Below are 54,198 nucleotides of genomic sequence, written 5' to 3'. Positions count from 1 at the left end.
GCACCTGTCGGACATCCGGCTGCCGTTCCTCACCGTGCGCGCCGACCGCGACCACATCGTCCCGCCGGACGCGACCGCCCCGCTGATCGACCTGGTCGGCTCGGAGGACAAGCACGAGCTGCGGCTCAACGCGGGGCACATGGGCCTGGTCGTGGGCCGGACGGCGGCGAAGACGACCGTGCCGGAGATCATCGGCTTCCTGAGGAAGCGCAGCGACGAGGCCGGGGAGGACTGACCGTGGAGGTCGTCGAGCTGGAGTCGGCGCACTGCGACGCGCTGCTGCGCTTCTTCGCGGGCCTGCCCGAGGGGGACCTGACCTTCATCGAGGAGGAGGTCACCGACCCCGACGTCGTCCGGTCCTGGGCGTCGGGCGGCGCGGGCGGACGGCGGTTCGTGGCGCTGGACGGGGACGAGGTCGCCGGCTACGTCGCGGTGCGCCCGCTGCCCGGCTGGTCCTCGCACGTCGGGGAGGTGCGGCTGGTCGTCTCCCCCACCCGGCGGGGCGCCGGCCTGGGCCGTCAGCTCGCCCGGCAGGCGCTGGTCACGGCGGTCGGCGACGGGCTGGCGAAGCTGGTCGTCGAGGTGGTCGCCGAGCAGGGCGCGGCGCTGGCGCTGTTCACCGACCTGGGCTTCACCGGGGAGGCGCTGCTGCGCGACCACATCCGGGACCGCGAGGGCAACCTGCGCGACCTCATGGTCCTGGCCCACCACGTCGACGAGACGTGGGCCGGCATGGCCACCGTCGGCCTGGACGAGGCGCTGGGCCAGGACCTGAGCTAGCAGCCGGCGCGCAGCACCTGCCGCTGTTCCGGCCTCCCTGCAGGGCCCCGCCACGAGCCTGCGAGTGGTGGGGGGGCAGGGAGGCCCTTCATTCCCTGACCCGGCCGCCGTCGACGGTGATCCGCCGGGTGGTGGCCACCGCCTCGAGCATCCGGCGGTCGTGGGTGACCAGCAGCAGCGTGCCCGGGTAGGCCGCCAGCGCCGACTCCAGCTGCTCGATCGCCGGCAGGTCGAGGTGGTTGGTCGGCTCGTCGAGGACGAGCACGTTCACCCCGCGGGCCTGCAGCAGCGCCAGCGCCGCGCGGGTGCGCTCCCCCGGCGAGAGGGTCGCCGCGGTGCGCAGCACGTGCTCGGCGGTGAGGCCGAACTTGGCCAGCAGGGTGCGCACCTCGGCGGTCGGCCAGTCCGGCACCTCGGCGGCGAAGGCGTCGAGCAGCCGCCGGTCGCCGGTGAACAGCCCGCGGGCCTGGTCGACCTCGCCGAGCCGCACCGCCGGGCCGAGCGACGCGGCGCCGGAGTCCAGCGGCACCCGGCCCAGCAGCGCGCCGAGCAGCGTCGTCTTGCCCGCGCCGTTGGGCCCGGTGATCGCCACCCGGTCGCCCCAGTCGACCTGCAGGCTCACCGGCCCGAGGGTGAAGTCCCCGCGGCGCACCACGGCGTCGCGCAGGGTGGCGACGACGGCCCCGGCCCGCGGGGCGGCGGCGATGGTCATCCGCAGCTCCCACTCCTTGCGGGGCTCCTCGACCACCTCCAGTCGCTCGAGCCGGCGCTCGGTCTGCTTGGCCTTGGCCCCCTGCTTCTCCGCCGTCGCCCGGTTGTGCGCCTTGATGTGCTTGTCGGGGTCCTTCGACTTCTTGACCGCGTCGCGGACCCCCTTGGCCAACCAGTTGCGCTGCATGCGCGCCCGGGCCTCCAGCTCGGCCCGGGTCTCCGCGTACTCCTCGTACTCCTCGCGCGCGTGCCGGCGGGCCACCTCCCGCTCGGCCAGGTAGGCCTCGTAGCCGCCGTCGACCACCCGGACCAGCTGCTGGGCGAGGTCGAGCTCGACCACGCGGGTCACCGTGCGGGCGAGGAACTCCCGGTCGTGGCTGACCACGACGACGCCGGCACGGTTGCCGGCGACGAAGCGCTCGAGCTGGTCGAGGCCGGCCAGGTCGAGGTCGTTGGTCGGCTCGTCGAGCAGCAGCACGTCGTAGCGGGACAGCAGCAGCGCGGCCAGCCCCACCCGCGCCGCCTGGCCCCCGGACAGCGCGGGCATCGCGGCGTCCGGGCCGACGCCGGGGGCGACCTCGGCGAGGACCTGCTCGAGCCGCTCGTCGAGGTCGGCGCCGCCCAGGGCCAGCCAGCGCTCCAGCGCCTCGGCGTAGGCGTCGTCGGCGCCGGGGCGGCCCTCGGCGAGGTCGGCGGTGGCGGCGTCGAGGGCGGCCTGCGCGGCGGCGACGCCGGTGCGGCGGGCCAGCGCGGCGGCGACGGTCTCGCCCTCGCGGCGGTCGCGCTCCTGCGGCAGGTGCCCGACGGTCGCCGTCGGCGGGCTCAGCGTGATCGAGCCGGAGCCGGCGGGCAGCTCGCCGGCCAGCGTGCGCAGCAGCGTGGACTTGCCGGCGCCGTTGACGCCGACCAGACCGACGACGTCACCGGGCGCGACGACGAGGTCGAGGCCGGAGAAGAGGACGCGCGCGCCGTGGCCGGCGGCCAGGCCGCGCGCGACGAGGGTGGCGCTCATGGGGGTGCTCCCGGGAGGACGGATCGGTCGGGTCGACGTCGTTCCGGGGCTCACAGCACGCGCCCACGGTAGCGCGCGGGCCGGTCAGGCGTCGCGCGCGTTCCCGTCGCCCGCCTCGTCGTCGAGGTCCCCGTCGAGGTCCCCGTCGAGGTCCCCGTCGAGGTCCTCGTCGTGGTCCCTGCCGAGCACCTCGTCGGCCATCTCGTCGAGCATCGCCTCGAGCACGTTGTCCTCCTCCCCCGCCGGGCGGCGGCGGACGAGCCAGGGCCGGAGGTGGTCGTAGCCGCGCACCGACACCCGGCGCAGCGGCCGCACCCGGTAGCGGGGGTGCCCCCGCAGGCGGCGGGCGAGCTCGCGGTCGACCAGCACCGTCCCGGCGCGGGCCACCGAGGTCAGCCGGCTGGCCAGGTTGACCACCGGCGAGTAGACGTCGCCGAGCCGGGTGAGCACCGTGCCGTAGGCGGCGCCGACCCGCAGCGGCGGCCGGTCGGGGGCGTCCCACGCCTCGGGCAGGGTCAGCCCGATCTCGACGGCGTCGGCGGCGGAGGCGGCGGTGTAGAGGACGCCGTCGCCGACGGTCTTCACCACCCGGCCGTGCGAGCGGGCGATGACCTCGGTCGCGGTCGCCTCGAACGCCTCGACCATCGCGCCGAGCTCGCGGGCGGCCATGCCGCGGGAGCGGGAGGTGTAGCCGACCAGGTCGGCGAACCCGACGGCGAGCTCGCGGCGGTCGCCGGGCTCGCCGGTCGCCAGCACCCGGTCGATGTTGGCCGCGAGGTGCCGGCGCCACACGTAGTCCTGGGTGCGGGCCAGCAGCGGGAGCAGCACGTCGGCCGCGGCGACCGGGTCGACGGCCTCGGGGCCGAGCTCGCGGGCCTGCCGGGTGAGGACGTCGGCGAGCAGGTCGGTCTGCCAGTCGGCCAGCCGCGACAGCGCCTGTCCGGTGGCCCGGGCGATCGAGGCCTCGGTGTCGGGGTCGACGAAGCCGGAGTCGATGAGCGCCGACAGGGTCCCCAGCGCCCCGACGTCGGCGAGGGTGAAGGCCGGGTCGTCGTCGGCGACGTCGGGGAAGCCCAGCGCGCGCCACAGCCGCTGGGTCCGCTCGGGCGGCATGCCCGCGGCCGCGGCCACCTCCAGCCGGGTCAGCCGGCGCGGGCCGCCGAGCAGCAGCCGCTCCAGGGCCTCCCGGACGGCGTCACGGTCCGGGCCGGACAGGGGGTCCACGTCCGCCCCCGGGTCAGCCCGTCGTGTGGACGACGAGCACGTCGCAGGCCGAGCGGCGCGTGGCGTCGGCCGGCACCGAGCCCAGCAGCCGGCCCCGGATGCCGTTGAGCCCGCGGTTGCCGACCACCAGCAGGTCGGCGTCCTCGCGCCGGACGACGTCGAGCAGCGCCTCCACCGGCGACCCGAGGACGGCGACGGTGCGCACGTCGCCGGCGCCCGCCTCCGACGCCACCTCACCGGCGTGCCGCACGGTCTCCTCGGCGGGGGTCGAGCCGACCACCTGGTAGGCCTCGTCCCCCAGCACGTCCCGGGCCCGGGACAGCTCCCGGTCGTCCTCCTCGGTGGGCAGGTGGGCGCAGGCCACGACGAGGGTCGCCCCGCAGGCGCCGGCGAGTGCACCGGCCCGCGCGACCGCGCGCAGCGAGGACTCCGAGCCGTCCGTCCCGACCACGACCGTCCGATACGCGCTCACGGCGCGCACTGTAGTGATCGCGCCGCGCCGCTGTGCCGCCGGTCACGGCCGGGCACCCGATCGGGCTGCCGGGAAACGGCTGGTGGACGGAGGGTTGCCGGGCCGTGACCGGCGGCGCGCCGCTCCCCCGGGACCTCGGCGGCGTCCCCGGCGTGGGCCAGGATGGCGACCGCACGGGGACCCGACGGCCGAGGAGGACCATGACCAGCGCGACCCCCGGACGCCCGGGACCGGTGCGGGTCGAGGTGGCCGGCCTGAGCAAGACCTTCGGCACGGTGCGGGCCGTCTCCGACCTCGGCTTCACCGTGGAGCCGGGCTCGGTGACCGGCTTCCTCGGCCCCAACGGCGCGGGCAAGACGACGACGCTGCGGATGGTCCTCGGGCTGGTCACACCCGACGCCGGCACCGCGACCTTCGACGGCGTCCCCTACGCGGCCCTGCGCGAGCCGGTGCGCACCGTCGGCGCCGTCCTCGAGACCGCGTTCCACCCCGCCCGCTCCGGCCGCGACCACCTGCGCGTGTACTGCCGCGCCGCCGGGCTGCCCGTCTCCCGCGCCGACGAGGTGCTCGAGCGGGTCGGGCTCACCGCCGCCGGGCGCCGCCGCGCCGGCGGCTACTCCCTGGGCATGCGGCAGCGGCTGGCGCTGGCCACCGCCCTGCTCGGCGACCCGCCGGTGCTCGTGCTCGACGAGCCGGCCAACGGCCTGGACCCCGAGGGCATCCTCTGGCTGCGCGGGTTCCTGCGGCACCTCGCCCACGACGAGGGCCGCACGATCCTCGTGTCCAGCCACCTGCTGGCCGAGGTCGAGCAGACCGCCGACCGCGTGGTCATCGTCGGCGCCGGCCGGCTGGTGCGGCAGGGCTCGATCGCCGAGCTGCGCGCCGGGACGTCCGGGGGCAGCGTGCTCGCCCGCAGCCCCGAGGCCGACCGGCTGGCCGCCGTCCTCACGGGGGCGGGCATCCCCGCCACCCGCGGCGACGACGGCCTGGTCACCGTCACCGGGACGACGACGGCCGACGTCGGCGCCCGCGCCTTCGCCGCCGGGGTCGAGCTGCACGAGCTGCGCGCCGAGACCACCGGCCTCGAGGACCTCTACTTCCGGCTCACCGCCGGCCAGGAGCAGTTCGCCGCCGGCCCGGCCGCCGCGACCACCGAGGGAGCCGCCCGATGACCGCGCTGGTGCGCGCCGAGTGGACCAAGCTGTTCACCACCCGTGTGTGGATCGGCCTGCTGGCCGGCGCCTGCCTCATGGCCGGCGGCTTCGCCGCGCTGTTCACCGGCCTGGCCGGCGCCGAGCAGGACGGCCAGCCGGGGCTGCCCGCGGTGGGGACGCCGGAGTACGAGGAGGTCGTCTTCTCCGTCGCGGCCAACGCCAGCGTCTTCTTCCTGATCCTCGGCATCATCGGGATGACCGCCGAGTACCGGCACCGCACCGCGACGCCGACCTTCCTCACCACCCCGCGCCGCGGGCGGGTGGTCACCGGCAAGCTGCTCGCCTACGCCGCCGCGGCCGTCCCGTTCGCGCTGCTCGTGCTGGTCGTCGACGCCGTCGTCGTGCTGGTCTACGCCGGTGCCCGCGGAGCGGCGCCGTCGCTGGACGCGGACAACCTGCGGACGCTGGGCGCGGCCGGGCTGGTGCTCGTCGTCTTCGCCGTCATCGGCGTGGGCGTCGGCGCGCTGCTGCGCAACCAGGTCGGCGCGATCGTCGGCGCGCTGGTCTACCTGTACGTGGCCGAGCCGATCATCTCCTCGATCGGCGCGATCCAGGGCGCCTACAAGTGGCTGCCCGGCGGTGCGGTGCAGGCGATCACCTCCGACTTCCAGGCCCCGGACCTGCTGGAGCCGTGGCAGGGGGGCCTGCTGCTGCTCGGTTACGGTCTGCTGGCGGCCCTGCTCGGCACCTTCCTCGCCGTCCGCCGCGACGTCGGCTAGCCGTCGCCGGCCTCCCCGAACCCGCACCGAGAGGTCCTCCCGCATGACCACCCGCATGACCGTGCAGCGCCTGGGCCGGTTGGTGGCCGACGGCGACGCCGAGGCCGTCCGCAGCGCCGTCGCCGAGACGCCGCGGCTGCTGACCGGCGCGGTCGACCACGACGGCGACGGCGGCTGGACCCCGCTGCACCTGGCCGTCGCGCAGGGCCGCGAGGACGTGGTCGGGGTGCTGGTCGAGGCCGGTGCCGACCTCGCCGCGCGCACCGAGTCCGGCCGCACGCCGCTGCACGTCGCCGTCGAGCACGCCCCGCAGCTGGTGCCCGTCCTCACCGGGCTGGGCGCGGCCGTCGACGCCGCGGCCGCCGCCTACCTCGACGACACCGGCCGGCTCGCCGCCGAGCTCGACGCCGGGGCGCCGCTGACCGACGCCGCGGGCGGCTGGGACCTGCTGACGCTCGCCGCCGCCGGCGGGGCGGCGGGCGCGCTCCGCCTGCTGCTCGACCGCGGCGCCGACCCCGACGGCGGCGCGCTGGCCGCGGCGGCCGCCGCCGGCCGCCCGGACCTGGTCCGCGGGCTGCTCGACGCCGGCGCCACCGTCGGCCGCCGGGACCCCGACACCGGCCGCACGGCGCTGCACGAGGCGGTCGCGGCCGGCCCGGGCGACGACGCGCCCGAGGTCGTGCGGCTGCTGCTGGCCGCCGGGGCCGACGTCAACGCCACCACCAGCGACGGCGCCAGCGCCCTGGACATCGGCCGGGTCGCGGCGGCCCGCCACCGGCGCGACGCTGGTCAGGCGGGCGCCCGGGACGCGCTCGTCGACCTGCTCGTCGCCTCCGGCGCGACCGACTGACCGGCCCCCGACCAGCGGCGTCCGGAACGCGGACGGCCTGCTCCGTCCGGTTCCGGAGAACCGGACGGGCGTAGACTCCAACCCCGGTCCAGCGACGTCCACCGACGACGAAGAAGGCACTCGCCCCGTGTCACGCGACAACTCATCCCGACCGTCCACCACCTCGTCCTCCTCCGCGGTGGCGGGCTTCGGCACCAACGAGTGGCTGGTCGAGGAGATGTACCAGCAGTACCTCGCCGACCCGTCCAGCGTGGACCAGGCCTGGCACGACTTCTTCGCCGACTACCGGCCGGGCAGCCCGGTCGCCGCGAGCGACGACCGTGAGCAGGCCCCCGCCGGCAACGGCGCCGCCGCGCAGCCGGCCCCCGCCGCCGCCCCCGAGCGCCCCGCGGCCGCCGACGCCGCCGCCTCGGCTCCGCCGGCCGCCGCCCCCGCGGCGCCGTCCCCGGCCCCGGCGCGCGCCACCCCGGTCCCCGAGCGCACGGAGGCCACCGTGGTCGACCAGGCCGCCGACCGCGCCGACCAGAAGGCGAAGGCCGCGCCCGCCCCGGCGAGGCCCGCCCCGGCCGCCAAGCCCGCCCCGGCCGCCGCCGCCGACGGCCCGAAGCGGATCCCGCTGCGGGGTGCGGCGGCCAGCGTCGTCAAGAACATGAACGCCTCGCTCACCGTGCCGACGGCGACGAGCGTGCGGGCGGTGCCGGCCAAGCTGCTGGCCGACAACCGCATCGTCATCAACAACCACCTGAAGCGCTCGCGCGGCGGGAAGGTCTCGTTCACCCACCTGATCGGCTACGCGCTGGTCCGGGCGCTGGACGACTTCCCGAACATGAACGCGGCCTTCGCCGAGGTCGACGGCAAGCCGACCCTGGTGCAGCCCGAGCACGTCAACTTCGGCCTCGCCATCGACCTGCCGAAGGCCGACGGCTCCCGCTCGCTCGTCGTCGCCTCGATCAAGGCCGCCGAGCAGATGGACTTCGCCCAGTTCTGGGGCGCCTACGAGGACGTCATCCGCCGCGCCCGCGCCGGCAAGTTGACCCTCGAGGACTTCTCCGGCACCACGATCAGCCTGACCAACCCCGGCACCATCGGCACCGTCCACTCGGTGCCGCGGCTGACCGCCGGCCAGGGCGCGATCATCGGCGTCGGCGCGATGGAGTACCCGGCCGAGTTCCAGGGGATGAGCCCCGAGGCGCTGACCGAGCTCGGCGTCTCGAAGATCATCACGCTGACCTCGACCTACGACCACCGGATCATCCAGGGCGCCGAGTCCGGCGACTTCCTGCGCCGGCTGCACCAGCTGCTGCTCGGCGAGGACGGCTTCTACGACGAGGTCTTCCGGTCGCTGCGCCTCCCCTACGAGCCGGTGCGCTGGATGCCGGACGTGCGGGTGAGCCGCGAGGGGCAGATCGACAAGGAAGCCCGGGTCATCGAGGTCATCGAGTCCTACCGGCGCAACGGCCACCTCATGGCCGACACCGACCCGCTCGAGTTCAAGGTCCGCAGCCACCCCGACCTGGACATCCTCCAGCACGGCCTCACGCTGTGGGACCTCGACCGGCCCTTCCCCGTCGGCGGGTTCGTCGGCGAGAAGGTCATGCCGCTGCGCGACATCCTCGGCGTGCTGCGCAACTCCTACTGCCGCACCGTCGGCGTGGAGTACATGCACATCACCGACCCGGAGGAGCGCGAGTGGCTGCAGAAGCGCATCGAGCTCAAGGCCGAGCAGCCCGACCGGGAGAAGCAAAAGCACATCCTCGGCCGGCTCAACGCCGCTGAGGCGTTCGAGACCTTCCTGCAGACCAAGTACGTCGGCCAGAAGCGGTTCAGCCTCGAGGGCGGCGAGTCGGTCATCCCGATCCTCGACGAGGTCCTCATCGCCGGCACCGACCACGGCCTCGACGAGGTCGCGATCGGCATGGCCCACCGCGGCCGGCTCAACGTGCTGGCCAACGTCCTCGGCAAGAGCTACTCGAAGATCTTCGGCGAGTTCGAGGGCAACATCGACCCCGGCACGGTCCAGGGCTCGGGCGACGTCAAGTACCACCTCGGCGCCGAGGGCACCTTCGAGAACCCGTTCGAGCCGGGTGCCCAGATCGCCGTCTCGCTGGCCAGCAACCCCTCGCACCTGGAGACGGTCAACCCCGTCCTCGAGGGCATCACCCGCGCCAAGCAGGACATGATCGACAAGGGCGAGCAGGGCTTCACCGTCCTGCCGGTCCTGCTGCACGGCGACTCCGCCTTCGCCGGCCAGGGCGTCGTCCAGGAGACGCTGAACCTGTCCCAGCTGCGCGGTTACCGCACCGGCGGCACCGTGCACGTGGTCATCAACAACCAGGTCGGCTTCACCACCAGCCCGGCCGCGGCCCGCTCGAGCCTGTACTCGACCGACGTCGCGCGGATGGTCAACGCGCCGGTCTTCCACGTCAACGGCGACGACCCCGAGGCGTGCGTGCGCGTGGCCCGGCTGGCCGTCGAGTACCGGCAGGCGTTCAAGAAGGACGTCGTCATCGACCTGGTCTGCTACCGCCGCCGCGGGCACAACGAGGGCGACGACCCGTCGATGACCCAGCCGCTGATGTACGACATCATCGACCGCAAGCGCTCGGTCCGGAAGCTGTACACCGAGGCGCTGGTCGGCCGCGGCGACATCACGCTGGGCGAGGCCGAGGAGGCCCTGAAGGACTACCGCGACCAGCTGGAGCGGGCCTTCGCCGAGACCCACGACGCGACCGAGACCCCGAAGCCGCAGCCGGTCATGGACCAGCCGGCCCAGCAGGTCTCGGCCGTCGCCACCGCCATCACCCCCGAGGTGATGAAGGCGATCGGCGACGCGCACGTCTCGCTGCCGCCGGACTTCACCCCGCACCCCAAGCTCAAGCGGCTGCTCGAGCGGCGCGCGGCGATGGTCAGCGAGGGCGGCATCGACTGGGCGATGGGCGAGCTGCTGGCCTTCGGGTCGCTGCTCATGCAGGGCGTGCCGGTGCGGCTGGCCGGTCAGGACTCCCGCCGCGGCACGTTCGTGCAGCGCCACTCGGTGCTCATCGACCGGGAGACCGCCGCCGAGTACACGCCGCTGGCGCACCTGGCCGAGGACCAGGCGAAGTTCTTCGTCTACGACTCGCTGCTGTCCGAGTACGCGGCGCTGGGCTTCGAGTACGGCTACTCGGTGGCCAACCCCAAGGCGCTGGTCCTCTGGGAGGCGCAGTTCGGCGACTTCGTCGACGGCGCGCAGATGGTCATCGACGAGTTCATCTCCTCCGGCGAGGCCAAGTGGGGCCAGCGCTCCGGCGTGACCATGCTGCTGCCGCACGGCCTCGAGGGGCAGGGCCCGGACCACTCCAGCGGCCGCATCGAGCGGTTCCTCCAGCTGTGCGCCGAGAACAACATGACCGTCGCCAACTGCTCGACGCCGGGCAACTACTTCCACCTGCTGCGCCGGCAGGCGCTCTCCGACGTGCACCGGCCGCTGGTCGTGTTCACGCCGAAGTCGCTGCTGCGGGCCAAGGCGGCGGTCAGCCCGGTCGCGGACTTCACCGACGAGGGCTTCCGCCCGGTGCTCGGCGACCCGGGTGTCGGCGGCGAGCCGCTCGACGACGCCGCGGTGCGCCGGGTGCTGCTGTGCAGCGGCAAGGTCGCCTACGACCTGTTCGCGCAGCGGGAGAGCGAGGGCCGCGCGGACACCGCGATCCTGCGGGTCGAGCAGCTCTACCCGCTGCCGGCCGAGCAGATCGCCGAGGCGGTCGGCCGCTACCCGAACGCGCAGGACCTGGTCTGGGTGCAGGAGGAGCCGGCGAACATGGGCGCCTGGTCGTTCATGGCGCTCAACCTCCCCGAGCACCTCGGCGGCCGGACGCTGCGGCGGGTCAGCCGGAAGGCCTCGGCCAGCCCGGCGGTCGGCTCGGCGAAGGTCCACGAGGTGGAGCAGAAGGAGCTCATCGCGAGCGCCTTCGCGGACTGAGCCCGGCGTGTACTTCACCGACCGCGGGCTGGAGGAGCTGGCCGACCGGCGCGGCGAGGAGCAGGTGACCCTCGCCTGGCTGGCCGACCAGCTGCGGGCCTTCGTCGACCAGCACCCCGACTTCGAGGTGCCGGTCGAGCGGCTGGCCACGTGGCTGGCGCGCGGCGGCACCGACGACGTCGACGACCTCGACTAGACGAAGGACCCTCACGAGATCGGCGGTCCCGCCCGCTCCGGCCACCCGGAGGCGGCGGACCGCCGATCTCGTCGTCTCCGGAGCGCGCCTGCGCCGGCCGGGCCGCGGACGACGGCACGCTGTGTCCGTGCTCGGTCACTCGCACGCCCTGTCCGGACTCGCGGCCGGGGCGGCGACCCTGCCCTGGGCGCCCGTCGAGGGCACCGTCGCCCAGGTCGCGTGGGTCGCCGCCGTCGGCGGGTTCGCCATGCTGCCCGACCTCGACCACACCGGCTCCACGGTCTCGGACATGTGGGGGCCGGTGACCGACGTGCCCTCCGGCGCGATCGGCCGGCTGGCCGGCGGGCACCGCTGGGGCACCCACGACGCCGTCCTGGCGCCGCTGGCCTTCGGCGCGCTCGCGCTGGCCGCGGCGAACCTGTTCTGGGCCAGCCTCGTGGTCATGGCGCTGGGCATCGGGCTGGCGCTGCGGGCGCTGCACTTCGTCATCCCCGGCCGGGCGGAGAACACCGTCGTCGGCAACCTGCTGCTCTCCTTCGGCGGCGCCTGGCTGCTGCTGGCGCACAGCCCGCAACCGACGTGGCTGCCCTACGCGGTGGGGCTCGGCGTCCTGACCCACATCGCGGGCGACCTGATCACCAGGCAGGGCGTGCCGCTGCCGGTGCTGTGGCTGGCCAAGCGGCGGCGGCTCGCGCTCACCCCGATGCGCACCGGGACGACGCTGGAGAAGGCGGTGCTGGCGCCGCTGTTCCTCGGCGTCGCGGTGTGGTCCCTCTACGCCAACACCGGCGTCCGCGAGACCGTGGACCCCTACCTGGCCGACCTGCTCAGCCTCGGCTGAGGTCGGCAGCAGGGTGTGATCCTCTGTGCGTGAGTGCGGCTACCCGATGTGAGCGGTGTGGTGCGCGTTGGCGCTCCCGCGCCCGGCGGCTACAGGCGCGCTCGCACATCGGCCACGCCCGTACCAGCGAGCTCGGGCAGGGCGGCGGTTCGGCCGGAGAGGGTGGTGAGGAGCGCGGTGGCCGGTCCGGAGACCTGGGCGCCCTCGCCGTGGTGCCAGTCGGTGTCGGTGGCCGAGAACGCCAGCCCGTCGAGGATGCCCGGCGGCAGCGAGCGACGGGCGCGGGGGCTGGTCAGCTGCTCGAGGGCGACCCGGGCGTTCCCCGGGTCGGTCGGGGATGGCACCCCGAGCGGCCGGTAGACGTCCTGGGCGTGGATGACCAGGTGACTCAGCGGCGCCTCGACGGGTGCGCCGGGCACGGAGAAGGTGCGGTGCTCGGTCTTCCGCAGGCCGGCGACCACCTCGGCCGGTGTCCGTGTGTCCGTGGTCGCCCAGCGGTCGGCGGCGCGGTCGAAGTCGAATCCGGCGCGCAGCATCATCAGCAGGAACCGGGGTGCCGAGAGCTCGTACGGCATGAGCAGGTGCACGACGAGGTCTCGCACCGCCCAGCCGGCGCACAGGCTGGGGGTGTCCCACTGCTCCTCGTCGAGCCCGTCGAGCACGTGGAGCAGTCGGGTGCGCTCGGTCTGGACGCGCGCGTCCACGTCCTGCTTGATCTCGGTCACCTGGATCCCTCTCGTTGCCCTTGCCGGCCCGCCGACGCCGAGTCCTCGCCGTCCAGTGGAAGGACGGCCGTCGGTGCCAGGAGTCATCGCTGGCGCGAGTCTCACCCGTACAGGGGATCCGTACCGGCCGCGCCACGCACGGACTCACGCACATCTGGCACACCCGCTGGTGGCAGCCGCTGCTCGCCGGCGCGCTGCGGGTGGTCGCCGCGGCGCTGTGGACGGGCGTCGACTCGGGCCGGCCCCACTGGCGGCCCCGGCGACGGCGGTGGGACCGGGCGCCGCTGCTGGTCGTCGCGTCCTACGGCTGCGTCGCCTGGCTCGCCGCCTCCGGTGCCGGCGAGTCCACCCGGCTGCCAGCGGCCTGTTCCTGCTCGTCGCCTCGCCGCTGCTGCTCGGCCTGGTGCTGACCGGCTGCCTCCTGCCCCTCCCCCGCCACCGGCCCCGGTCCTCGAGGGCTGGGAGTGGCTGCTCTGGTGCCCGGTGCTGCTGGCTGCCGCGTGGGCCCCGGCCCGCCGCGCCGCGGTCGGCGTGGGGGTGGTGTCCCTGGTGGCCCGGGCCCGCGCGGGGACCGTGCCGGGCCGAGGTCAGCCGGCGCGCGTCATCGTGGACTCGTAGCCGCCGCCGGGCCAGCGCCAGGCGCCCTCGTTGACCGTGCCGTCGGGGCTCCAGCGCCCCTCGTAGCGGGCCGGGGAGTCGGTGCCGCCGAACCAGATCCGGAGGACGTCGTCCTCGACCCGGTAGGTGTACTCGAGCAGCTCCCCGCCGGCTCCGAAGTAGTGCGAGCGCAGCTCGCCGGCGGCCTCGTCCCAGCCGATGTACTCCACCCCGCGGGTGGGGTCGTCGCCGCGCAGGTCCACGTGCTGGACCAGCCAGTTGCCGCCGTCCATCCACTCGTAGCGGACCTCCCCGCGCGGGCCGCCGGGGCCCGAGACGGTCCAGGTGCCGACGAGCCGGTCGAGGCTGCGCAGCGCCGCCGTGCGGGCCTCGGGGGCGGTGGGGGTGCTCGGGTCGGGGTCCATGGTCGCCTCCTGGGTGGGCGGGGCCGGGCGCCGTCGCGGGGCCACACGGGGAGGACCGCCCGGCGGCCCGTCCCTCATCGGTGGAACCCGGGGAGGGTTCCGAGACCGTGCCGCGCCGACGGCGGCTACGGTCCCCCGCTGTGACCGCCGTCGCACCGCGCCTGTCCCGGGGCACCCACCTCGGCTACGCCCTGGGCTCGATCGGGACGGCGGCCTTCGGCACGGTGCCCGGCCTGCTGCTGCTCCACTACCTGACCGACGAGCTGGGCGTCGCCGCCGGGCTGGCCGGGCTGGTGGTGTTCGCGCCCAAGGCCTGGGACGTGCTGCTCAACCCGTGGGTCGGCAGCCGCTCGGACCGGACGGCGGGCCGCTGGGGGCCGCGCCGGCCGTGGATGCTGGCCGGCGGGCTCGCCCTGCCGCCGCTGTTCGTCCTCGTGTTCGCCGGCCCCGGCGCCCCGCCCGCGGCGGCCGCGGCGTGGGTGGCGGTCACCTTCCTGCTCGCCGCGACCGCCTACGGCTGCTTCCAGGTGCCCTACGTGGCCCAGCCGGCCGAGATCACCGACGACCCCGGCGAGCGGTCGACGCTCATGTCCTGGCGGGTGGCCGCGCTGGCGCTGGGCATCCTGCTCGCCGGCGCCGGCGCGCCCGCGGTGGTCGACCTGGCCGGCGGCGGGCGAGCCGGGCACCTGGCCATGGCGGTCTTCGTGGCGGTGCTGCTGGCCGCCGGGATGCTCGGCGCCGTGGCCGGCACGCGGCGGGCGCCCACCCTCACCCGCGTCGGGAGCGAGGGGCGCCTGGGCGCCACGCTCGTCGTCGCCTGGCGGTCCCGGCCGTTCCGGGTGCTGCTCACCGGCTTCGTCGTCCAGGCGCTGGGGATCGGGGTGATGCTCGCCGGCGTCCCCTACTACTCCGAGCACGTGCTCGGCGACGCCGCGGCCGGCTCGGTGCTGTTCGCCGCGCTGGTGGGCCCGGCGATCCTCGTCATGCCGCTGTGGCTGCGGGTGAGCCGGCGGCTGGGCAAGCGCACCGGGCTGCTGGTGTCCTCGGCGCTGTTCGCGGCCGGGGCCGGGGCGCTCGCGCTGGTCGGCACCGGCGGCACCGGGCCGGCCGTCGCGCTGGTCGTGCTGGTCGGGGTCGGCTACGCGGGCATGCAGATGTTCCCGCTGGCGATGCTCCCCGACGTCGTCGCCGCCGACGAGGCCGCCTCCGGCCGCCGGCGGGCCGGCGTCTTCACCGGCGTGTGGACGGCGGCCGAGACGCTCGGTCTCGCCGTCGGGCCGGGCCTGCTCGGGCTGCTGCTCGCCGCGGCCGGCTACGTCTCCTCCACCGGCGGCGACGCCGTCCAGTCCGGCGGCGCGGTGCTCGCCGTCCGGCTGGGCTTCACCGTCGTCCCGGCGCTGTTCGTGCTGGCCAGCCTGCCGGTGCTGGCCCGCTACCGGCTCCACCCCGTCCCCGCCCGGCCCCAGGAGGTCCCCGCGTGACGCCGCAGGAGGTGCTGGCCGAGCTCACCGCGCTGCAGGCCGGCGACGTGCCCACCCACGGGGGCTCGACGATGGCCTACGTCTACGACTCCGGGCTGGCCGGCGTCGAGGACCTCGCCGCGGCCGCGCAGGCCGCGTTCCAGTGGACCAACGCGCTCGACCCGACCGCCTTCCCCAGCGTCGCCCGCATCGAGGACGACCTGGTGGGCGCGGCGGCCGACCTGCTCGGCGGCGGGCCGGCGACGGTCGGCACGGTCACCAGCGGCGGCACCGAGAGCTGCCTGCTGGCGGTGCTGGCCGCCCGCGAGCGGTGGCGGGCGCGCGGCGGCACCGGGCGGCCGCGGCTGGTCCTGCCGGTCACCGCGCACGCCGCGTTCCGCAAGGCCGCGCACCTGTTCGACCTCGAGGTGGCCGACGTCGCCGTCGACCCGGTCACCTGCCGGGCGCTCCCCTCCGCGGTGGCGGACGCCCTCGACGCCCGCGCCGCGCTGCTGGTCGTCAGCGCGCCGTCCTACCCGCACGGCGTGCTCGACCCCGTCGGCGAGGTGGCCGCCCTGGCCGCCGCCGCGGGCGTCCCCTGCCACGTCGACGCCTGCATCGGCGGCTGGGTGCTGCCCTTCCTCGACGACGTCCCGGAGCCCTTCGACCTGTCGGTGCCCGGCGTGACCTCGCTGTCGGTGGACCTGCACAAGTACGGCTACGCGCCCAAGGGCGTCTCGGTGCTGCTCACCGCCGAGCCCGAAATGCGGCAGGGGCACTGGTTCAGCACCGCCGGCTGGCCCGGCTACCCGGTGGTCAACCCGACGCTGGCCGGCACCCGCCCGGCCGGGCCGATGGCCGCCGCGTGGGCGGTGCACCGGTGGCTGGGCCGCGACGGCTACGCCGACCTGGCGCGGGCCACCAGGGCGGCCACGGTGGCGCTCGCCGAGGGCGCGGCGGCGATCCCCGGCCTGCGGGTGGTCGGGACGCCGGTGGCCACGCTGGTCGCGCTGGCGCAGGACGGCCCGGACGGCGTCGACGTGCTCAACCTCGCCGACGAGGCCACCGCCCGCGGCTGGCTGCTGCAGCCGCAGCCGCCGTTCGCCCAGCCCGGCGGCGCGGACCTGCCGGCCACGCTGCACCTCACCGTCACCGGCGCCACGGCCGGCCGGGTGGACGCCCTGCTCGCCGACCTCGCCGACGCCGCCCGGGCGGCCGCGGCGCTGCCCCCGCCGGTGGCCGACCCGGCCCTGGTGGCGGCGGCCGCCACCATCGACCCCGCGGCGCTCACCGTCGCCGAGGTCGACGCGCTGCTGGAGGTCGCCGGTGTCGGAGGCGGCCGGCTGCCCGAGCGGATGGCGCCGGTGCACGCCCTGGTGGCCGCCCTCCCCCGCCCGGTGGCCGAGCGGCTGCTCGCCGGCGTCCTCGACCTGGTCTACCGGCCCCGCCGGGCGGCGCTCAGCGGGTGACGCCCTGCTCCCGGGCGCAGGCGGCCACGGCCTCGGCGACCGCGGTGGCCACCCGCCGGTCCAGCGGGCTGGGCACCACGTGGCCGGGCGCGAGGTCGTCGCCGACGACGCCGGCGATCGCCTCGGCGGCGGCCAGCTTCATCTCCTCGGTGATGGCCGTCGCGCCGGCGTCGATGGCGCCGCGGAACACCCCGGGGAAGGCCAGCACGTTGTTGATCTGGTTGGGCAGGTCGCTGCGCCCGGTGGCGACGACGGCGGCGTGGCGCGCGGCCATCTCCGGGTCGACCTCCGGCGTCGGGTTGGCCAGGGAGAACACGATGCAGCCGGGCGCCATCGAGGCGATCGCGGCCTCGGGCACCGAGCCGCCGGACAGGCCGAGGTAGACGTCGGCACCCTCGAGCGCGCCGGTCATCGTGCCCGCGTACCCCGAGCGGTTGGTGTTCTCGGCGACCCAGCGCTTCACCGGCGTCAGGTCCTCGCGGCCGGTGTGCAGCACGCCGCGGGAGTCGGCGACGCAGATGTCACCGACCCCGGCGCCGAGCAGGATCTTCGTGCAGGCGATGCCCGCCGCGCCGGCGCCGGCCACGACCACCCGGAGGTCGGCCAGGGTGCGGCCGGTGACCCGGGCGGCGTTGCGCAGCGCGGCGAGCACGACGATCGCCGTCCCGTGCTGGTCGTCGTGCATGACCGGCACGTCGAGCCGCTCGCGCAGCCGGTCCTCGACCTCGAAGCAGCGCGGGGCGCTGATGTCCTCGAGGTTGATCCCGCCGAACGACGGCGCGATCGCGGCGACGGTCTCGACGATCTCGTCGACGTCGGTGGTCGACAGCACGATCGGCACCGCCGACAGCCCGGCGAACTCGCTGAACAGGCAGGCCTTGCCCTCCATCACCGGCAGCGCCGCGGCCGGGCCGATGTCGCCCAGGCCCAGGACGGCGGTGCCGTCGGAGACCACCGCGACCACCCGCGGGGCCCAGGTGAACCGGCGGGCCAGCGCGGGTTCCGCGGCGATCGCGCTCGAGACGCGGGCGACGCCCGGGGTGTAGGTGAGCGCGAGGTCCTCGCGGGTCTCGATCGGCCGGGTAGGGCGCACCGCGAGCTTGCCGCCCTCGTGCACGGCGAACGCCGCGTCCCCGCTGAAGCGGTCGGCACTGTCCCCGGCGGAGCCCGTCGCTGCGCTCATGGCCTCGACAGGGTAGTGCTGTGACCTCCGTCGCCCGGCCGCCGACCCCCGCGCGGGGCAGGGGGCTCGCTACCGTGCGGCCGTGGAGATCCGAGAACTCGCCGTCCCGGACAGCTACGTCCTCGACCTGGTGCCGCACGGGGACGACCGGGGGCGGTTCACCGAGTGGTACCGCGCCGACGTGCTCGCCGCCGCCACCGGGTGGGCGCTGCCGCTGGCCCAGGCCAACCACAGCGTCTCGGCGCGCGGCGTGCTGCGCGGCGTGCACTTCGCGCTCGTGCCGCCGGGGCAGGCCAAGTACGTGTACTGCCCGGCGGGACGGGTGCTCGACGTCGTCGTCGACGTCCGGGTCGGCTCGCCCACCTTCGGCGTCTCCGACGCCGTCCTGCTCGAGGCGGAGCAGCCGCGCGCGGTCTTCCTCGCCGAGGGCCTCGGCCACGCCTTCCTCTCCCTCGAGGACGGCTCGTCGGTCACCTACCTGGTCTCCTCGGGCTACTCCCCGGGCCGCGAGTTCGGCGTCTCGCCGACGGACCCCGAGCTCGGCCTGCCGTGGCCGGACGACGTCGAGGTCCGGCTCTCGGACAAGGACCGGGCCGCGCCCACCCTGGCGCAGGCCCGCGAGCAGGGCATCCTGCCGACGATGGAGGAGTGCCGCGCCTGGTACGCGCAGCAGCGCGCCGGCGCCTAGCCGGCGGGGGCCCCGGCCAGCCGGCCGGGGCGCGGGTGCAGCCGGAGGACGACCCGGCCCACGGCGACCGCGGGCCCGTAGGCCCGGCTGTCGTCGGTCACCAGCGGGTTGTCCCCGCGGACGTCGACGGCGCCGCCGTCGAGCAGCCGGTGCACCCGCTTGACCACCAGCAGGTCCGGGCGGGCCGGGAAACGGGCCAGCACGACGTCGCCCACCCGGGCCCGGCCGCGCCGCAGCCGGCGGACCAGCAGCCGGTCACCGTGCCGGACCGTCGGCGTCATCGAGGGGCCGGTGACCCGCGCGAGGACCCACACCGCGGGCAGCGGCGGGACGGGACGCTCGCCCGTGTGAGGGGTGATCACCGCGAGTAGGGTCGCAGACGACCAGATCCCGCGACATCGGAGGTAGGCACATGCTGCTCAGCCGCGTGTTCGCCGCCATGGAGGCCACCGCGCACTGCGACCTCCCGTGCGGCGTGTACGACCCGGCCCAGGCCCGCATCGAGGCGGAGTCCGTCAAGGCCATCCAGGAGAAGTACCAGGCCAGCGACGACGAGGTCTTCAAGCAGCGCTGCGTGCTCATCAAGGAGCAGCGCTCGGACCTGGTGAAGCACCACCTGTGGGTCCTGTGGACCGACTACTTCAAGCCGCCGCACTTCGAGAAGTACCCGCAGCTGCACGAGCTGTTCAACAAGGCCACCAAGCAGGCCGGCGCCGCGGGCGGCAAGGGCAGCATGGACCCGGCCGAGGGCCAGAAGCTCCTCGACTACATCGCCGAGATCGACCGGATCTTCTGGGAGACCAAGGCCGCGGCCTGACGAAGGACCTCCCTGCCCCCACCCCTCGCACGCTCGCGGCGGGCCCCTGCAGGGAGGCCGCACACCACGTCCCGACGGCCGGTGGGCACCCGCCCACCGGCCGTCGGCGTCCCCGGGACCGATGAGTCCCGCCGCCCCGCCCGGTCTGCACCCCGCCACCCCAGACCCGAGGAGACGCGATGGCCGTCCGGCTCAACCCCTACCTGCACTTCTCCGGCAACGCCCGCGAGGCGATGGAGCGCTATCGCTCCGTCTTCGGCGGGAACCTGGACGTCATGACCTTCGGCGACGTCGGCGGCGGGGGCGACCAGTTCCCCGACGACGGCGTCATGCACGCCTTCCTGCGCACCGAGCACGGCCTGGAGCTCATGGCCTCCGACGGCCACGACCCCGACGCCGGCGGGCCGGACAAGGTGTCGGTCTCGCTGTCCGGCGACGACACCGAGACCCTGACCCGCTGGTTCGAGCAGCTCGCCGAGGGCGGGCAGGTCGACGTCCCGCTCGAGAAGCAGGTGTGGGGCGACACCTTCGGCCAGGTGACCGACCGGTTCGGGATCCGCTGGCTGGTGAACGTCACCACCCCGGCCGTCTGACGCCGCGACCCGCCCACCGGCCTCCCCGGCGGGTGGACGGGCCACCCGGCCGCCCCCGGTACCGTCGGACCTCGATGCGCATCGACCGGGCCGGGTGGCCCTTCATCACCGGACCCCTGGCCCCGGCCGCGCTGCTGGCCGCTGCCGGCGCGGCCCGCGGGCGCCGCTGGGCGCGGCTCGCCGCGTGGCCGTTCCTCGCCCTGTCGGCCTACATGGTCCTGTTCTTCCGAGACCCCGAGCGCGCCTGCGACCGCGAGGAGCCGCCGGCCGACGTCGTCCTCTCCCCCGCCGACGGCGTGGTGATGGTCGCCGGCGAGCCGCAGGAGGGGGTCGCGCCCCAGCCCGAGCCCGAGGGCGGGTGGCAGCAGGTCAGCGTCTTCCTCTCGGTGGTCGACGTGCACGTCAACCGCTCGCCCTACCGCGGCGAGGTCGTCGAGAGCTCCTACCGCAGGGGCAGCTTCCTGGCCGCCTACCGCGCCGAGTCGGCGCACCGCAACGAGCGCAGCGAGCTGTGGCTGCGCGAGGACCACCCGGAGGGCGAGCGCACCGTCGTCTTCCGGCAGCTGGTCGGCGTGCTGGCCCGCCGCATCGTCACGCGCACCGGCGTCGGCCGGCGGCTGGCCACCGGCGAGCGCTTCGGCCTGATGAAGTTCGGCTCCCGGATGGACGTCTTCGTCCCGGCCGGCTGCACGCTCACCGTGCGGAAGGGGCAGCGGGTGCGCGGCGGGGAGACCGTCATCGCCCGCTGGCCCGCCGCGGGCTGAGGGGCCCGCTGTGCCCAGTACCGCCTCGGGAGAGGGGCGGCCGACCCCCACGCGGCGCACGGCCACGGTCGAGTTCGTCCGCGGGTCGGTGCGCGGCAGCCGCCGGCGCGCGCTGGCGACCCTGCCCAGCCTGTTCACCCTGGGCAACATGATGTGCGGCTTCGCCGCCATCCTCGTGTCCATCCGCGGCCAGTACACGCTCGCCGCGGTGCTCATCGGCCTGTCGGTGCTGTTCGACATCACCGACGGCGCCGTCGCCCGGCTGGTCGGCGCGGTGAGCGCCTTCGGCCTGCAGTTCGACTCGCTGGCCGACCTGGTGTCCTTCGGCCTGGCCCCCGCGCTGCTGGCGTTCACGCTGTTCTCCGAGGGCCGCGACGAGTGGGACCCGCTGGGCTGGGTCGTGTGCTTCCTCTGGGTGGCGTGCGCCGCGATCCGGCTGGCCCGCTTCAACACCACCATCGACCCGACGGCGGACAAGCGGTACTTCACCGGCATGCCCAGCCCCGGCGCGGCCGGCGTCGTGCTGGCCTCGGTGTTCGCCTTCGGCGACCAGATGCAGGGCCGCGACCGGCTGTGGGTGCTGCTCATCGTGGCCGTCCCGGCGCTGCTCATGGTCAGCACCGTTCGGTTCCGCTCGTTCCGCTCGCTGGTCAGCCCGAAGAGCGGCCGGCCCTACGGCCTGGTCGCCGCGGCGGTCGCGCTGGTGATCGGCTTCGCCACCGTCCCCGTCGTCACCGGCTGCGTGCTCGCCTACGGCTACCTGCTGGCGCCGGTCCTGGTCCCCCTGCTGTCCCCCCTCGCCCGGCTGGTGCCGGCCCGCCTCCGTGAGGTGCTGACGTGACGGTCCGCCCGATCCGTCCCGACGACGTCCCCGCGGTGGTCGGCCTGGTGCGCGAGCTCGCCGAGTACGAGGAGGCGGCGCACGAGGTGCGGCTCACCGAGGAGCAGCTGCACACCGCGCTGTTCGGCGACTCCCCCGCGCTGTTCGGGCACGTCGCCGAGCGCGACGGCGCCGTCGTCGGGACGGCGCTGTGGTTCCTCAACTTCTCCACCTGGCGCGGCACGCACGGGATCTACCTCGAGGACCTCTACGTGCAGCCGCGGCACCGCGGCAGCGGCCTGGGCCGGGAGCTGCTGCGCACGCTGGCCGCCACCTGCGTCGAGCGCGGCTACGACCGGCTGGAGTGGTCGGTGCTCGACTGGAACGAGCCCTCGATCGCGTTCTACCGGGCCGCCGGCGCGGTCCCGATGGACGAGTGGACGGTGTTCCGGCTCACCGACCGGGCACTGGCCGGTTTCGCGGCCGACCGGCGCGATGCGGCAGGCTGACGCGGTGACCATCGAGCGCGGCCCCGCGGAGTGCTGGCTGACCGACATGGACGGCGTCCTCGTGCACGAGGGCCAGGCCCTCCCGGGCGCCGCCGAGTTCCTCGCCCGGCTGGTGGACCAGGACCGCCGCTTCCTCGTCCTGACCAACAACTCGATCTTCACCCCGCGCGACCTGTCCGCCCGGCTGTCGCGCTCGGGCCTGCAGGTGCCCGAGACCTCCATCTGGACCTCGGCCCTGGCGACGGCGGACTTCCTGTCCACCCAGCTGCCCGGCGGCTCGGCCTACGTCATCGGCGAGGCGGGGCTGACCACCGCCCTGTACGAGGCCGGTTACACCCTCACCGACACCGACCCGGACTTCGTCGTCCTCGGCGAGACCCGCACCTACTCGTTCGAGGCGATCACCCGGGCGATCCGGCTGATCGGCACCGGCGCGCGGTTCATCGCCACCAACCCCGACGTCACCGGGCCCTCGCCGGAGGGGCCGCTGCCGGCCACCGGGTCGGTCGCGGCGATGATCACCGAGGCGACCGGCGCCAAGCCCTACTTCGTCGGCAAGCCCAACCCGATGATGTTCCGCAGCGCGATGAACCGGATCGACGCGCACTCGGAGAGCACGGTGATGGTCGGCGACCGGATGGACACCGACGTCGTCGCCGGCATCGAGGCGGGCCTGGAGACGATCCTCGTGCTCACCGGCTCGACCACCGCCGCCGACGTCGGCCGCTTCCCGTTCCGGCCCAGCCGGGTCCTCGACTCGATCGCCGACGTCGTCGACCTCGTCGTCTAGCGCCCGGTCGTCTAGCGGTCCAGGAAGGCCAGCCGCGCCTCGGGCGTGAACAGCAGGTACAGCTCGGCGACCGCCAGCACGATCAGCGGGATGCCCAGCAGCGGCTGGCCGCCGGGGAACGCGGTGCTGTAGCCGAACAGCCCGAGCAGGATCTGCAGGACGACGACCGGTCCCCGCGCCCACCCCGACAGCCGCCGCAGGCCCACGGCGGCCGCGGCCAGGACGGCGCCGAAGATGCCGACGTAGACCACCTCGGCCAGCGCGCGGGCCACGCTGTCGGGGTCGCTGGTGAGGGTCAGCCACAGGATGACCAGCGCCCCGCCGATCAGCAGGGCCGCCTCGATCGCGGCCACCAGCGCCGCCCGGACGACCGCGGGCGGGGCCTCCGGCCGACCCGGCCGCGGCGGTCGGGCGGAGGGCTGCGCGGCGCCGCCGAGGAGCCGCTCGGCCCGGCTGGGGCGGCGGGTCGCGTCCTCGTCCGTCACAGGAGCGAGGCTACGCGTCACCGGTCACGCGAGGTCCCGTCCGTGCCCGTCGGGCGGCCGGGTGCTGGCTAGCCTGACCCCATGCGTGCGCTCGTGGTGGCCAACCCCGCGGCGACGACGACCACCGGGCGGGTCCGGGACGTGCTGGTCGGCGCGCTGGCCAGCGAGCTCAAGGTGGACCTCGCCGAGACGACCCACCGCGGGCACGCCCGGGAGCTGGGCCGGCAGGCGCTGGCCGACGGGATCGACGTCGTCGTCGCGCTCGGCGGGGACGGCACCGTCAACGAGGTGGTCAACGGTCTGCTGGCCGACGGGCCGGGTGAGCACGTGCCGACGCTGGCCGTCGTCCCCGGCGGCTCGACCAACGTCTTCTCCCGGGCCCTGGGCCGCTCCCGCGACCCGGTCGAGGCCACCGGCGAGATCCTCGACTCGCTGCGCGCCGGGCGCACCCGCCGCGTCTCCCTCGGCACCGCCAGCGCCACCGGCACCAGCACCGCGCCCGCGCGCGGGGTCGACCCGGGCGTCGCGACCGCCGTCGCCGAGGTCGACGCCGCGGCCGACCCCGGCTGGACCGATCCGCGCTGGTTCGTCTTCGCCGCCGGCCTGGGCTTCGACGCCGACGTCATCGCCCGGGTGGAGGCGCAGCGGGCGCGCGGCCGCCGCTCCACCGGGGCGCTCTACGTCCGGGAGGCCACCCTCGCGTTCGTCCTCGGCCGCGAGCGCCGCCGTCCCGCCGTGACGCTGTGCGTCCCGGGCTCGCCCGACCTCGACGGGCTGTTCCTCTGCCTGGTGTCGAACGTCAGCCCGTGGACCTACCTGGGCTCCCGGCCGGTCAACCCGAGCCCCGAGGCCTCCTTCGAGGCGGGCCTCGACGTGTTCGCCCTGGGCCGGATGGGCGTGCTGCGGATGCTGCACACCACCCGGCAGGTGCTGGCCCGCCGCCCCGACGCGCGCGGCCGCGGCGTGCACCGCCTGCACGACCTGGCCGGCTTCGAGCTGCGGGCGTCGCGCCCGCAGGGCTGGCAGCTCGACGGCGACCACCTCGGGACGGCGACCGGGCTGCGCGTGCGGTCGGTGCCGTCGGCGCTCTCCGTCATCGCCTAGCGCGCGGGCCCCTCACGGCGCCCGGAGGACACGCCTCGGGAGCTGTGTCGTGCACCACCGCGCCGCCGAGTGGCGCCCCTAGCACGCCCGTGGTGAGCTTGCTCACGAGGGGTCGACCCAGGGCCCCGGTGCGCTTGACACGAGTTCCTCAGGTGAAAACATCGCGAGAGGAACGCAACCTGCCGGTAACAAGCGGTGGGCGGTCGCTGGAACGAGGCGCTGGGCAACCGGTGTCGCGCCCGCGCATGCGGCCCGATGTCAGCGATCTGCGAGCAATGTAGTCGACACCGAGGAGTGCACAGACATGGACTGGCGCCACCGCGCGCTCTGCCGGGACGAGGACCCGGAGCTGTTCTTCCCCATCGGGACGACCGGCCCCGCCCTCGTGCAGATCGAGCAGGCGAAGGCGGTCTGCCGCCGCTGCTCGGTCGTCGAGTCCTGCCTCGACTGGGCCCTGCGCTCGGGTCAGGACTCCGGCGTGTGGGGCGGGCTGTCCGAGGACGAGCGGCGTGCTCTCAAGCGCCGTCAGTCCCGCACCCGCGTCCGCGCCTGACGCAGCAGTTGCCGGCACCCGCCGGCCGAGCAACGGCGCGAGGCCGGTCCCCCGGGCGGGGACCGGCCTCGCGCCGTTTCGGCGACGACTGCCTGCCGGCCGACACCGCGACGGGCACTCCCTAACGGCGGGGGTGCCCCGCCCCGGGCAGCTCGAGGACCACCTCGGTGCCCGGCCGGCCGGGACCCGGCGGCTCCTCCGGCGTCCGCATGAGCAGCGACCCGCCGAGCTCGCTGCTCACCAGCGTCCGCACGATCTCCAGGCCCAGGCCGTCGCTCCGCGCCGGGTCGAACCCCTCCGGCAGCCCCTGGCCGTCGTCGCGGACGCGCACCACCAGGTCGTCGCCGTCGCGCTCGGCCACCAGCTCGATCGAGCCGGGCTGGCCGTCGGCCGGGAAGGCGTGCTCGGCGGCGTTGTGCAGCAACTCGGTGACCGCCATGACCAGCGGCGTCGCGGTGGCCGCGGGCAGCTCGCCGAAGGCGCCCACCCGCCGGGTGCGCGCCGCCGGGCCGATCGAGGTGAGGTCGCCGAGCATCGGCAGCACCTGGTCGAGCACGTCGTCGACGTCGACCACGTCCTCCCGGCTGCCCGCCAGCGTCTCGTGCACGACGGCGATCGAGGCCACCCGCCGCACCGACTCCTCCAGCGCCGCCCGCGCGGCCGGCTCGGTCATCCGCCGGGCCTGCAGCCGCAGCAGCGCGGCGACCGTCTGCAGGTTGTTCTTCACGCGGTGGTGGATCTCGCGGATCGTCGCGTCCTTGGTCAGCAGTGCCCGGTCGCGGTCGCGCAGGTCGGTGACGTCCCGGACCAGCACCAGCGCGCCCTCCTCGGCGCCCGGCGCCTGCAGCGGCAGCGCGCGCACCAGCAGCGTCGCCGACCGCCCCACGACGTCGGTCGGGTCGGGGAAGCGCCCGGCCACGGCGGCGGCGATGGTGGCCGCGACCGCCTCCCCCGCCACCCGGTCCGACGACGCCGCCCGCGTCACCTTCGCCAGGTCCGTGCCGAACAGGTCGCCGGTCACCCCGAGCCGCCGGTAGGCCGACAGGGCGTTGGGGCTGGCGTAGACGGCGCGGCCGGCCGCGTCCAGGCGGACCAGCCCGTCCCCCACCCGCGGGCTCATCTCGGCGTCGAGCAGCTTCTCCGGCGGGAAGGTGCCGGCCGAGACCATGAGGCAGAGGTCGGCGGCGATGTCGAGGTAGGTCAGCTCCAGCGTCGACGGCGACCGGGTCACCGCGAGGTTGGTGTCCTTGGCCAGCACCGCGACGACGACGCCGTCGTGCCGCACCGGGATGACCTCGCGCCGTCGCGGGCTCGTGCCCGACCAGTCCGGCTCCCCCTCGGTCACCGGCCGGCCCTCGCGGTGCGCCAGCCGGAACGGGTCGGCGTCGGGGCCGTCGACCTCGCTGCCGACCAGGTCCTCGGGCTGGCTGGTCGGCGCGGTGAGCGGGCGCACCTGGGCCACGCACCACCACGCGCCGGTGCGCAGCGGCACCCACAGGGTGAGGTCGGCGAAGGCCAGGTCGGCCAGCAGCTGCCAGTCGGCCACCAGGCGGCGGGCGTGCTCGACCTGCGACGGGGCGGTCGCCGCGCCGCGGTGCAGGCGCTCGGAGAGGGTGCTCATCGGTCCCGAGGGTAGGTCGGGCGCCCGCCTAGGCTGGGCACCCGTGGCCGCACCGTCCCTCGTCCCCCCGCCCGTGACCGTCGACGACGCCGTCCCCGCCGACTGGCCGGCCATCGCGGCGCTGACCGTCGGCGTCTACCGGGACGAGCGGCTGGCCTCCGACGAGTACCTGCCGCAGCTGGCCGACGTCGCGGGCCGCGCCGCCCGGTCGCAGCTGGTGGTCGCCCGTGACGGGGACCGGGTCGTGGGCGCGGTGGCGCTGGTGCTCGACGGCGACTTCGGGGAGGTCACCGAGTCGCCGGAGGAGGCGGCGTTCCGGATGCTCGTCGTCGCCCCGGAGGCGCGCGGCCGCGGCGTCGGGGAGCTGCTGGTGACCGAGTGCCTGCGCCGGGCCCGCGCGGCCGGCAAGCGGCGGATGCTGCTCTCGACGGACCCGGTGATGGCCGCCGCGCACCGGCTCTACGCCCGGCTCGGCTTCACCCGGCTGCCCGGGCGCGACTGGGCGCCGCGCCCCGGCATCGACCTGCTGGTCTACGCCCGCGACCTCTGACCGGCTGCCCTCAGCGCCGGGCCCGGGCCGGGCCGCTGCGGGACCGGGCGGGCCGGCGCGGTGCGGGCGCGGCCGCCTCCGGCGCGGGCACCTGCACGCCGGCCGCGGCGGCGAGGGCGTCCAGGTCGTCGAGGATGTCGCGGAGCAGCACGTCGACGTCCGGGAGCAGCTCGGCGCACGACACCAGGCCCCAGTCCAGGCGGTCGAGGTAGCTCTGCACCGTGATGTTGAGGCCCTGCCCCTCGACGATCGTCGAGACCGGGAAGTAGTGCTCCAGCCGCGCGCCCGCGGCGTAGAGCGGCGTGCGCGGACCCGGCACGTTGGAGATGACGAGGTTGCCCGGGCTCAGGCGGGAGCCCAGCCGCAGCCGGGCGCTGAGCCGCATCGCCCGCGCGAAGACCGCCGGCGGCGGGAACTCGGCGAAGTCGGTGAGCCGCTCGGCCGGCAGCGCGGAGAAGATCTCCTTGCTGCTGCTCATCGCCTCGTGCACGCGCCGGACGCGGCGGACGGGGTCGGGCTCGTCGGTCGGCAGGACGGCCGAGAGCATCGACACCCGGTTGGTCCAGCGGTCGGTCTCCTCCCCCGTCCGCACGGAGACGGGCACCAGCGCCACCAGCGGGTCCGACGGCAGCGCCCCGCGCCGGTCCAGCCAGGTGCGCAGGCCACCGGCGCAGGCGGCCATGACGACGTCGTTGACGGTGGCGCCCAGCGCGGTCTTGACCTGCTTGACGACGTCGAGCGACGTCGACCGGATGGCGAGCTTCCGGTGCGGGGTGATGGGCCCGTTGAACGGCGTGCGCGGCGGCCGGACGCTGGGCACCGGCGGCGGCTGGTCGGGCTCCTCGGGGCGGTGCCGGCCGAGGTTGAGCACGGTGCCCAGCGGCCCGCGCAGGCTGCGGCGGACGTCGTTCGCCGCGCGGACCAGCACCGGGTTGCGCGTGGCCCGGCCGATCTCGCGGGCGCTCCACGCGGCGAGCAGCACCCCGCGCGCCGGCTTGCGGGCGAGGCCGAGCGCCCCGCGCGCGAGCATCTCGAGGTCCCCGGGCGGCCGCTCCGGCGTCCACGGTCCGGCCTCGGGCGGCGTCCGGCTGCCCTCGGGGGTGTCGTCGAGCATCAGCGTCATCAGCTCCACGCCCGAGGCCCCGTCGATGGTGGCGTGGTGGACGATCGTCAGGACGGCGAAGCGGCGGTCGGCCAGGCCCTCGATGACGTAGGACAGCCACAGCGGCTTGCGCCGGTCCAGGGGCCGGGAGACCAGGCGCGCGGCCAGCGCGGCGAGCTGGTCGTCGCTGCCGGGCGGCGGGACGGCCGTGTGCCGGACGTGGAAGTCCAGGTCGAACGCCGGGTCGGCGATCCAGTACGGGTGGTCCAGGCCCAGGGGCACCTCGACCAGGCGCCGGCGCAGCGGCTCGAGCAGGTGCAGCCGCTGCTCCAGCTGCGCCCGCCACGCGTCGTAGGGCCGGTAGCCGGGGTCGTCCGGGCGGGAGTAGATGGACAGGCTCGAGACGTGCCCGAACTGCGCGGACGTCTCGAGGTGCAGGAACGTCGCGTCCAGACCCGACAGCTGCTTCACGTCCGCTGGCCTCCTCGGGGGGACGGCGGGGTGCCGCGCCCCGGCCGTGTGGATCAGTGTGTCAGGGGTCACACTCTCCTGCAGCGGACCGTCGAGGGAGCGAGGACCCGAGATGCAGACGACGGCGCACCGTTCCCGGACACCGGACCGGGAGGTTCCCCCGTGGATCGGGGCGTCCCCGGTGGCGGCGCTGCTCGCCGCGCAGCGGCCGTGGCGCGAGGCGGCGGCGCTGGCCCGCTCCCCGGTGTGGCGGGGGCACGGCGTCCCGCGCGGTGGCGGCCTGCCGGTCCTGCTGGTGCCCGGCTTCCTGGCCGGGGACCCGTCGCTGTCGGTGCTGGAGCGCTGGCTGCGCGCCCGGGGCTACCGGACGTGCACCTCGCAGATCCGGGTCAACGTCGACTGCACCCGCCTGGCGGTGGAGCGCCTGGAGCGCCGCCTGGTCGAGTTCACCGACCGGACGGGCCGGCCGGCGGCGATCGTCGGCCAGAGCCGGGGCGGGCTGTTCGCCAAGCTGGTGGCGATGCGCCGGCCCGACCGGGTCGCCGGGATCGCCACGCTCGGCAGCCCGAACGTCGACCACATGGCGATCAACCCGCTGGTGGCCGCGCAGGTGCGGCTGGTCGCCGCGCTGGGCAGCGCGGGGATGCCGGGGCTCTTCCGCGACGACTGCCTGGACGGCGGGTGCGCCGGGGAGCTGGCCGAGGACCTGGCCCGCCCCTTCCCCGCCGGGGTGCCGTACCTCTCGGTCTACTCGCGCAGCGACTGGGTCGTCGACTGGCACGCCTGCCTGGACCCCGACGCCGAGAACGTCGAGGTCGACTCCAGCCACGTCGGCATGAGCGTGCACCCGGGGGTGTACCGGCTGCTCGGGGACCGCCTGGGCGAGCTGGCCCGCCGGGCGACCTGAGCCGCCGGGACGGCGGTCAGGCGTCGGCGACGGTGGCGATGAGGTCGCCCTCCTGCAGCACCTCGCCCTCGACGACGTGCAGCTCCTGCACGACGCCGGCGCGCTCGGTGAGCACGGGGATCTCCATCTTCATCGACTCGAGGATCACCAGGGTGTCCCCCGCGGAGACCTCGCTGCCCGGGCTCACCAGCACCTTCCAGACGCTGGAGACCATCTCGGCGTGGATCTCCTCGACTGCCACGCGGCACCTCCTCGCTGAGCGGAGCCCCCATCCAAGCACGGGCCCCCGGGACCCGGCCGTCGCTCACGAACCGGGCGCGAGGTCCCCCTCGGCCAGCCGGTGCAGCACCGCGCAGACCTCCTCGCCGTCGTGCGGGACGCCGGTCTCGGGCAGCCCGGACAGCGCGGCGGCGGCCGCCCGCGCGGCGGTGGCGGTGTCGGGCGCCCCGGCGCTCACGGTGGCCAGCAGGGCGTCGTACCAGCCGTCGAGCCGGTCGCCCGGGTCGTAGCCGCTGACCGCGACCACCTCCGTCCGCCCGGCCGTGCCGCGCAGCCGGCCCGCCGAGGGCAGGGTGCCGGTCACCCGGCCGGCCCGACCCGGCGGCAGCGTCGAGCGCAGCTGGACGGCGACCGCGGCCCGCGGCGGGTGCTCGTCGGGGGTGCGGCGGCGCGGCGCACGGCGGCCCACCGCCGCGGCCAGCGCGAGGTCGACCGCGTCCACCCGGTGCGCCCGCTCGAGCACGGCCATGTCGAGCGAGAAGCCGGCCGCGACCTCCCCCAGCTCGCCGTCCTCGGCGACGCCGACGGTGACCAGCCCGCGCCAGCCGACCTCGGCCAGCCGCTTGGCGCCGGGCGGCACGTCGCCGGTGGGGTCGGGCGTCCAGGACACCCGGGCGATGCCCGCCGCCCGGTCGCGGGCGACCGCCGTCGGGAAGCGCAGCCCGTCCTCGGTGACGACGGCGAGCAGGCCGTGCTCGCTGGCCGGCTCCACGCCGTCGCCGCCGAGCCGCTCGAGCACCTCGGCGGGCGGGCCGACCCAGGTGAGCCCCGCGGCGGCGACCTCCCCGGCCAGCGCGGCGTTGCCGGCCAGCGCCGGCGGCACGGGCAGCACGGCGCGGGCACCGCTGCGGCGGGCGGCCTCCACGATCCGGTCGACGGCGAGGTAGGACTCCGCCGCGGGCGCCGGGCCGAGCAGCACCGCGTCGTCGGCCAGGCGCACGTGCCGGGCCGAGCGCTCGGCCTCGGAGTAGACGGCCACCGACTTCACGTCGAGCCGGGAGCAGGCCGCGACGACCGCGCACGCCGCGGGCCCCCGCCCCGCCACGAGCACGCTCTCGATCCCGTGCTGGGCCACGCTCTCCGGCCTCCCGTCCCCGCGCCGGGCCGTCCGCCCGGTCTCCGTGCCATCGTGCCCCGCACCGCCGACACCCACGCCACCGGGCGGGGGCCTCCTCACCCGCTGTGGGACCCTGGGTACGACCTCGGACACTCCGGACCACGACGACGAGAGGAGGGCAGCGATGTCCAAGCGTGGACGCAAGCGGCGCTCCCGCAAGGGGAACAAGGCCAACCACGGCAAGCGCCCCAACGCCTGAGGACGGCCCTGACGGGCCGGACACGACGACGCCCCGCACCCGGAGGACCGGGGCGGGGCGTCGTCGTCGGTACGGGGTCGGTACGGGGTCGTCGGTACGGGTGTCAGTCCTGCTCGGACCAGTCGGTCCGGACGACCTCGGTGCGGACCCTCTCCACGCTGATCTGCGTGCCGTCCTCCTCGAAGGAGACGGTGGTCAGTTGCATCTTGATCCGCTCGCGCAGGCCCGACGGCGTCGGGTCACCGCCGCAGCGGCGGCGGACCAGCGCCTTGAACTCCTGCTCGATGCCGAACTGCCGCAGACACGGGGAGCAGTCCTCGAGGTGCTCGGCGATGACGGCGCGGCGGGCGTCGTCGGTCTCGCGGTCGAGGAACTCGAAGACGTGCGACAGGACGTCGTCGCACGAGGCGATCTCGACCGGACGCTCCTGCTCGGTGCTCACGACCGCCCCTCCTCAACGGCTCCGGCGCGGACGAATCCGCGCTCACGGGCGTAGTCGGCCAGCAGCTTCTGCAGGCCCCGCCGGCCACGGTGCAGCCGGGACATCACCGTGCCGATCGGCGTGCCCATGATCTCGGCGATCTCCTTGTAGGCGAAGCCCTCGACGTCGGCGAGGTACACCGCCAGCCGGAAGTCCTCGGGCAGCTGCTGCAGGGCCTCCTTGATGTCGGAGTCCGGCAGGTGGTCCAGCGCCTCGATCTCGGCCGAGCGCAGCCCGCTGGAGCTGTGCTCCTCGGCCGCGTACAGCTGCCAGTCCTGCACCTGGTCGGTGGGGTACTGCTGCGGCTGCCGCTGCTTCTTGCGGTAGCTGTTGATGTAGGTGTTGGTCAGGATCCGGTACAGCCAGGCCTTGAGGTTCGTGCCCTCGGCGAACTGGTGGAACGCGGAGTAGGCCTTGACGAACGTCTCCTGGACCAGGTCCTCGGCGTCGGCGGGGTTGCGGGTCATCCGCAGCGCCGCCGGGTAGAGCTGGTCGAGGTAGGGCAGCGCGTCCCGCTCGAAGCGGGCGTCGCGCTCCGCGCGGGTCTCGGCGACCTCGGTGCGGCTGCCCCCCTCGCGGGCCTCGGGCACCTCCACCGGAGCCCCGACCACCTGCTCGCGCGGGGTCTCGACCGGCTCGACGGCGGGGTTCCCGCCCGGGGTCTCCTCAGGCACCGACCGTCCTCTCTGCGGCGCCCGGAGGCGGGCTGCCACGTCGGTCGATCCTAGTCGCGCGGCGTCGGGCCGGCCCGGGGGCCGCCGGCGCGGGGCCCGCGTGCGGGCGCTGGAGACGGTGCTGCTCACGGTCCCTGCAACGGCGCCCGCCGGGAGGCTCATTCCCCGGCCGCGGGAAGTCGGCGGCGGTCCGCGCGGCTGCTGGATACAGTCCCCCGCCGTGGCGGCGACCCCCGCGGTGCGGGCCCTGGAGAAGGCCGGGGTGGCGCACACCCTGCACCCCTACGACCCCGAGCACCCCGGCGACCAGGGCCACGGCGAGGCCGCGGTGGCCGCCCTCGGCGCCGACCCGCGCCAGGTGTTCAAGACGCTGGTCACCCGCGTCGACGGCACGCTCACCGTCGCCGTCGTCCCGGTGAGCGGCACCCTCGACCTCAAGGCGCTGGCCGCCGCGGCGGGCGGGCGCAGGGCGGCGATGGCCGACCCGGCCGACGCCGAGCGCACCACCGGCTACGTCCTCGGCGGGATCAGCCCGCTCGGCCAGCGCAAGGCGCTGCCCACCGTGGTCGACGACTCGGCGCTGGGCTTCGCGACGGTGATGGTCAGCGCCGGCCGGCGCGGGCTGCAGGTGGAGCTGCCGCCGGCCGACCTGGTCCGCCTGACCCGCGCCCGCACCGCCCCGATCGGCCGCTGAGGTCCGGCGATCACGGCGCCGTGACCACGATCCGGCCCCGCGGAGTGGTCGCGGCGCCGTGATCGCGGAGAACTCACCGACTACGAGCCGGGGGCGCCGTAGGGGGTGAGCAGCTGGTCGACCGGCGCGGCGTCGTCGGTGAGCACCTGCGCGTCGCCCGCGAGGGCGGCCACCTCCCCGTCGGAGGCGACCTGCCAGGCCGAGTCCTGCGCCAGCAGCGCCCCCGCCAGCGCGGCCTCGTCCAGCGGCCGGTGCGAGGCGACCGCGACGAGGTTGCCGCCGTCCTCTCCGGCCAGCACCGGGGCGCGGGCGAGCAGCAGCACGTGCGGCCACACCGCGCGCATCGTGGCCAGCTCCGCGCGGACGAAGCCCAGCGGCGGGTGGTCGATGAGGTTGGCGACGTACACGCCGTCGTCGGTGAGCGCCCGCTCGACCAGCTCCAGCGCCTCCACGGTGGTCAGCTGCCACGGCACCGACAGGCCGCCGAAGGCGTCGCCGACGACGAGGTCGCGGGTGCCGGCGGGCTCGGCGGCCAGCCCCACGCGGGCGTCGCCGACCCGCACCCGCAGCTGCTGCGAGATCTCCAGGCCCAGCTGCTCGCGGTCGATCGCGACGACGCCGGGGTCGACCTCGAGCACCAGGCTCTCGGTGCCGGGACGGACCTCGGCGAGGTAGCGCGGCACCGTCGCGCCGCCGCCGCCGAGGTGCAGCGCCGACAGCGGCTGCCCCGCGGGGGCCAGGACGTCGGTGACCGCGGCGATCACCCGGACGTACTGGAACTCCAGGTACGTCGGGTCGGCGAGGTCGACGTAGCTGTGCCGCAGCGTGTCCAGCACCAGCACCCGGCCGGTCTCCCGCTCGGGGTCGGCCACCACGCGGGCGCAGTGGTAGGAGGTCTCCTCCTCGCACGGCGTCGGCGCGACCGCCGCCAGCAGCGACCCGGCGACGGCGAGCAGCAGCAGCGCCGTCGGCGCGCGCCCCGCCCCACCCGGCGACCGGTGCCGGAGCAGCAGGAACACGGCGACGCCGGCGACGACGGTCACCAGCCCGGTGCCGACGAGGATGCCGCTGCTGGGGAAGACCGCGACGAGCACGAAGCCGGTGGCGAAGGTGGCCGCGATCCCGCCGAGCGTGCCGATGCCCGACAGCTTCCCGACCACCGACCCGGTCTCGGCCAGGCTGGCCAGCTGCAGCTTCACCACCATCGGCGGCACCGCCGACAGCAGCGTCGCGGGCACCACGATGGCGACGGCGGCCAGCAGCAGCACGGCCCCGGCGTCGGGACCGGTGAGGAACGACCCTGTGAAGCGCACCAGCGGCAGGACGGCGATCACCAGCGCCCCGCCGGCGACCAGCAGCGGCGCGATCAGCCCGCGCGGGTCGCGGCGGTCGGCGGTGGCGCCCCCGGCCCAGGCGCCGACCGCGATCGCGGCCAGCGCGAAGCCGATGACCGCGGTGTTGGTCTGCAGGGTGATGCCCACGTAGGGGGCGATCAGCCGCAGCCCGACGATCTCCAGCACCAGCACCGCGCCGGAGGCGAGGAAGGTGACCCCGGCGGCCACCCAGCCGGGCAGCACGGGCTCGGCGGGCGGCTCGGCGGGCGGGTGGGACGGGACGACGGCGGACGCGCGCTCGCTCAGGGGACGGCTCCTCAGAAGAGCGCGGGCTGGTCGGCCGGGGCGCTGGTGCCCTCGACGCGGGCGACCAGTTCGGCGCCGTTGTTGCGGACGTTGTTCACCGCGGGGCTCACCGGGCGCAGCTCCAGCCCCTCGACCAGCGACGGCGGGGTCGGCTCCGCCAGCGCCTCGACGTCGTCGAGGGCCGGGTCGAGCCAGTCGGCCCAGCGCTCGCGCGGCAGCACCAGCGGCATCCGGTCGTGGATCTCGGCGAGCGCGCCGACGGCGGGCGCGGTGACCACCGTGCAGGTGTAGAGCCGGTCCTCGCCCTTGCCCCACACCTCGTAGAGCCCGGCCATGGCCAGCACCGACCCGTCGGCGGGGGTGATGAAGAACGGCTGCTTGCCGGGCGAGTCGAGCTTCTTCTGCCACTCGTACCAGCCGTCGGCCGGGACCAGGCACCGGCGGGAGCGGGCGGCCGAGCGGAAGGCCGGCTTCTCGGTGAGCGACTCGACGCGGGCGTTGAGCAGCCGGTTGCCGACCGAGACGTCCTTGGCCCAGGAGGGCACCAGGCCCCAGCGGACCGAGCGCAGCTCGCGGTGCCCGGCGCCGGTGGGGCTGCCCTCCGGGTCGCGCTCGCGCTTGGTGCGGACCACGTAGACGTCCTTGGTCGGCGCGACGTTGTAGTCGGCCTGCAGCGGCTCCTGCCCCTCCGCGGTGACGGCCTCGAACTCGACGACGAGGTCCTCGGGACGGCGGGTGGCGGCGTAGCGACCGCACATGGCTGGTCCTCCCCGGCTGTCGGGCCGGCCCGGGACGGGCCCGCGGGACCGACTCTAGGCGGGACCGGGGACAGCGGGAGTGCCCCGCCGGACCCCGGGTAGGCCCGGGGTGCAGACCCCGGCGAGCAGAGACGAGGATCACGCGCGTGACCGCGACCCAGAACCCACCGCAGCAGCAGCCGAAGACCGCGAGCGAGTCCGCCGAGCGGCGCTACGCGACGGTCGACCCCTTCACCGGGGAGACCGAGGAGGAGTTCGACTTCACGCCCACCGAGGCCATCGACGGGATCATCGGGACCGCGCACGCCGCGTACCAGGAGTGGCGGCAGCGCACGGTCGAGGAGCGCGCCGGCGTCGTCCGCCGCGCGGCGGAGCTGATGGACGAGCGCCGCGACGAGCTGGCGGCGCTCGCCACGAAGGAGATGGGCAAGCGCCGCGAGGAGGCCGCGGGCGAGCTGTTCCTGTGCTCGATGATCCTCAACTACTACGCCGACAACGGCCCGGCCTTCCTGGAGCCCACCCCGATCCAGCCGCTGCTGGGCAAGGGCGAGGCCGTCGTCGAGACGCAGCCGGTGGGCGCGCTGCTGGCCATCGAGCCGTGGAACTACCCCTACTACCAGGTCGTCCGCGTGGTCGGCCCGAACCTCGTGCTCGGGAACACCGTGATCCTCAAGCACGCCGAGATCGTCCCGCAGTGCGCGCAGGCCATCGAGCAGCTGTTCACCGACGCCGGCGCCCCCGAGGGCGTCTTCACCAACACCTTCCTGCGCATCGCCGACGTCGAGCAGGTCATCGCCGACCCGCGCATCGCGGGCGTGACGCTGACCGGCAGCGAGCGCGCCGGCAGCGCGGTGGGCGCCCTGGCCGGCAAGCACCTGAAGAAGTCGGTGCTCGAGCTCGGCGGCAGCGACCCGTTCATCGTCCTGGACGCCGAGAACGTCGGCGCCACGGTCAAGGCGGCGACCACCGGCCGGATGCAGAACACCGGCCAGGCGTGCATCGCCGCCAAGCGGCTGATCGTCACCGAGGACGCCTACGAGCCCTTCGTCGCCGGCCTGCGGCAGGCGTTCTCCACCTTCTCCCCCGGCGACCCCGCGGACCCGGACACGACGCTGGCTCCGCTGTCGTCGGAGCAGGCCGCGAAGGACCTGCACGCCCAGATCCAGGACGCCGTCGACAAGGGCGCCACCGTGCTCGCCGGAGGTGGCCGCCCCGACCTGCCGGGCGCGTTCGTCGAGCCGACCCTGCTGACCGACGTGACGCCCGAGATGCGCGCGTACCACGAGGAGCTCTTCGGGCCCGCCGCCGTCGTCTACAGGGTCAAGGACGCCGACGAGGCCGTCGCCCTCGCCAACGACAGCGTCTACGGGCTCGGCGCGACCGTGATGAGCAGCGACCTCGACCGCGCGCGGGCGGTGGCCGAGCGGATCGAGGCCGGGATGGTCTGGATCAACCAGCCCACCGGCTCCTCCCCCGAGCTGCCCTTCGGCGGGATCAAGCGCTCGGGCTACGGCCGCGAGCTCTCCGAGCTGGCGATGTTCGAGTTCGCCAACCGGCGGCTCCTGCGCACGGTGCCGGCCAAGAAGGCGGAGAAGCCGCAGGCCGGCTAGGGCGGGCCGAGCGTGAGCGGCGTCGTCCGGACCGGGCAGGATGGTCCCCCGTGAGCCAGGTCTGGACGACGCCGCACCGCCCGACCCCCGTGGACGCGGTCGTCCCGCTGCCCGGGTCCAAGTCGATCACCGCACGGGCGCTGGTCCTCGCGGCGCTCGCCGCCGGCCCGAGCCGCGTCGTGCGCCCGCTGCGGGCCCGCGACACCGACCTCATGGCCGCCGGCCTGCGCGCGCTCGGCGTCGGGATCGCCGAGGACGGCGCCGACTGGCTGGTCACCCCCGCGCGGCTGCGCGGCCCGGCGGAGGTCGACGCCGGGCTGGCCGGCACCGTGCTGCGCTTCCTGCCGCCGGTGGCCGCGCTCGCCGACGGCCCGGTCCGGCTCGACGGCGACCCGCGGCTGCGCGAGCGCCCGAACGCCGGGCTGATCGCCGCGCTCCGCGACCTCGGCGTCGGGGTCGACGACGGCGGCCGCGGCCGGGCGCCGTTGACCGTGCACGGCACCGGCGCGGTCCGCGGCGGGGCGGTGACCGTCGACGCGAGCGAGTCCTCGCAGATCGTCTCGGGGCTGCTGCTGGCCGCCGCCCGGTTCACCGACGGGATCGACCTCGCCCTGGCCGGCGGGGTGCCGTCGATGCCGCACGTGGAGATGACCGTCGCCGCGCTGCGCGAGCACGGCGTCGACGTCGTCGCCACCGACCGCGGCTGGCGCGTCGCCCCCGGCCCGCTCGCGGCGCTCGACCGCGTCGTCGAGCCCGACCTGTCCAACGCCGCGCCCTTCCTCGCCGCGGCGCTGGTCACCGGCGGGCGGGTCACCGTGCCCGACTGGCCGGCGGCCACCACCCAGCCCGGCGCGCAGTTGGACGCGCTGCTGGGCGCGATGGGCGCCGAGGTCGAGCGGACGCCGGACGGCCTGCGGGTCACCGGCACCGGCCGCATCGCCCCGCTGGTCGCCGACCTGGGCGACGTCGGCGAGCTGACCCCGGTGCTCGCCGCGCTGTGCGCGCTGGCCGACGGGCCCTCCCGCCTGACCGGCATCGCCCACCTGCGCGGCCACGAGACCGACCGCATCCAGGCCCTCGACGAGGTGCTCACCGCCGTCGGCGCCCGCGTGCGCCAGCTGCCCGACGGCCTGGAGGTCGAGCCGGGCCCGCTCCGGGCGGCGCTGCTGGACTCCTACGCCGACCACCGCATGGTGCACGCTGCCGCCGTCCTCGGCCTGGCCGTCGACGGCGTGCGGGTCTCCGGGCCCGAGGCGGTCACCAAGACGCTGCCGGACTTCCGCGAGCGCTGGGCGGGCATGCTCTCCGCGACCGCGGGGGTGGCCTCCTGAGCCGCCGCCACGACAGCCGCTCGGACGAGGACGACGTCCGGGTCCGGCCCAACCGGCGCGGCTCCCGCCCGCGCACCCGCACCCGGCCGGCGCACGCCGACGCCGTCCCCGGCCTGGTGATCGCGGTCGACCGCGGCCGGATGACCGTCCGGATCCCCGGTCCCGACGGCGCCCAGCTCGAGGTGACCGCGATGCGCGCCCGGGAGCTGGGGCGGCACGGCGTCGTCGTCGGGGACCGGGTGCGGCTGGTCGGCGACACCAGCGGCCGGCCCGACACCCTCGCCCGGATCGTCGTCATCGAGGAGCGGACGACGTCGCTGCGGCGCACCGCCGACGACACCGACCCCACCGAGCGGGTCGTGGTGGCCAACGCCGAGCAGCTCGTCGTCGTCACCTCGGTGACCGACCCCGACCCGGCGCTGGGGTTCCTCGACCGCTGCCTGGTGGCCGCCTACGCCGGCGGGCTGGAGCCGCTGTTCTGCCTGACCAAGACCGACCTGGCCAGTCCGCAGGCGCTGCTGGACCGGTACGCCGGGCTGGACGTCGGCGCGGTGGCGGTGTCCCGGGAGACGCCGCTGGACCCGCTCCTCGAGCGGCTGGAGGGACGCACCAGCGTGTTCGTGGGCCAGTCGGGCGTGGGCAAGTCGACGCTGGTGAACCGGCTGGTGCCCGAGGCCGGCCGGGCCACCGGCGAGGTGACGAAGATCGGCAAGGGGCGGCACACGTCGTCGTCGGCGGTGCTGTTCGACCTGCCCGGCGGCGGCACGATCGTCGACACCCCCGGCATCCGCTCGCTGGGCCTGGCACACGTCACCGCCGACGACGTCGTCGCGGCCTTCGACGACCTCGCCGAGGCCGCCGTCGACTGCCCGCCCGGGTGCGGGCACTCCGCCGACGACCCCGACTGCGCGCTGGACGCCTGGGCGGCCGACGGCCCGCCCGGCCGCGCCGAGCGGCTGGCCAGCGTGCGGCGGCTGCTCGACGCCGTGGGCCAGCTCGGCCCCGGTCACTGAGGAGAGGAGCCTCCGTGGAGCAGCGGGTCCACTTCCTCACGCTGGCCACCGCCGACCTCGACGCCGCGCGACGGTTCTACGTCGAGGGACTCGGCTGGACGCCGCTGCTCGACGTGCCCGGCGAGATCGTCTTCTTCCAGGTCGCGCCGGGCACGGTGCTGGCCTTCTTCGAGACGGCGCAGTTCGCCCGGGACCTCGGCACCGGGCCCGCCCGGCCGGAGGTGTCCGGGCTGACGCTGGCGCACAACGTCGGCGACCGCGACGCCGTCGCCGCGCTGTGCGAGCGGATGGCCGCCGCGGGCGGCACCGTGCTGACCCCGCCCGAGGAGGGTGCCTTCGGCGGCGTCTTCCACGCGCTGGTGCGCGACCCCAACGGTGTCGTCTGGGAGATCGGGCACAACCCCGGCTGGTCGGTCGACGCCGACGGGACCGTCCGGCTCGGCTAGCCCCGTCCGGGACGCGCGAACAGCCCGTCGGGCACCGGCTCGTCGACCGCCTCGATGCGCAGGTCGTGCGTCTCGCCCGCGTGGGTGCCGTCCAGCGCCTCCGCCCACACGCACACGCCGGTCCGCAGGTCGAGCCGGACGAGGTGCGCGGTCGGGTACTCCACGCCCTCCGGGACGCTCCCCCACTCGAGCTCGTCGACCCGGCGGCTGCGCAGCAGCGGGCAGCAGCCGCAGCGCGGCTCGTACCGGTCGGTGGGCACGACCAGCGCCTCCCAGGCCGGGCGGCCGGCGTGCTCGACCTCGCGCAGGCCGTCGACGGTCAGCGCCGGGCCGGCGGGCGCCCCGGTGTCCGGGTCGACGCCGTCGGCGAGTTCCCGCGGCCGCAGCTCGGCCACCCAGCGGTAGTCCTGCCACATCGGGTCCTCCCCCGCGCCGGCCTCCCGGACGACGCCGAGCAGCCGGCCGGCGGCGTCCTCGACCCGGAGCCGGTCCGGCCGGCGCAGCCAGGCGCGGACCGGCTCGGACCACGTCCACCCGCGGCGCCGGCGCTCGGTGAACCGCAGCGTCGTCCACCGGTCCGGGGAGGACCGGGCGAGCGCGCGGAAGGCGTCGGCGTCGGGCACACCCGGCAGTGTGGTCCCCGGCCGGGGCACCCGTCGGCAGGAGGACTAGACGTCGACCCAGCCGCCGGTCCGCCAGTAGAGGCCGGCCTCGCGGGAGAGCAGCCCCTCGTCGACCAGGTAGCGGCGCAGCGCGGCGGTGTCGGGGTGCCAGACCGCCAGCAGCGCGTTGACCTCGCGCTCGGGATAGCGGACGCCGACGTCGAACACCCGCACCACGTGCTGGAGCACCAGGCGCCGCTTGCTCTGCTGCGCCGGGATGGTGGTCAGCCGGCCGTCGCGGATGAACGCGGCGAGCACCGCGGACTCGGCCGGGTCGTCCGACAGCGGCTCCGGCGCCGGTGCCGCCTCCGCCGCGGCGCGGGCGGCGGCGCCGAACCGGTCGGTCAGCAGCTCGAGGACGTGCCCGTCGCGGCGGACCAGCCCGGCCCGGGCGAGCCGGCGGGCGGCGAGCGCGACGTCCTTGAGCGACAGCCCCGAGGCCGCGGCGACGTCCTCGATCGTCCCGGCGCCCAGCGCCAGGGCCGCCACCACCTTCAGCCGGGTGGGGTCGGCCAGGAGCCCCACGATCGTCGCCGCGTCCATCCCCTCGACGGTATCCGTGCATCGGAGCACGTGGGCGGGGGTAGCGGCACCGGCATGGTGAGCCCCATCGACCTCCAGAAGGCCCTCAAGGGCCTGGACTACCCCGCCAGCAAGGAGCAGATCCTCGAGCACGCCAAGGGCGCCGACGCGGAGGTCCTCGACGCGCTGCAGAAGATCGCGGACCGGGAGTACGAGGGGCCCAGCGGGGTCAGTGCCGCGGTCTTCGACTGACCGCCCGCTAGGTTCGGTGCCCATGACACCGGGCCGGGACTTCACGGGGGACATGCACCTGGCGCACGTGCTGGCCGACCAGGCGGACTCCATCAGCATGGAGCGGTTCCGGGCCCTCGACCTCGCCGTCGAGACCAAGCCGGACCTGACGCCGGTCACCGACGCCGACCGCGCCGTCGAGGAGCAGCTGCGCATCACCCTCGCGCGGGCCCGCACCCGCGACGCCGTGCTCGGCGAGGAGTTCGGCGTCACCGGCCACGGCCCGCGGCGCTGGGTGCTCGACCCGATCGACGGGACGAAGAACTTCGTCCGCGGCGTGCCGGTGTGGGCGACCCTCATCGCGCTGTTCGACGGCGACGAGGCGGTCGTCGGCCTGGTCTCGGCGCCGGCGCTCAACCGCCGGTGGTGGGCGGCCAAGGACGTCGGGGCCTGGACCGGGCGGCGGCTGGAGTCGGCCACCCGGTGCCACGTCTCCGGCATCACCGACCTCGGCGACGCGAGCCTGTCCTACTCCAGCCTGTCCGGCTGGGAGGAGCGCGGCCTGCTCGACGGCTTCCTCGACCTCACGCGGTCGGTGTGGCGCACCCGCGCCTACGGCGACTTCTGGAGCTACGTGCTGCTGGCCGAGGGCGCGGTCGACGTCGCCTGCGAGCCCGAGGTGTCGCTGTGGGACCTCGCCGCGCTCGACGTCATCGTGCGCGAGGCCGGCGGGCGGTTCACCGACCTCACCGGCGCCGACGGGCCGGCCGGCGGCAGCGCCCTCGCCACCAACGGCGCGCTGCACGACGCCGCGCTGGCGCACCTGCGCCTGCCCGACCCCGCCGCCCGGTGACGGCGGAGGCCCCTCCCCGATCCCGGGGAGGGGCCTCCGTGTCCGGGGCTACGCCGTGGGGCGCGGGCCGCCGCCGGTGCCACGGCCACCGGTGAACCGGCGACGGGCGTCGTCGATCCGCGCCCGGGTCTTGGGGTCCTTCGCCAGCTGCTGGGCCTTGGCCGACACCTGCTTGAGGGTCTGCTGACCCTTCGGGCTGCGGGCGAACTGGGCCACCTTGTCGAACACCGACGCCATCTCGCGTGCCTCCTCTCGCCGGGGCCCGTCCTGGGCCCTCCGTCCCGGTCAACGGTGCCCGGGCCGGCACCGTTCCATGCGGCCGGTCAGGCCCGCCGCGGCTCGACCGGCAGGCCGGTGCCGCGCCCGGCCAGCAGCGCCGCCCCGACCGCGGACGCGCTGCGCAGCGGCAGGTACGTCACCGGCCGGCCCAGCAGGCCGGCGAGGGTCTCCCGCACCAGCGGCGCGCGTCCCCCGCCCCCGGTCAGGACGACGGGGCCCCCGGGCACCTCGCCGAGCAGCGCGGCCGCCGCGGCGACGGCCGACAGCACCCCCTCGACGGCGGCCCGGGCGAGGTCGGCGCGGGTGGTGCCGGCGCCCAGGCCCGACCAGCCGGCGCGGTCCTCCGGCCCGGCCACCCCGCCGCGCTCGCCGGTGAGGAACGGCCGGAACACCGCTCCCCCGGCCCCGGGGGGCGACGTCGCGGCCAGGTCGAACAGGTCGGCGGGCGGGACGCCGAGCACGCCGGCCACCCAGGTCCACGCCGAGCCGCCGTTCTGCAGCGCGGCCATCGCGTACCAGCCGCCCTCGGCGTCGGCGTAGCCGTGCACCGGCGGGTCGTCGGCCGGTGCGGGCGTCCAGCCGGGCCGCAGCACCTGCGCGCCGGTGCCGAGGTTGACCTGCAGCCCGGCGGTCGTGCCGGCCGCGAGCAGCGCCAGCGGCGTGTCCCCGCCGCCGACGACGACCGGGACCTCCGCCCCGCCGAGCACCGCCGTCCCGGCCACCTCCGCCGAGGGCCGCACCGCCGGGAGCAGGCCCGGCGGCACCCCGGCCGCGGCCCGCGCGGCGGCGGACCAGCCGTCGGCGACGACGTCCCACAGCAGCGTGGCCGAGGCGTCGCTGCGCTCGGTGACCCGCGGGTCGGTGCCGGGCAGCAGGGTGGCGCGGAGGGCGTCCTTGGGCAGCAGGACGGCCGCGGCGCGGTCGACCAGGTCGGGCCGGTGCGCCGCCAGCCAGGCCAGCACCGGGCCGGTCATGCCCGGCACCAGCGGGTTGGCCAGCGCGGCGCGGTCGGGAGCCGGCAGCGCCCGCCACAGGCGGACCTCCGCGGCGGCCCGCCGGTCCGGCCACAGCACCGCGGGCGCGAGCGCGGCGCCGGCGTCGTCGACGAGCACCGTGCCGTGCATCTGGCCGGACAGGCCCAGCCCGGCCACCGGCCGGCCGCCCAGCGCGGGCAGCAGCCGGGCGAGCGCGTCGTCGAACGCCGCCCGCCAGGTGCCGACGGCGCACTCGGCCCAGCCCTCCCGCGGGCTGTCCACGGGGTAGCCGGCCTCGGTCTCGGCGACGGTGCCGCCGTCCTCGCCGAGCGCGACGAGCTTCAGCCCGCTGGTGCCGAGGTCGGCGCCGAGCAGGACGGCGCTCACCGCGGGCCGTGCGCGAACCCGCCGGAGCGGCCGGTGCGGTCGGCCAGCAGCCCGGCCAGCGTGCTCAGCGCGATCTCCGCCGGCGCGCGGGAGCCGATGTCCAGCCCGATCGGCCGGTGCACCCGGGCCACCTCCTCCGGTGGGACGCCGAGGGCGGCCAGCGCCGCCACGTGCGGGCCCTGGTGCCGCGGGTTGCCCATGACGCCGAGCCAGCGGACCCGGCGGGCCAGCGCGTCGCGCAGCACCTCACCGAGCTCGGGGCGGTGGTGGTCGGTGACGACGACGTCGGCCCGGTCGAGGTCGAGGGCGTCCTCGAGGTCGGCCAGCGTGCGGGTGCCGTCCCCGCCGGCCGGGTCGACCAGCGCGGTGCGGAAGCCGAGCTCGGCGCCCCAGCGCAGCAGCACCTCGGCCACCGGGGAGGCGAACACCGCCACCAGCACCCGGTCGGTCGCGGGGGCGGCCGGTGCCCCGTGCGCGACACCGCACGCCGGGTCGCTCACGCGGCGCGCTCCGGGCTGTCGCCGTAGGCGTACCCGGCGTCGGCGTACCGGCCGCCGACGGCGACCCCGGGCGGGGCGATCTCGCCGAGCCGGGCGAGGTCGTCGGCCGACAGCTCCACGGCGAGCGCGCCGGCGTTCTCCTCCAGGTAGGACCGCCGCTTGGTGCCGGGGATCGGGACGACGTCGGGGCCCTGCGCGAGCACCCAGGCCAGCGCCAGCTGCCCGGGTGTGCAGCCCTTCTCCCCGGCCATCGCGCGGACGGCGTCGACCAGGCGCAGGTTCGCCGCGAACGCCTCCCCGGTGAACCGCGGGTGGGTGCGCCGCCAGTCGTCGTCGGCGAAGTCGTCGGGGCTGGTGATCGCGCCGGTGAGGAACCCGCGGCCCAGCGGGCTGAACGGCACGATGCCGATGCCCGCCGCGCGGGCGACGCCCAGGACCTCGGTCTCGAGGTCCCGCGTCCACAGCGACCACTCGCTCTGCAGCGCCGCGATCGGGTGCACGGCCACCGCCCGGCGGACCGACGCGGCCGACGCCTCCGACAGCCCGAGGTACCGGACCTCGCCCTGCTGCACGAGCTCGGCCATCGCCCCGACGGTGTCCTCGATCGGCACGCGGGGGTCCACCCGGTGCTGGCAGTACAGGTCGATCACCTCGACGCCGAGCCGGCGCAGGCTGGCCTCGGCGCAGGCGCGCACGTTCTCCGGCCGGCCGTCGACGTCCATGCCCCCGCGGTCGTTGCGCCGCAGCGAGAACTTCGTCGCCAGCTGCACCTCGTCGCGCCGACCACGGATCGCCTCGCCGACCAGCTCCTCGTTGTGCCCGTCGCCGTAGACGTCGGAGGTGTCCAGGAAGGTGATGCCGAGGTCGAGCGCGCGGTGGACCGTCGCGATGGACTCGTCGCGGTCGGCGGCGCCGTACATCTGGCTCATGCCCATGCAGCCCAGGCCGAGGGCGGAGACGACCAGGCCGTTCCGGCCGAGCGTGCGGGTACCGGCGGGAGCAGTCATGCCCCGCATCCTCGTCCCGCCGCGAGCGGCCCCGCCACCGGCCGTTTCCGCGCCGGGCGCCCGGGTAGCCGCCCGGGCGACCGACCCCGGGAGGACCCCATGAGCGCGCGCCCCGCCCGCCGCACGGCCCGGCTGCTCGGCCTGGCCAGCCTCGGTCTCGGCACCTCGATGCTGGCCTCGCCCACGGCCGTCGCCCGCTTCGCCGGCGTCGACGACTCCCCCGCGGCGCTGCCGGTGGTCACCGCCGTCGGCGCCCGGGAGCTCGCGCACGCCGCCGGCCTGCTCGCCGGCCGACCCGGCTGGGCGTGGACCCGCGTCGCCGGCGACGCCGTCGACCTGGCCGTCATGGGCGTCGCCCTGCAGAACCGGCGCGGCGAGCGGGAGCGCCGGCTGCGCAACGTGCTCGTCGGCGCCTCGGTGCTGGCGGCGCTGGACCTGCTCACCGCCCTGCGCTCCCGGCGGCGGACGTCGGCCCCCACCCTGACCCCGGTGACCCGGCCGACGACGGGGCTGGTGGCCCCGCTGATCGACGTCCGGCCGGCACTGGCCGGCGAGCCCCGGCGCCCGGTCGCCACGGCCCCGGACGCCGGAGCCGTGGACGCCGGGTAGCCCTCAGCCGCGCGCCAGGCCGTCGACGCGGGCGACCTCCTCGGCCGACAGCGCGAAACCGCCGATCTCCAGGTTGGCCCGGATCCGCTCCGGGGTGGCCGACTTCGGGATCACCACCACCCCGTGCTCGACGTGCCAGCGCAGCACGACCTGCGCCGGGGTGACGCCGTGCGCGTCGGCGACCTCCCGCAGCACCGGGTCGCCGAGGTCGGTGTTCTTGAACGGGCTGTAGCCCTCGAGGACGACGCCGCGCTCCCGGTGCCCGACCTCCACCGCCGGGTCGTACAGCGCCGGTGCCCAGCTGACCTGGTTCACCTGCGGTGCCACGCCGGTCGCCCGGGCGAGCCGGTCCACCGCGTCCAGCGAGTAGTTGCTGACCCCGACCGCCCGGGCCCACCCATCCTCGCGGGCGGCGACGAACCGCTCCCACAGGCCCTCGTCGGAGCCGCCGGGCGGCCAGTGCACCAGCCACAGGTCGACCGCGTCGAGGCCGAGGGCGTCCAGCGACGCCGACAGCGTGCGGTCGGCCCGGCCCGCCTCGTGCGGCGGCAGCTTGGTGGTCACGAAGACCTCGTCCCGGTCGACGCCGGAGTCACGCAGCGCCCGGCCGACCTCGGCCTCGTTGCGGTACATCGTCGCGGTGTCCAGGTGCCGGTAGCCGGCGTCCAGGGCGGTGCGGACGGCGTCGTAGCACGTGCTGCCGGTCATCTGCCAGGTGCCGAAGCCGAGCAGCGGCATGCTGCCGCCGCCGGTCAGCGGCGCGGACGGGAGGGGCGCGGTCATGCCGCAGCCCTGCCCGGGCCGGCCGGCGGCGACACGCGCCTCGGCGGACGGACGCGGTCGGGAACCCGCCGACGACGGCCGCCGGCGCGGGGCGCGGAGGGGACGGCGGCGCAGCCGGGAAGCCGTCGGGGTGGTGGGATGGGACACACGGCGCCCGCCCGGAGCGCCGGCGAGGAGGTCCGCGTGCAGTACGCCGAGTCCGTGGTCGACCTGATCGGCGGCACCCCGCTGGTCCGGCTGTCGAGGGTCACCGCCGACCTCGGCCCGGACGCGCCGCTGGTGCTGGCCAAGGTCGAGTACCTCAACCCCGGCGGGTCGGTGAAGGACCGGATCGCCGTGCGGATGGTCGACGCCGCCGAGGCCAGCGGGGAGCTGGGGCCCGGGGGGACGATCGTCGAGCCGACCAGCGGCAACACCGGCATCGGGCTGGCGCTGGTCGCCCAGCAGCGCGGCTACGAGTGCGTCTTCGTGTGCCCGGACAAGGTCAGCCAGGACAAGATCAACGTGCTGCGGGCCTACGGCGCCGAGGTCGTCGTCTGCCCCACCGCCGTCGACCCGTCGGACCCGCGGTCGTACTACTCCGTCTCCGACCGGCTGGCCCGCGAGACCCCCGGCGGCTGGAAGCCCGACCAGTACGCCAACCCGGCCAACCCGCGCTCGCACTACGAGACCACCGGCCCGGAGATCTGGGAGCAGACCGAGGGGAAGGTGACCTGCTTCGTCACCGGGGTCGGCACCGGCGGCACGATCAGCGGCATCGGCCGCTACCTCAAGGAGGTCAGCGACGGCCGCGTCCGCGTGGTCGGCGTCGACCCCGAGGGGTCGGTGTACTCCGGCGGCACCGGACGGCCCTACCTGGTCGAGGGCGTCGGCGAGGACTTCTGGCCCGAGGCCTACGACCGCTCGGTCGCCGACCGGATCGTCCCGGTCTCCGACGCCGACTCCTTCCGCATGACCCGCCGGCTGGCCCGCGAGGAGGGGCTGCTGGTCGGCGGCTCCTGCGGGATGGCCGTCGCCGGCGCGCTGCGCGCCGCGGAGGAGCTGGGGCCCGACGACGTCGTGGTGGTGCTGCTCCCCGACGGCGGCCGCGGCTACCTCAACAAGATCTTCAACGACCGGTGGATGGCCGACTACGGCTTCCTCGACGTCGCCACCGGCGAGACGGTGGGTGAGCTGCTCGCCGCCAAGGACGGCGCGACGCCGGTGCTGGTGCACACCCACCCGAACGAGACGGTGCGCGACGCCATCGACATCCTGCGCGAGTACGGCGTCAGCCAGATGCCGGTCGTGCGGGCCGAGCCGCCGGTGACCGCCGGCGAGGTCGTCGGCTCGGTGGACGAGAAGGTGCTGCTCGACGCGCTGTTCGCCGGCCGCGCCTCGCTGTCGGACCGGGTGGAGAGGCACATGTCCGCGCCGCTGCCGATCATCGGTTCCGGCGAGCCGGTCAGCGCCGCGGTGGCGGAGTTCGGCGAGGCCGACGCGCTGGTGGTGCACGTCGACGGCAAGCCCGCGGGTGTGGTCACCCGGCAGGACGTGCTCGGCCACCTGGCGGGGGTGACCCGGTGACCGGGTTCTCCGGCTTCGACACCCGCGCGATCCACGCCGGGCAGGACCCCGACCCCGCCACCGGCGCCGTCGTCGTCCCGCTGCACCTGGCCACCACCTTCAAGCAGGACGGCGTGGGCGGGCTGCGCAACGGCTACGAGTACGCCCGCAGCGCCAACCCCACGCGCGACGCCCTGCAACAGCTGCTGGCCTCCCTCGAGGAGGGCACCGCGGGCCTGGCGTTCGCCTCCGGCCTGGCCGCCGAGGACACCCTGCTGCGCACCGTGTGCGAGCCCGGCAGCCACGTCGTCCTCGGCGGCGACGCCTACGGCGGCACGTTCCGGCTGATCTCGAGGGTCGTCTCGCGCTGGGGCGTCGAGCACACCCCCGTCGACCTCAACGACCCCGACGCCCTGCGCGCCGCGATCCGGCCCGGCGCCACCCGCGTGATCTGGTGCGAGACGCCGACCAACCCGCTGCTCAACGTCGCCGACATCGCGCTCACCGCCGAGGTGGCGCACGAGGCCGGTGCGCTGCTCGTCGTCGACAACACCTTCGCGAGCCCCTACCTGCAGCGGCCGCTGACCCTGGGCGCCGACGTCGTCGTGCACTCGACGACGAAGTACCTCGGCGGGCACTCCGACGTCGTCGGCGGCGCGCTCGTCGTCCGCGACGCCGACCTCGCCGAGCAGCTGGCCTACCACCAGAACGCCATGGGCGCGGTGTCCGGCCCGCTGTCGGACTGGCTGGTGCTGCGCGGGATCAAGACCCTCGGCGTGCGGATGGAGCGGCACCAGGCCAACGCCGCCCGGATCGCCGAGTACCTCACCGGGCACCCGGCGGTGTCCCGCGTGCTCTACCCCGGCCTGCCCGACCACCCCGGCCACGACATCGCGGTCAAGCAGATGTCCGGCTCCGGCGGGATGCTGTCGTTCCGGGTGGCCGGCGGCGAGGAGGCGGCGCTGCGGGTCTGCGAGCGGGCGCGGCTGTTCACGCTGGCCGAGTCGCTGGGCGGGGTGGAGTCGCTGATCGAGCACCCGCACCGGATGACGCACGCCAGCGCCGCCGGCTCGCCGCTGGAGGTGCCGGGCGACCTGGTGCGCCTGTCGGTGGGTATCGAGGACGTCGACGACCTGCTCGCCGACCTGGAGCAGGCGCTGGCCTGACGGCCTCAGCGCGGGGCGGGTCAGCGCGGAAGGGTCAGCGAAAGGACCCTGTCCTCCTCACCCCTCGCACGCTCGGGGCGAGCCTCTGGACAGGGCCGGTCAACGCGGAAGGGTCAAGATCCTCGGGCCGTCCTCGGTGACCGCGACCGTGTGCTCGACGTGCGCGGCCCGGCTCCCGTCGGCGCTGCGCAGCGTCCAGCCGTCGGCGTCCACCCGGTAGTCGTCGCTGCCGCCGGCGAGGAACCACGGCTCGATCGCGATCACCAGCCCGGCGCGCAGCGGCACGCCGCGGCCGGCGCGGCCCTCGTTGGGCACGTGCGGCGCCTCGTGCATGGTGCGGCCGACGCCGTGCCCGCCCTGGTCGGTGTTGATGCCACAGCCACCCGCCCGCCCGACCGCCCCGATCGCCGCCGAGACGTCGCCCACCCGGTTGCCGACCACCGCCGCCGCGATCCCCGCCGCCAGCGCCCGCTCGGCGGTCGCCACGAGCGCGAGGTCCTCGGGCCGCGCGGTGCCGACGGGGAAGGTGATCGCCGAGTCGCCGACCCAGCCGTCCAGGGTGGCGCCGGCGTCCACGCTCAGCAGGTCGCCGTCCTCGAGCTCCCGGGTGGTCGGGATGCCGTGCAGGGCGACGTCGTTGACCGACAGGCAGACCACGCCCGGGAACGGCGGGGTGGTCGCGTGCGGGGCGTAGCCGAGGAACGGCGAGCCGGCGCCGGCGTCGGCCAGGACGTCGCGGGCCACCCCGTCCAGCTGGGTCAGCCGGGCACCGGGGGTGGCCGCGGCGCGGACGGCGGCGAGCACGTCGGCGACGACCGCCCCGGCGGCCCGCATGGCCTCCAGCTCGCCCGGCGTGCGCAGCTCGATCATCTGGGTCCTCCCGGGATCGGTGTCCCGGCAGCACCGGGATTCATATCCCGGTATTACTATCACGCCATGGTGCGACCGCCGCTGAGCCCCGAGGAGCGCGAGCGCGGCCGCCGGCTGGGCGCGCTGCTGCGGGCCGCGCGGGGCGACCGCTCCCCCGCCGAGGTCTCCGCCGCCTCCGGGGTGAGCCTCGAGGCCCTGCGGAAGATCGAGTCCGGGCGGGTGCCCACCCCGGCGTTCTTCACCGTCGCCGCCGTGGCCCGGACGCTCGACGTCCCGCTCGACCGGCTGGCCGCGGACCTCACCGCGCCGGGCGCCGGGGCCGCGCTCCCCGCCTGAGGGCGTTCAGCCGGCGATCGACAGCGCCCCGGTCGGGCACTGCTGCACGGCGTCCCGCGCGGCGTCCCCGTCGTCCGGCGTCTCCTGCAGCACCCGCACCGCGCCGTCGTCGTCGACCTCGAAGACGTCCGGGGCGAGCAGCTCGCACTGCCCCGAGCCCACGCACAGCTCGCGGTCGGCGGCGATCCGCATCAGCGGGTCCCGCCGAGCCGGGCCGGCAGCCGCTTGAGGCCGTTGACGAACGAGGACGCCAGCCGGTCGGGCGGGCCGGTGACCTCGAGGTCGGGCAGCTGGTCGAACAGCGCCCGGAAGGTCACCTGCAGCTCGCGGCGGGCGAGGTGCGCGCCGAGGCAGAAGTGCGGGCCCTTCGAGCCGAACCCGACGTGCGGGTTGGGGTCGCGGCCGACGTCGAAGCGCTGCGGATCGGCGAAGACCTCGGGGTCGCGGTTGGCCGCCGCGTAGAACAGCAGGAACTTCTCCCCGGCGGTGAACCGGTGGCCGCCGATCTCGCCGTCCCGGGTGGCGGTGCGGCGCATCCAGGTGACCGGGCTGACCCAGCGCACGACCTCCTCGACGGCGGTGCGGTCCAGCGACGGGTCGGCGGCCCACCGCGCCCGCTCCTCCGGCCACTCCGCCAGCGCCAGCAGGCCCTGGGAGATGGCGTTGCGCGTGGTCTCGTTGCCGGCCACCAGCAGCAGGATGAAGAACGAGGCGATCTCCTGGTGGGACAGCCTCTCGCCGTCCACCTCGGTGGTGACCAGCGCGGTGGTGAGGTCGTCCCGGGGCTCGGCGACGCGCTCGGCGGCCAGCCGCTCCATCAGCGCGGCCATCTCCGTGCCGGCGGTGAGGAAGGCGGTCAGCGGGTCGTCGTTCTCGATGAGCTCGGGGTCGCCGCCGGACAGGATGACGTTCGAGTTGGCCAGCACGGCCGCCCGGTCGGCCTCGGGGACGCCCATCATGTCGCAGATGACCCGCAGCGGGATCGGGGCGGCGATGTCGGCGACGACGTCGATGACGCCGTCGCCGGCCTCGGCCGTCACCCGTGCCCGCGCCAGGACGTCGTCGACGACGGCGCGCACCGAGTCCAGGGTCCGCTCGAGCATCCGCGGCGTGAACGTCTTCGAGACGATCCGGCGGATCTTGGCGTGCCGCGGGTCGTCCATGCTGATCAGCGAGCCGTAGAACTCGTGCAGCTCGGCCGGGACGTCCTGCATCGACACCGCGCCCTGCCCCGAGCAGAACACCGCCGGCTGGGAGCTGATCGCCTCGAGGTCGGCGTAGCGGGTGACGGCGTGGTAGCCCGGGCCGGCCGGGATGCCGGGCAGGTCGGGCTCGGCGAAGAACGCGAAGGGCCGCTCCCGGCGGAGCCGGTCCAGGGCCGCGTGCCGCTCGGCCGGCGGGCGGGTCCACCAGTCCCGGTCGGACAGGTCGACGCCGCTGAGGTCGACGTCGCTGAGGTCACCGTCGCCGAGGTCGACGTCGGTGGGGTCGGCGACCTCCGCACCGGACTCTGTCTGCGGGATCGGGGCCTCGACGCTCACGGACGACCTCCTCGTCGAGCGGTCAGCAGTGACCGTCAACCTAGAGAGGACGCCGTGTGACGGGCAACACACCCGTGTACGGGCCGGCGCCCGACCCTCCGCGGTCAGGCGTCGCCGCGGTCGACCAGGTCGCCGTACTCGGGGTGGCGCTCGATCCAGCCGCAGACGAACGAGCAGCGCGGCACCACCGTCTCCCCGCGCGACCGGACGTCGTCCAGGGCCGCCCGGACGAGCCTGCCGCCCAGCCCGGACCCCTCGGCGTCGGGGTCGATCTCGGTGTGGGTGAAGACCACCTGCGCACCCCGCCGGGAGTACGCGGCCAGCCCCAGGAGGCGGTCGCCGTCGCGGATCTCGTAACGCTCGGACTCGGGGGCGTCCTGCACGGTCGGCTCCATGCCGTTCCGCAACCGGGCCGGCGCCCGCCCTGTTCCCGTCGACCACCCGGGATGCGACGAGGGCCCCGGAGCGTCTGCTCCGGGGCCCTCGTGCCGTGGTAGCGGGGACAGGATTCGAACCTGTGACCTCTGGGTTATGAGCCCAGCGAGCTACCGAGCTGCTCCACCCCGCGTCGGTAGGACCCACTGTACACGCCTCCCCGGGCCCGGTGCGGGGGGTGTGGGCAGCGCCACCCGGGTAGGACCGCGGTGCCGGGTGAGCAGCCGCCCGGCACCGTTCCGGCCCGGAGGCAGCCCGATGACCGCGAGCACGAGCAACCAGGACGTCGTCGAGATCCTGACCACCGACCACCACGAGGTCCTCGACCTCGTCGGCCGCATCCCGGCCGCCGATCCCGCCGAGCGGCGGGACATGGCCGACACCGTGATCGCCGAGCTGATGCGGCACTCGGTCGCCGAGGAGATGTTCGTCTACCCGGCCATGCGCGAGCACCTGCCCGACGGCGAGGCGGCGGTGCAGGACGACATCCAGGAGCACCAGCAGCTGGTGGAGGTGATGAAGGAGCTCGAGGACGTCGACTCCGCCGACGCCCGGTTCCTCGAGACCCTCGGCCGCCTCGAGCAGGTGCTGCGCCACCACGTCACCGACGAGGAGACCGAGCAGTTCCCCCAGCTGCGCGCCCGGTTGAGCCCGGACCAGCTCGTGGAGATCGGCCGGAAGGTGGAGGCGGCGAAGAAGGCCGCGCCCACCCGGCCGCACCCGTCGTCGCCGCACAGCGCGCTGTTCCACAAGACCGTGGGACCGGGCGTCGGGATGGTGGACCGGCTCCGCGACGCGCTGACCGGCCGGTCGGACAACACCTGAGGCACCGGGACCCGGTCCTCCGCCGGAGGACCGGGTCCCGCGCGGCGCCGGGGACCTTGTCCGGCGCCGGGCGCGGGAGGACGCTCGACCGCGCGGCGATGCCGCAGGGGCACCGCCGCCGGTCCGAGAGGGGGGCGGCATGTACGCCCGATCCACCACCATCCGCGCCAACCCCGGTTCGCTCGACGACGCGATCGCGTACGTGCGCGACGAGGTGTGGCCGGCCCTGCAGGACATGGACGGCTGCGTCGGCCTGTCGATGATGTGCGACCGGGAGTCCGGCCGGTGCATCGCGACGTCGGCGTGGGAGGACCGGGAGGCGATGCGGGCCAGCGCCCAGCGCGTGCACCCGCTGCGCGAGCACCTGGTGGAGCACTTCGGGACGGGTGAGGACCCCGAGGTGCAGGAGTGGGAGATCGCCGTCCTGCACCGGGAGCACACCGCCGCGGACGGCGCCTGCGCGCGGCTCACCTGGAGCCGCGGCGACCCGGCCCGGGTCGACCAGATCCTCGAGATGTACCGCTCCACCCTGATGCCGCGGCTCCAGGAGCTGCCCGGCTTCTGCAGCCTGAGCCTGCTCGTCGACCGGGACAGCGCCCGCGCCGTCGGCACGGTCGTCTTCGAGGACCGCGCGCACCTCGAGGGGACGCGGGACCAGGCGCGCATGCTCCGGGAACGGGCCGTCGACACCATGGGCATCGACATCCTCGACGTCGCTGAGATGGACCTCGTCCTCGCCCATCTCCGGGTACCCGAGACCGTCTGACCCCGGGCACCCCGGAGCGCGGAACGGCACCGGCCCCCACCGCTGGGCGGTGGGG

Annotated in this window: 62 protein-coding genes and 1 tRNA gene (1 of these 63 only partly in view); 35 read left to right on the top strand and 28 right to left on the bottom strand. The window is 75.8% G+C overall.

Going from position 1 to position 54,198, the window contains the following annotated elements:
* Window positions 1–235, top strand: the 3' portion of a protein-coding gene (locus tag ACI8AB_RS19995; protein ID WP_456951550.1) for an alpha/beta fold hydrolase. The gene continues 854 nt to the left of window position 1, outside the view; 235 of the gene's 1,089 nt are visible here — the last part of the coding sequence; the start codon falls outside the window, past its left edge; it ends in the stop codon at window positions 233–235.
* Window positions 236–237: 2 nt separating this feature from the next.
* Window positions 238–780: a GNAT family N-acetyltransferase gene (locus ACI8AB_RS19990; protein WP_387990133.1), complete on the top strand. Its 543-nt coding sequence runs from the start codon at window positions 238–240 to the stop codon at window positions 778–780.
* An 88-nt stretch (window positions 781–868) separates the two neighbouring features.
* Here the strand turns inward: ACI8AB_RS19990 and ACI8AB_RS19985 are convergent, their stop codons facing one another.
* The 3 genes from ACI8AB_RS19985 to ACI8AB_RS19975 form a co-directional block, all read right to left on the bottom strand.
* Window positions 869–2,503, bottom strand: a complete 1,635-nt coding sequence (locus tag ACI8AB_RS19985; RefSeq protein WP_456951549.1) for an ABC-F family ATP-binding cassette domain-containing protein — start codon at window positions 2,501–2,503, stop codon at window positions 869–871.
* 84 nt (window positions 2,504–2,587) lie between these two features.
* Window positions 2,588–3,727, bottom strand: coding sequence for an adenylate/guanylate cyclase domain-containing protein (locus tag ACI8AB_RS19980; protein WP_456951548.1), 1,140 nt, complete (start codon window positions 3,725–3,727; stop codon window positions 2,588–2,590).
* A 13-nt stretch (window positions 3,728–3,740) separates the two neighbouring features.
* Entirely contained in the window at window positions 3,741–4,199 is a 459-nt protein-coding gene (locus tag ACI8AB_RS19975) for a universal stress protein (protein WP_387990141.1), read from the bottom strand.
* A 200-nt stretch (window positions 4,200–4,399) separates the two neighbouring features.
* Here ACI8AB_RS19975 and ACI8AB_RS19970 point away from each other — a divergent pair, with 200 nt between their 5' ends.
* The 6 genes from ACI8AB_RS19970 (at window position 4,400) to ACI8AB_RS19945 (ending at window position 11,977) form a co-directional block, all read left to right on the top strand.
* On the top strand, window positions 4,400–5,371 hold the full coding sequence (locus tag ACI8AB_RS19970) for an ABC transporter ATP-binding protein (protein ID WP_456951547.1): 972 nt from the start codon (window positions 4,400–4,402) through the stop codon (window positions 5,369–5,371).
* On the top strand, window positions 5,368–6,132 hold the full coding sequence (locus tag ACI8AB_RS19965) for an ABC transporter permease (RefSeq protein ID WP_456903363.1): 765 nt from the start codon (window positions 5,368–5,370) through the stop codon (window positions 6,130–6,132). The genes ACI8AB_RS19970 and ACI8AB_RS19965 overlap by 4 nt, the downstream gene beginning before the upstream one ends.
* 43 nt (window positions 6,133–6,175) lie before the next feature.
* Window positions 6,176–6,982, top strand: a complete 807-nt coding sequence (locus ACI8AB_RS19960) for an ankyrin repeat domain-containing protein (RefSeq protein WP_456951546.1) — start codon at window positions 6,176–6,178, stop codon at window positions 6,980–6,982.
* A 178-nt stretch (window positions 6,983–7,160) separates the two neighbouring features.
* The gene (locus ACI8AB_RS19955; RefSeq protein ID WP_456951545.1) at window positions 7,161–10,940 is read left to right on the top strand and encodes a multifunctional oxoglutarate decarboxylase/oxoglutarate dehydrogenase thiamine pyrophosphate-binding subunit/dihydrolipoyllysine-residue succinyltransferase subunit; all 3,780 of its coding nucleotides are present in this window, start codon (window positions 7,161–7,163) and stop codon (window positions 10,938–10,940) included.
* Window positions 10,941–10,947: 7 nt separating this feature from the next.
* The gene (locus ACI8AB_RS19950; protein ID WP_387990157.1) at window positions 10,948–11,136 is read left to right on the top strand and encodes a DUF6104 family protein; all 189 of its coding nucleotides are present in this window, start codon (window positions 10,948–10,950) and stop codon (window positions 11,134–11,136) included.
* A gap of 127 nt (window positions 11,137–11,263) precedes the next feature.
* Window positions 11,264–11,977, top strand: coding sequence for a metal-dependent hydrolase (locus ACI8AB_RS19945; RefSeq protein WP_456951544.1), 714 nt, complete (start codon window positions 11,264–11,266; stop codon window positions 11,975–11,977).
* 89 nt (window positions 11,978–12,066) lie between these two features.
* Here the strand turns inward: ACI8AB_RS19945 and ACI8AB_RS19940 are convergent, their stop codons facing one another.
* The gene (locus ACI8AB_RS19940) at window positions 12,067–12,702 is read right to left on the bottom strand and encodes a maleylpyruvate isomerase family mycothiol-dependent enzyme (RefSeq protein WP_456951543.1); all 636 of its coding nucleotides are present in this window, start codon (window positions 12,700–12,702) and stop codon (window positions 12,067–12,069) included.
* A gap of 587 nt (window positions 12,703–13,289) precedes the next feature.
* Window positions 13,290–13,724, bottom strand: a complete 435-nt coding sequence (locus ACI8AB_RS19935) for a hypothetical protein (RefSeq protein WP_456951542.1) — start codon at window positions 13,722–13,724, stop codon at window positions 13,290–13,292.
* A gap of 140 nt (window positions 13,725–13,864) precedes the next feature.
* Here ACI8AB_RS19935 and ACI8AB_RS19930 point away from each other — a divergent pair, with 140 nt between their 5' ends.
* Window positions 13,865–15,205, top strand: a complete 1,341-nt coding sequence (locus ACI8AB_RS19930) for an MFS transporter (protein WP_456951541.1) — start codon at window positions 13,865–13,867, stop codon at window positions 15,203–15,205.
* A complete protein-coding gene (locus ACI8AB_RS19925; RefSeq protein ID WP_456951540.1) occupies window positions 15,202–16,653 on the top strand; it encodes a pyridoxal phosphate-dependent decarboxylase family protein in 1,452 nt (483 codons plus the stop codon). The genes ACI8AB_RS19930 and ACI8AB_RS19925 overlap by 4 nt, the downstream gene beginning before the upstream one ends.
* Here the strand turns inward: ACI8AB_RS19925 and ACI8AB_RS19920 are convergent.
* Entirely contained in the window at window positions 16,643–17,836 is a 1,194-nt protein-coding gene (locus ACI8AB_RS19920; RefSeq protein ID WP_456951539.1) for an NAD(P)-dependent malic enzyme, read from the bottom strand. The genes ACI8AB_RS19925 and ACI8AB_RS19920 overlap by 11 nt on opposite strands.
* A gap of 82 nt (window positions 17,837–17,918) precedes the next feature.
* On the opposite strand from ACI8AB_RS19920, the gene ACI8AB_RS19915 reads away from it, so the two are divergent.
* Complete coding sequence (locus ACI8AB_RS19915) at window positions 17,919–18,524, top strand: dTDP-4-dehydrorhamnose 3,5-epimerase family protein (protein WP_456951538.1); 606 nt, start codon at window positions 17,919–17,921, stop codon at window positions 18,522–18,524.
* On the opposite strand, the gene ACI8AB_RS19910 is transcribed toward ACI8AB_RS19915, so the two are convergent.
* Entirely contained in the window at window positions 18,521–18,886 is a 366-nt protein-coding gene (locus tag ACI8AB_RS19910) for a S24 family peptidase (RefSeq protein ID WP_456951537.1), read from the bottom strand. The genes ACI8AB_RS19915 and ACI8AB_RS19910 overlap by 4 nt on opposite strands.
* 50 nt (window positions 18,887–18,936) lie before the next feature.
* Here ACI8AB_RS19910 and sodN point away from each other — a divergent pair, with 50 nt between their 5' ends.
* From sodN to ACI8AB_RS19880, 6 genes are all read left to right on the top strand, one after another.
* Window positions 18,937–19,341 carry a superoxide dismutase, Ni gene (gene sodN / locus ACI8AB_RS19905; protein ID WP_456903353.1) on the top strand — a complete coding sequence of 135 codons (405 nt, stop codon included), beginning with the start codon at window positions 18,937–18,939 and terminating at the stop codon, window positions 19,339–19,341.
* A gap of 179 nt (window positions 19,342–19,520) precedes the next feature.
* Complete coding sequence (locus tag ACI8AB_RS19900) at window positions 19,521–19,934, top strand: VOC family protein (protein ID WP_456951536.1); 414 nt, start codon at window positions 19,521–19,523, stop codon at window positions 19,932–19,934.
* Between the two features lie 74 nt (window positions 19,935–20,008).
* Complete coding sequence (locus ACI8AB_RS19895; RefSeq protein WP_456951535.1) at window positions 20,009–20,698, top strand: phosphatidylserine decarboxylase; 690 nt, start codon at window positions 20,009–20,011, stop codon at window positions 20,696–20,698.
* Between the two features lie 10 nt (window positions 20,699–20,708).
* Complete coding sequence (gene pssA, locus ACI8AB_RS19890) at window positions 20,709–21,539, top strand: CDP-diacylglycerol--serine O-phosphatidyltransferase (RefSeq protein WP_456903352.1); 831 nt, start codon at window positions 20,709–20,711, stop codon at window positions 21,537–21,539.
* Entirely contained in the window at window positions 21,536–22,027 is a 492-nt protein-coding gene (locus tag ACI8AB_RS19885) for an N-acetyltransferase family protein (protein WP_456951534.1), read from the top strand. The genes pssA and ACI8AB_RS19885 overlap by 4 nt, the downstream gene beginning before the upstream one ends.
* A 4-nt stretch (window positions 22,028–22,031) precedes the next feature.
* Window positions 22,032–22,817 carry an HAD-IIA family hydrolase gene (locus ACI8AB_RS19880; protein ID WP_456951533.1) on the top strand — a complete coding sequence of 262 codons (786 nt, stop codon included), beginning with the start codon at window positions 22,032–22,034 and terminating at the stop codon, window positions 22,815–22,817.
* Window positions 22,818–22,828: 11 nt separating this feature from the next.
* Here ACI8AB_RS19880 and ACI8AB_RS19875 read toward each other — a convergent pair whose 3' ends face one another.
* Window positions 22,829–23,302, bottom strand: coding sequence for a hypothetical protein (locus ACI8AB_RS19875; protein ID WP_387990195.1), 474 nt, complete (start codon window positions 23,300–23,302; stop codon window positions 22,829–22,831).
* Between the two features lie 81 nt (window positions 23,303–23,383).
* On the opposite strand from ACI8AB_RS19875, the gene ACI8AB_RS19870 reads away from it, so the two are divergent.
* Both ACI8AB_RS19870 and ACI8AB_RS19865 read left to right on the top strand, forming a co-directional pair.
* Window positions 23,384–24,406, top strand: coding sequence for a diacylglycerol/lipid kinase family protein (locus ACI8AB_RS19870; protein ID WP_456951532.1), 1,023 nt, complete (start codon window positions 23,384–23,386; stop codon window positions 24,404–24,406).
* A gap of 304 nt (window positions 24,407–24,710) precedes the next feature.
* Window positions 24,711–24,959, top strand: coding sequence for a WhiB family transcriptional regulator (locus ACI8AB_RS19865; protein ID WP_387990201.1), 249 nt, complete (start codon window positions 24,711–24,713; stop codon window positions 24,957–24,959).
* Window positions 24,960–25,080: 121 nt separating this feature from the next.
* Here ACI8AB_RS19865 and ACI8AB_RS19860 read toward each other — a convergent pair whose 3' ends face one another.
* Window positions 25,081–26,580: a sensor histidine kinase gene (locus tag ACI8AB_RS19860; protein ID WP_456951531.1), complete on the bottom strand. Its 1,500-nt coding sequence runs from the start codon at window positions 26,578–26,580 to the stop codon at window positions 25,081–25,083.
* Window positions 26,581–26,623: 43 nt separating this feature from the next.
* Between ACI8AB_RS19860 and ACI8AB_RS19855 the strand changes: the two genes are divergently transcribed.
* Window positions 26,624–27,130 carry a GNAT family N-acetyltransferase gene (locus ACI8AB_RS19855; protein ID WP_456951530.1) on the top strand — a complete coding sequence of 169 codons (507 nt, stop codon included), beginning with the start codon at window positions 26,624–26,626 and terminating at the stop codon, window positions 27,128–27,130.
* Window positions 27,131–27,140: 10 nt separating this feature from the next.
* On the opposite strand, the gene ACI8AB_RS19850 is transcribed toward ACI8AB_RS19855, so the two are convergent.
* Complete coding sequence (locus ACI8AB_RS19850) at window positions 27,141–28,703, bottom strand: WS/DGAT/MGAT family O-acyltransferase (protein WP_456951529.1); 1,563 nt, start codon at window positions 28,701–28,703, stop codon at window positions 27,141–27,143.
* 181 nt (window positions 28,704–28,884) lie between these two features.
* On the opposite strand from ACI8AB_RS19850, the gene ACI8AB_RS19845 reads away from it, so the two are divergent.
* Window positions 28,885–29,610: an esterase/lipase family protein gene (locus ACI8AB_RS19845; RefSeq protein WP_456951528.1), complete on the top strand. Its 726-nt coding sequence runs from the start codon at window positions 28,885–28,887 to the stop codon at window positions 29,608–29,610.
* A 16-nt stretch (window positions 29,611–29,626) separates the two neighbouring features.
* Here the strand turns inward: ACI8AB_RS19845 and ACI8AB_RS19840 are convergent, their stop codons facing one another.
* Entirely contained in the window at window positions 29,627–29,851 is a 225-nt protein-coding gene (locus tag ACI8AB_RS19840; protein ID WP_387990214.1) for a biotin/lipoyl-binding carrier protein, read from the bottom strand.
* 63 nt (window positions 29,852–29,914) lie between these two features.
* Window positions 29,915–30,964, bottom strand: a complete 1,050-nt coding sequence (locus tag ACI8AB_RS19835; protein WP_456951527.1) for a biotin carboxylase N-terminal domain-containing protein — start codon at window positions 30,962–30,964, stop codon at window positions 29,915–29,917.
* Between the two features lie 166 nt (window positions 30,965–31,130).
* Between ACI8AB_RS19835 and ACI8AB_RS19830 the strand changes: the two genes are divergently transcribed.
* Complete coding sequence (locus ACI8AB_RS19830; RefSeq protein WP_014377707.1) at window positions 31,131–31,205, top strand: 50S ribosomal protein bL37; 75 nt, start codon at window positions 31,131–31,133, stop codon at window positions 31,203–31,205.
* Between the two features lie 103 nt (window positions 31,206–31,308).
* Here ACI8AB_RS19830 and rsrA read toward each other — a convergent pair whose 3' ends face one another.
* A complete protein-coding gene (gene rsrA, locus ACI8AB_RS19825; protein ID WP_456951526.1) occupies window positions 31,309–31,647 on the bottom strand; it encodes a mycothiol system anti-sigma-R factor in 339 nt (112 codons plus the stop codon).
* Window positions 31,644–32,360, bottom strand: a complete 717-nt coding sequence (locus ACI8AB_RS19820; RefSeq protein ID WP_456951525.1) for a sigma-70 family RNA polymerase sigma factor — start codon at window positions 32,358–32,360, stop codon at window positions 31,644–31,646. The genes rsrA and ACI8AB_RS19820 overlap by 4 nt, the downstream gene beginning before the upstream one ends.
* A gap of 220 nt (window positions 32,361–32,580) precedes the next feature.
* Between ACI8AB_RS19820 and ybaK the strand changes: the two genes are divergently transcribed.
* A complete protein-coding gene (gene ybaK / locus ACI8AB_RS19815) occupies window positions 32,581–33,054 on the top strand; it encodes a Cys-tRNA(Pro) deacylase (protein ID WP_456951524.1) in 474 nt (157 codons plus the stop codon).
* A gap of 80 nt (window positions 33,055–33,134) precedes the next feature.
* On the opposite strand, the gene ACI8AB_RS19810 is transcribed toward ybaK, so the two are convergent.
* Together ACI8AB_RS19810 and ACI8AB_RS19805 are read right to left on the bottom strand one after the other, a co-directional pair.
* Window positions 33,135–34,631, bottom strand: coding sequence for a fused MFS/spermidine synthase (locus ACI8AB_RS19810; protein ID WP_456951523.1), 1,497 nt, complete (start codon window positions 34,629–34,631; stop codon window positions 33,135–33,137).
* Between the two features lie 74 nt (window positions 34,632–34,705).
* Complete coding sequence (locus ACI8AB_RS19805; protein WP_456951522.1) at window positions 34,706–35,452, bottom strand: SOS response-associated peptidase; 747 nt, start codon at window positions 35,450–35,452, stop codon at window positions 34,706–34,708.
* A 146-nt stretch (window positions 35,453–35,598) separates the two neighbouring features.
* On the opposite strand from ACI8AB_RS19805, the gene ACI8AB_RS19800 reads away from it, so the two are divergent.
* From ACI8AB_RS19800 to ACI8AB_RS19785, 4 genes are all read left to right on the top strand, one after another.
* Window positions 35,599–37,062, top strand: coding sequence for an NAD-dependent succinate-semialdehyde dehydrogenase (locus ACI8AB_RS19800; protein ID WP_456951521.1), 1,464 nt, complete (start codon window positions 35,599–35,601; stop codon window positions 37,060–37,062).
* A 50-nt stretch (window positions 37,063–37,112) separates the two neighbouring features.
* Entirely contained in the window at window positions 37,113–38,393 is a 1,281-nt protein-coding gene (gene aroA / locus ACI8AB_RS19795; RefSeq protein ID WP_456951520.1) for a 3-phosphoshikimate 1-carboxyvinyltransferase, read from the top strand.
* A gap of 140 nt (window positions 38,394–38,533) precedes the next feature.
* Complete coding sequence (gene rsgA / locus ACI8AB_RS19790) at window positions 38,534–39,406, top strand: ribosome small subunit-dependent GTPase A (RefSeq protein WP_456951519.1); 873 nt, start codon at window positions 38,534–38,536, stop codon at window positions 39,404–39,406.
* Between the two features lie 14 nt (window positions 39,407–39,420).
* The gene (locus tag ACI8AB_RS19785; RefSeq protein ID WP_387990244.1) at window positions 39,421–39,852 is read left to right on the top strand and encodes a VOC family protein; all 432 of its coding nucleotides are present in this window, start codon (window positions 39,421–39,423) and stop codon (window positions 39,850–39,852) included.
* Here ACI8AB_RS19785 and ACI8AB_RS19780 read toward each other — a convergent pair.
* Both ACI8AB_RS19780 and ACI8AB_RS19775 read right to left on the bottom strand, forming a co-directional pair.
* A complete protein-coding gene (locus ACI8AB_RS19780) occupies window positions 39,849–40,475 on the bottom strand; it encodes a hypothetical protein (RefSeq protein WP_456903419.1) in 627 nt (208 codons plus the stop codon). The two genes, ACI8AB_RS19785 and ACI8AB_RS19780, sit on opposite strands and share 4 nt — an antisense overlap.
* A 45-nt stretch (window positions 40,476–40,520) precedes the next feature.
* Window positions 40,521–41,057: a DUF2087 domain-containing protein gene (locus tag ACI8AB_RS19775; protein ID WP_387990250.1), complete on the bottom strand. Its 537-nt coding sequence runs from the start codon at window positions 41,055–41,057 to the stop codon at window positions 40,521–40,523.
* A 54-nt stretch (window positions 41,058–41,111) separates the two neighbouring features.
* On the opposite strand from ACI8AB_RS19775, the gene ACI8AB_RS19770 reads away from it, so the two are divergent.
* On the top strand, window positions 41,112–41,288 hold the full coding sequence (locus ACI8AB_RS19770; RefSeq protein WP_387990253.1) for a DUF2795 domain-containing protein: 177 nt from the start codon (window positions 41,112–41,114) through the stop codon (window positions 41,286–41,288).
* A 22-nt stretch (window positions 41,289–41,310) separates the two neighbouring features.
* A complete protein-coding gene (hisN, locus tag ACI8AB_RS19765; RefSeq protein WP_456951518.1) occupies window positions 41,311–42,120 on the top strand; it encodes a histidinol-phosphatase in 810 nt (269 codons plus the stop codon).
* 48 nt (window positions 42,121–42,168) lie between these two features.
* Here the strand turns inward: hisN and ACI8AB_RS19760 are convergent, their stop codons facing one another.
* The 4 genes from ACI8AB_RS19760 to ACI8AB_RS19745 all read right to left on the bottom strand — a co-directional run bounded on the left by ACI8AB_RS19760 (window position 42,169) and on the right by ACI8AB_RS19745 (window position 45,267).
* Entirely contained in the window at window positions 42,169–42,357 is a 189-nt protein-coding gene (locus tag ACI8AB_RS19760; protein ID WP_456929268.1) for a hypothetical protein, read from the bottom strand.
* A gap of 86 nt (window positions 42,358–42,443) precedes the next feature.
* Entirely contained in the window at window positions 42,444–43,760 is a 1,317-nt protein-coding gene (locus tag ACI8AB_RS19755; RefSeq protein WP_456951517.1) for an FGGY family carbohydrate kinase, read from the bottom strand.
* Complete coding sequence (locus ACI8AB_RS19750) at window positions 43,757–44,260, bottom strand: XdhC family protein (RefSeq protein ID WP_456951516.1); 504 nt, start codon at window positions 44,258–44,260, stop codon at window positions 43,757–43,759. Before ACI8AB_RS19750 ends, ACI8AB_RS19755 begins: the two co-directional genes overlap by 4 nt.
* Window positions 44,257–45,267, bottom strand: a complete 1,011-nt coding sequence (locus ACI8AB_RS19745) for an aldo/keto reductase (protein WP_456951515.1) — start codon at window positions 45,265–45,267, stop codon at window positions 44,257–44,259. Before ACI8AB_RS19745 ends, ACI8AB_RS19750 begins: the two co-directional genes overlap by 4 nt.
* 99 nt (window positions 45,268–45,366) lie before the next feature.
* Between ACI8AB_RS19745 and ACI8AB_RS19740 the strand changes: the two genes are divergently transcribed.
* The gene (locus ACI8AB_RS19740) at window positions 45,367–45,876 is read left to right on the top strand and encodes a hypothetical protein (RefSeq protein WP_456951514.1); all 510 of its coding nucleotides are present in this window, start codon (window positions 45,367–45,369) and stop codon (window positions 45,874–45,876) included.
* Window positions 45,877–45,879: 3 nt separating this feature from the next.
* Here ACI8AB_RS19740 and ACI8AB_RS19735 read toward each other — a convergent pair whose 3' ends face one another.
* The gene (locus tag ACI8AB_RS19735) at window positions 45,880–46,659 is read right to left on the bottom strand and encodes an aldo/keto reductase (protein ID WP_456951513.1); all 780 of its coding nucleotides are present in this window, start codon (window positions 46,657–46,659) and stop codon (window positions 45,880–45,882) included.
* Between the two features lie 183 nt (window positions 46,660–46,842).
* Here ACI8AB_RS19735 and ACI8AB_RS19730 point away from each other — a divergent pair, with 183 nt between their 5' ends.
* Both ACI8AB_RS19730 and ACI8AB_RS19725 read left to right on the top strand, forming a co-directional pair.
* Window positions 46,843–48,225 (top strand): cystathionine beta-synthase, encoded by a 1,383-nt coding sequence (locus tag ACI8AB_RS19730; protein ID WP_456951512.1) that lies wholly within the window; start codon window positions 46,843–46,845, stop codon window positions 48,223–48,225.
* Entirely contained in the window at window positions 48,222–49,370 is a 1,149-nt protein-coding gene (locus tag ACI8AB_RS19725; protein WP_387990277.1) for a cystathionine gamma-synthase, read from the top strand. The genes ACI8AB_RS19730 and ACI8AB_RS19725 overlap by 4 nt, the downstream gene beginning before the upstream one ends.
* A gap of 99 nt (window positions 49,371–49,469) precedes the next feature.
* Here ACI8AB_RS19725 and map read toward each other — a convergent pair whose 3' ends face one another.
* Window positions 49,470–50,240, bottom strand: a complete 771-nt coding sequence (gene map / locus ACI8AB_RS19720; protein ID WP_456951511.1) for a type I methionyl aminopeptidase — start codon at window positions 50,238–50,240, stop codon at window positions 49,470–49,472.
* A gap of 66 nt (window positions 50,241–50,306) precedes the next feature.
* Here map and ACI8AB_RS19715 point away from each other — a divergent pair, with 66 nt between their 5' ends.
* A complete protein-coding gene (locus ACI8AB_RS19715; protein ID WP_456951510.1) occupies window positions 50,307–50,576 on the top strand; it encodes a helix-turn-helix domain-containing protein in 270 nt (89 codons plus the stop codon).
* A 6-nt stretch (window positions 50,577–50,582) separates the two neighbouring features.
* Here the strand turns inward: ACI8AB_RS19715 and ACI8AB_RS19710 are convergent, their stop codons facing one another.
* The 4 genes from ACI8AB_RS19710 to ACI8AB_RS19695 form a co-directional block, all read right to left on the bottom strand.
* Window positions 50,583–50,768, bottom strand: coding sequence for a ferredoxin (locus ACI8AB_RS19710; protein ID WP_456951509.1), 186 nt, complete (start codon window positions 50,766–50,768; stop codon window positions 50,583–50,585).
* Entirely contained in the window at window positions 50,768–52,117 is a 1,350-nt protein-coding gene (locus tag ACI8AB_RS19705; protein ID WP_456951508.1) for a cytochrome P450, read from the bottom strand. The genes ACI8AB_RS19710 and ACI8AB_RS19705 overlap by 1 nt, the downstream gene beginning before the upstream one ends.
* Before the next feature lie 104 nt (window positions 52,118–52,221).
* Window positions 52,222–52,500: a GNAT family N-acetyltransferase gene (locus ACI8AB_RS19700; RefSeq protein ID WP_456951507.1), complete on the bottom strand. Its 279-nt coding sequence runs from the start codon at window positions 52,498–52,500 to the stop codon at window positions 52,222–52,224.
* 108 nt (window positions 52,501–52,608) lie between these two features.
* Window positions 52,609–52,685: transfer RNA gene (locus ACI8AB_RS19695), tRNA-Met, on the bottom strand.
* 125 nt (window positions 52,686–52,810) lie between these two features.
* Between ACI8AB_RS19695 and ACI8AB_RS19690 the strand changes: the two genes are divergently transcribed.
* Together ACI8AB_RS19690 and ACI8AB_RS19685 are read left to right on the top strand one after the other, a co-directional pair.
* Window positions 52,811–53,377 carry a hemerythrin domain-containing protein gene (locus tag ACI8AB_RS19690; RefSeq protein WP_456951506.1) on the top strand — a complete coding sequence of 189 codons (567 nt, stop codon included), beginning with the start codon at window positions 52,811–52,813 and terminating at the stop codon, window positions 53,375–53,377.
* Between the two features lie 139 nt (window positions 53,378–53,516).
* Window positions 53,517–54,143: an antibiotic biosynthesis monooxygenase gene (locus ACI8AB_RS19685; protein WP_456951505.1), complete on the top strand. Its 627-nt coding sequence runs from the start codon at window positions 53,517–53,519 to the stop codon at window positions 54,141–54,143.
* Window positions 54,144–54,198: the final 55 nt, after the last annotated feature.

Source organism: Geodermatophilus sp. SYSU D00698, assembly GCF_054050335.1.
Note: the sequence above shows the minus strand (reverse complement) of the source record. Positions and strands in the feature narration are given on the sequence as shown.

Bases quoted from the DNA above. Each gene is read 5' to 3' on its own strand.
- ACI8AB_RS19960 (WP_456951546.1), top strand. From the start codon at position 6,176: ATGACCACCCGCATGACCGTGCAGCGCCTGGGCCGGTTGGTGGCCGAC.
- ACI8AB_RS19920 (WP_456951539.1), bottom strand. From the start codon at position 17,836: ATGAGCGCAGCGACGGGCTCCGCCGGGGACAGTGCCGACCGCTTCAGC.
- ACI8AB_RS19685 (WP_456951505.1), top strand. From the start codon at position 53,517: ATGTACGCCCGATCCACCACCATCCGCGCCAACCCCGGTTCGCTCGAC.
- ACI8AB_RS19900 (WP_456951536.1), top strand. From the start codon at position 19,521: ATGGCCGTCCGGCTCAACCCCTACCTGCACTTCTCCGGCAACGCCCGC.
- ACI8AB_RS19775 (WP_387990250.1), bottom strand. From the start codon at position 41,057: ATGGACGCGGCGACGATCGTGGGGCTCCTGGCCGACCCCACCCGGCTG.
- hisN (WP_456951518.1), top strand. From the start codon at position 41,311: ATGACACCGGGCCGGGACTTCACGGGGGACATGCACCTGGCGCACGTG.
- ACI8AB_RS19770 (WP_387990253.1), top strand. From the start codon at position 41,112: ATGGTGAGCCCCATCGACCTCCAGAAGGCCCTCAAGGGCCTGGACTAC.
- ACI8AB_RS19965 (WP_456903363.1), top strand. From the start codon at position 5,368: ATGACCGCGCTGGTGCGCGCCGAGTGGACCAAGCTGTTCACCACCCGT.
- ACI8AB_RS19985 (WP_456951549.1), bottom strand. From the start codon at position 2,503: ATGAGCGCCACCCTCGTCGCGCGCGGCCTGGCCGCCGGCCACGGCGCG.
- ACI8AB_RS19935 (WP_456951542.1), bottom strand. From the start codon at position 13,724: ATGGACCCCGACCCGAGCACCCCCACCGCCCCCGAGGCCCGCACGGCG.
- map (WP_456951511.1), bottom strand. From the start codon at position 50,240: ATGATCGAGCTGCGCACGCCGGGCGAGCTGGAGGCCATGCGGGCCGCC.
- ACI8AB_RS19735 (WP_456951513.1), bottom strand. From the start codon at position 46,659: ATGACCGCGCCCCTCCCGTCCGCGCCGCTGACCGGCGGCGGCAGCATG.
- ACI8AB_RS19860 (WP_456951531.1), bottom strand. From the start codon at position 26,580: ATGAGCACCCTCTCCGAGCGCCTGCACCGCGGCGCGGCGACCGCCCCG.
- rsgA (WP_456951519.1), top strand. From the start codon at position 38,534: ATGACCGTCCGGATCCCCGGTCCCGACGGCGCCCAGCTCGAGGTGACC.
- ACI8AB_RS19865 (WP_387990201.1), top strand. From the start codon at position 24,711: ATGGACTGGCGCCACCGCGCGCTCTGCCGGGACGAGGACCCGGAGCTG.
- ACI8AB_RS19805 (WP_456951522.1), bottom strand. From the start codon at position 35,452: ATGTGCGGTCGCTACGCCGCCACCCGCCGTCCCGAGGACCTCGTCGTC.
- ACI8AB_RS19745 (WP_456951515.1), bottom strand. From the start codon at position 45,267: ATGACTGCTCCCGCCGGTACCCGCACGCTCGGCCGGAACGGCCTGGTC.
- ACI8AB_RS19740 (WP_456951514.1), top strand. From the start codon at position 45,367: ATGAGCGCGCGCCCCGCCCGCCGCACGGCCCGGCTGCTCGGCCTGGCC.
- ACI8AB_RS19690 (WP_456951506.1), top strand. From the start codon at position 52,811: ATGACCGCGAGCACGAGCAACCAGGACGTCGTCGAGATCCTGACCACC.
- sodN (WP_456903353.1), top strand. From the start codon at position 18,937: ATGCTGCTCAGCCGCGTGTTCGCCGCCATGGAGGCCACCGCGCACTGC.
- ACI8AB_RS19870 (WP_456951532.1), top strand. From the start codon at position 23,384: ATGCGTGCGCTCGTGGTGGCCAACCCCGCGGCGACGACGACCACCGGG.
- ACI8AB_RS19970 (WP_456951547.1), top strand. From the start codon at position 4,400: ATGACCAGCGCGACCCCCGGACGCCCGGGACCGGTGCGGGTCGAGGTG.
- ACI8AB_RS19760 (WP_456929268.1), bottom strand. From the start codon at position 42,357: ATGGCGTCGGTGTTCGACAAGGTGGCCCAGTTCGCCCGCAGCCCGAAG.
- ACI8AB_RS19710 (WP_456951509.1), bottom strand. From the start codon at position 50,768: ATGCGGATCGCCGCCGACCGCGAGCTGTGCGTGGGCTCGGGGCAGTGC.
- ACI8AB_RS19895 (WP_456951535.1), top strand. From the start codon at position 20,009: ATGCGCATCGACCGGGCCGGGTGGCCCTTCATCACCGGACCCCTGGCC.
- ACI8AB_RS19715 (WP_456951510.1), top strand. From the start codon at position 50,307: ATGGTGCGACCGCCGCTGAGCCCCGAGGAGCGCGAGCGCGGCCGCCGG.